We start from the raw sequence: 57,671 nt of genomic DNA, 5'->3' as shown, positions 1-57,671 counted from the left end.
AGTATTGCCGGTATGTACATCTTTCAGCTTCACGGTACAGCCAATATCACCGGCCACCATCTCTTCCACTTTGATGCGGTTAGACCCCGCACAAGCATAAATCTGCGCAATACGTTCCTTGGAGCCACGGTCTGCATTCGTAAAATCATCGCCTTCGTGCACCTTGCCGCTCATTACCTTGAAATATTGGACATCACCGATGTGCGGCTCAACAGCCGTCTTAAAGAAATACAAAGAAGTAGGTCCGTTGGAATCCGGTTTCACCACTTCTCCACGTGTATTGTGCACCGGCGGCATTTCATCCACGAACGGAACCACATTGCCCAGGAATTCCATCAAACGGCGAACGCCCATATCCTTACCTGCGCAGACACAGAATACCGGGAACATTCCACGGGAGGCCAAACCTTTACGGATGCCCTCACGCATTTCGTCTTCCGTCAATGAGTCTTGCTCAAAGAATTTCTCCATCAAGCCTTCGTCATGTTCAGCGGCCGCCTCTACCAATGCCTTGTGCAGTTCGGTCGCTTTTTCCATCTCTTCGGCCGGAATGTCTTCGATGACAGGAGCCCCGCCATCCGGTCCCCATGAGTATTTTTTCATCAGGAGTACATCAATCAACGAATTGAAATTCGGTCCTGTAGCCAACGGATATTGTACCGGCACCACCTTCGGGCCATAGATGGACTGCAACTGCTCCAATACCATATCATAATCGCACTTTTCATTATCGAGCTGGTTCACCAGGAAAATAACCGGTTTCCCCAGTTTCTCCGTATAGCGGAAATGATTTTGCGTACCTACTTCCGGGCCATATTGGCCGTTAAGCAACAGGATGGCAGTATCGGTCACGTTCAGCGCCGTCATCGCAGCTCCAACGAAATCATCGCTACCCGGGCAGTCGATAATATTCAGTTTCTTACCGTTCCATTCCACATGGAAAACGGTGGAAAACACAGAATAGCCATATTCCTGTTCCACCGGGAAGTAATCGCTGACCGTATTCTTGGCAGTAATTCTGCCGCGACGTTTTATAATACCACTCTCAAAGAGCAGCGCTTCCGTGAGAGTGGTTTTACCCGAGCCGTCATTGCCAAGCAGGGCAATGTTCTTAATTTCATTCGTCTGATATACTTTCATGATATATAAGATTTAAAGTGAATAATTCAGCATGCTTCCGTATGCCATAAACTTTAGTGAGGCGCAAATTAGGCATTAATCGAAAGAAAAGCAACATAGAGAGGCATGTTATACAACACACTCCATTCTCCGTCAAAAGAAAAACTTCAGTCGGTTCGCAAGGCTTCCGGTGTATTTTGAACCATAATCTCTCCTTTTTGACATATTTGCCACCCCTCATTCCATCAACTTTCAGCTATCTTTGCCTACGAACATTATTAATTCCTAATACCATTTATTTAATGAAACAAAAAATGATCCGAAGCCTGGCCTTACTTGTCGGCCTGTTCTGCCTGCTTTCCGTAAAAGCTCAAATGGCCAATTCGTCCATCGTTCCGGGGGAAGTATGGAAAGATACCGACGGCAATCCCATCAACGCCCATGGTGGCGGGCTTCTGTACCACGAAGGGACTTATTATTGGTACGGTGAATACAAAAAGGGAAAAACTACCCTGCCCGAATGGGCTACATGGGAATGCTACCGCACCGACGTAACCGGTGTAAGTTGTTACTCTTCGAAAGACCTGCTGAACTGGAAATTCGAAGGTATCGTGCTTCCTGCCGTGAAAGACGACGAAAAACACGACTTGCATCCCAGCAAAGTACTGGAACGCCCCAAAGTGATTTACAACGAAAAAACGAAGCAATTCGTCCTATGGGCGCATGTGGAAAGTGCCGACTACAGCAAGGCATGTGCCGGTGTGGCGGTCAGCGATTCTCTCACCGGGACATTCACCTATGTAGGCAGCTTCCGCCCGAACGGTGCGATGAGCCGAGACCAGACAGTGTTCGTTGACGATAACGGCAAGGCATATCAGTTCTACTCTTCGGAAAACAACGCCACCTTATATATAAGCGAACTGACGGATGACTACTTGAAGCCCACCGGTCGCTATACACGCAACTTCGTGAAGCAGAGCCGTGAAGCACCCGCCGTATTCAAATATAACGGCAAGTACTATATGCTCTCTTCCGGTTGTTCCGGCTGGGATCCCAATGTAGCCGAACTGGCAGTGGCAGACTCCATTATGGGACAATGGAGCACTATCGGTAATCCATGTACCGGTCCTGATGCAGACAAGACTTTCTATGCACAAAGCACTTATGTGCAGCAAGTCTATGGAAAGGGGAATGCCTACATCGCCATGTTCGACCGTTGGAAGAAGAAAGACCTTGAAGACTCGCGCTACGTATGGCTTCCACTCGAATTCGGCAAAGACGGCAAAATCACGATACCTTGGCACGACAGTTGGAACCCGCGCACCCAATGGGAAGGACAAGGCGACTTTTCAGCCGGCAAGGGTACTTTCCTGCTAAACGGCAAACCGTTTGTCGTCAAAGCCGCAGAGCTGCACTATCCACGCATTCCCAAAGCCTATTGGGACCAACGTATCAAGCTATGCAAGGCACTGGGCATGAACACCATCTGCCTTTACGTATTCTGGAACTCTCATGAGCCTCAGCCGGGTGTATTCGACTTCACCGGACAAAATGACCTGGCGGAATTCTGCCGCTTGTGCCGGCAGAACGATATGTATGTCATCCTGCGCCCAGGACCCTATGTCTGCGCCGAATGGGAAATGGGAGGACTGCCCTGGTGGCTGCTCAAGAAGAAGGATATCCGCCTACGCGAATCCGACCCCTACTTTATAGAGCGTGTAGGTATCTTCGAAAAAGCCGTTGCCGAGCAAGTGGCTGACATGACCATACAGAACGGAGGCCCCATCATCATGGTGCAAGTAGAGAACGAATATGGCTCCTATGGGGAAGACAAAGGTTACGTATCGCAAATCCGCGACATCGTACGCGCCAACTACCCCGGCGTAACACTGTTCCAATGTGACTGGGCATCCAACTTCACCAAGAACGGACTCCACGACCTGGTATGGACCATGAATTTCGGTACGGGAGCCAACATCGACCAGCAGTTTGCACCACTGAAAAAGCTTCGTCCGGACAGCCCGCTGATGTGCTCCGAATTCTGGAGCGGATGGTTCGACAAGTGGGGCGCCAACCACGAAACCCGTCCGGCTGCCGACATGATTGCCGGTATTGACGAGATGTTATCCAAAGGCATCTCCTTCAGTCTCTACATGACCCACGGAGGAACCAACTGGGGACACTGGGCAGGAGCCAACTCACCGGGATTCGCCCCTGACGTGACTTCATACGACTACGACGCCCCCATCAGTGAATCGGGACAGACCACTCCCAAATACTGGGAATTGCGGAAAACGTTATCCAAATACATGGATGGTGAGAAGCAGGCTAAAGTTCCCGCTTTAATCAAGCCCATCCGCATTCCGGCTTTCCAATTTACAGAGATGGCTCCTTTGTTCGACAACCTTCCTGCTGCCAAGAAAGACCGCAACATCCGCACCATGGAGGAATATAACCAGGGATTCGGAAGCATTCTCTACCGCACCACGCTGCCCGAGATGAAAACTTCGTCCCTGCTCACCGTGAACGATGCGCACGATTATGCCCAAATTTTCCTGAACGGCAAATACATCGGCAAGCTGGACCGGCGCAACGGCGAAAAGCAACTGGCATTCCCCGCCTGCCCCAAAGGCGCACGTCTCGACATTCTGGTAGAAGCCATGGGACGCATCAACTTCGGACGTGCCATCAAGGACTTCAAAGGTATCACCCGGAGCGTGGAGCTTACTGTAGACATCGACGGGCATCCATTCACCTGCGACCTGAAGGATTGGGAAGTCTATAATCTGGAAGATACATACGATTTTTATAAGAACATGAAGTTCCGCCCCATCGGCTCACTGAAAGACGAGTCGGGACAACGTATTCCGGGTTGCTACCGTGCCACCTTCAAAGTAAACAAGCCTAGCGACACTTTCCTTAACTTCGAGACTTGGGGCAAGGGACTTGTCTATGTCAACGGGCACGCCATGGGACGCATTTGGGAAATCGGCCCGCAACAGACCCTCTACATTCCGGGATGCTGGTTGAAGAAAGGCGAGAATGAAGTGATGGTCTTCGACATCATCGGTCCCAAAGAGGCCAAGTCCGAAGGACTGAGCGAACCGTTGCTGGACCAGCTACTCGTCACCAAGCCGCTGACGCACCGCAATGAGGGTGAAAGTCTCGACTTGTCCGGCGACCATCCCGTCTTCTCCGGCAGCTTCAATCCCGGCAACGGCTGGCAGGAACGCAAATTCAACCAACCCGTCACCGGACGTTATATCTGCCTGGAAGCCTTGAACTCACAAGACGGGAAAGACCTGGCTTGCATTGCCGAAATGTACCTGCTGGATGAGCATGGAGAACGTCTGTCACGTGAACCTTGGATTGTCAATTATGCCGACAGCGAAGACGTATCCCACGCCAACTGTTCCGCCGACAAGCTCTTCGACCTTCAGGAATCAACCTACTGGAGTACGACGAAAGGCACTCCATACCCGCACGCAGTCGTGATTGATTTGGGAAGCACCCGTACACTGACCGGCATACAATATCTTCCCAGAATGGAAAGCGAAGTGCCGGGCGGAATCAAGGATTTCAAGGTCTATGTAAAGACAAAAAACTTCAAATATTAAAAGACAGATGAATTGAAAGCGGCTTTGGCCAACACGCACCGGCAGCTTTCAGGCGCTGATTACACGGAATAAGGCAGGCAAATAAGGCAAGTCTGCCCCGTTCCGCGTAATCAGCATTTTATTTCAAGTCCAGCCAAGCCGTTTTTTCGGACAATCAGCATTCATATTCCGGAATATTTGAAACATTTATTACTTTATTCCTTACCTTTGCAGCCGTGTCCTACGTCCTAACCGTAAACAAGCGAATAATATATGAAAGATAATTTCAACTACCAGTCTGTGCCTTATGGCTTTGCGCATTGCTTTAACAGTCAGTGCGTCCATAGGGAAGAATGCCTGCACCACTTGGCTGCAGAAAATTCCACCTCACAATATCCTACTTTAAGCATCATCAATCCCAACCGTATCCCTGCCGATACCACCGGATGCCCTTATTTCCGGGAAGCCCGGAAGCAGCGGGTCGCATGGGGCATCCGGCACCTGCTGGACAATGTACCCCACAAATACGCAGCCCCAATGAGAAACCTGTTCATCAACCACTTCGGCAAGACAACCTATTATCGTTTTTACCGCCAGGAACAAGGTTTGTTCCCCAAGGCACAAGCGTATATCCGTCAGGTTTTCAAGCAAAATGGAATTGCCGAGGAACCGGAATTCGAGAGGTTCAGCGAAGAATACAGCTACAACAATTGAAAAGGATATCCTCCTCCCGCAAAGTTTATTTTTGAAAAACATCTGTCACGCTATCACGCAAAGGGGGATATACTTCTCACTACAAACCCATTAAAGCGTGACAGATACCCGTGATAGATAAAAATTCCCCTCAACTATCCATCACGCCCTCAAAAGCCATGGCAAAAGCAGTCTCCGGCACTTGCTTCACCCGCCACAGGACAAAGCTATATACTTAGTTTTCAGCATGAAACTTTTAGTTTTAACTGCAAATACCAAAAATTTCAACGTTAAATACCAAAAGTTTCCCTTAGATAAACCAAAAGTATCTATTAGGTAAACCATCTGTTTCAATGAGCAATACCTTCTGTTCCAACAAACAAAACCTTTTGTTCCAATGGCAGGAAATTATCGTTTCCACAAGATTATCCCTGAAAAAGCATCGAAGCAGACCTAAAAAAGCATGGAATCACTTGTAAAAGGGACATAATTGTCGTACCTTAGTACACTGTAAGCAAACCATTTTGCCTGCATGTGACAAAACAAAAATATAAATGAAAATTACCCAACTGAGAGAAAAAGACGGGAACCTGACACTGAGCACGACAGACTTGGACACCTTCCTACAAAAAATAAAGACAGAAACCAAAGCCCTCCCCGTATCCGCCTTCCGGCAGAAACTGCGATACACCCTGCCCGGCAACCGCTGCGATGAAGCAGACCGCCTGCCCAAAGTGATTCCGGCAGCCGAATTCCGCAAGGCGGACGGTGTATGCCAGATGAAAACCTACAACGGCATTGTGGAACTGACCGTAGGCCCGCTTTCCGGCAGGTCCGAAATAGCCCTCGTGAAACGCCTTGCCTGGGAACAGCCGCAAACAAGACTCGTATTCACCGGTTCCAGTGGACGGACTGTAAAAATCTGGACCGCCTTCACCCGCCCGGACAACTCACTGCCGGGCAAACGGGAAGAGGCCGAAGTCTTCCACGCCCATGCCTACCGCCTTGCCGTGAAATGCTACCAGCCCCAACTGCCTTTCGACATCCTGCTGAAAGAGCCCGGACTGGAACAGTACTCCCGCCTCTCTTTCGACCCTGAAGCCATGTACCGCCCGGACTCCATACAGTTCTACCTTGCGCAGCCTGCCTCCATGCCCGGCGAAACCACCTACCGGGAAGCCCTGCAAGACGAAAGGACACCTCTGACGCGTGCCGTGCCGGGATACGAAGCCGAAGAAGCCGTCATCATGCTGTTTGAAGCCGCTCTGCAGAAAACCTTCGCCGAACCGGCCGAAACCGGCAACAGCCGGCACGCCCTGACAGTACGCCTCGCCGAGCACTGCTTCCGTTCGGGCATCCCCGAAGAAGAGACTGTAAAGCGCACCTATTTCCATTATTATCTACGTCAGAAAGAAGCCGTCATCCGGCAGATTGTAAGGAGCGTTTACCAGGAGAGCAAAGGTTTCGACACCCAAAGCAGCCTTAACAAAGAGCAGAAGCTCGCCATACAGACGGATGAGTTCATGAAGCGCCGCTACGACTTCCGCTACAACACCCAGGTGGGCGACGTGGAATACCGTGAACGCCACTCGTTCCGTTTCCGCTTCTCACCCATCGACAAGCGCACGCTAAACAGCATTGCCCTCGACGCACAGAGCGAGGGTATCTCCCTATGGGACAGAGACATCAGCCGGTATATCTACTCCAATCGTATTCCGGTATTCAACCCGCTGGAAGATTATCTGTACGACCTTCCGCACTGGGACGGAAAAGACCGCATCCTGGCACTCGCCCGGACAGTACCCTGCAACAATCCATATTGGGCCGAACTGTTCCACCGCTGGTTTCTCAACATGGTGGCGCATTGGCGCGGCACTACCGACAAGAAATATGCCAACAGCGTCTCTCCCTTGCTGGTAGGCGCACAAGGCACGCGCAAAAGCACCTTTTGCCGAAGCCTCGTCCCGCCCGAACTGCGTGCCTATTACACGGACAGCATCGACTTCTCGCGCAAACGCGACGCCGAACTCTACCTCAATCGCTTTGCGCTCATCAACATCGATGAATTCGACCAGATAAGCAGCACCCAGCAAGGATTTCTGAAGCACATTCTCCAGAAACCGGTGGTCAACGTGCGCAAGCCCTACGCCAATGCCGTGCTCGAAATGCGCCGGTATGCCTCGTTCATCGCCACCAGCAACCAGAAGGACCTGCTGACCGATCCCAGCGGCAGCCGCCGGTTCATCTGCATCGAAGTGACGGAAGCGATAGACACCAACCGCCCGATAGACTACAACCAGCTCTACGCCCAAGCCATGCACGAACTGGACCACGGCGAACGCTATTGGTTCAACCAGTCGGACGAACGGATTATGACGGAAAACAACCACGACTTTGAACAAATACCGCCCGAAGAGCAATTATTCTACCGCTATTTCCGCATTGCCGGAAACGACGAGGAAGGAGAATGGCTGTCGTCCGCCGAAATACTGAACCGCCTGCGCCGGTACAGCGCCATGCCGCTATCTACCAAGAAAGTGAATGTATTCGGAAGGATATTGCAGAAACATGAAGTGCCGTCCCGCAGGACGCGGTTCGGCACGCTGTATCATGTGGTGGAGCACAAGGATGAGCCTTGTTGATTATAAGTGAGTTCATGCGCAATCTTGAAGATTATGCGCATGCCGCTCCAACATGGACAATCTTTTACTCAAAAACACTCTTTTCCACTTCTACTCCATCTTGTAGAAAGATCACTTCATACCCGGACTTCCCATCAAAAGAAGCTGATGCGGGCTTTAACGGCAAATTGACCGTTTCATAGGGCTGCAATGCACCTGCCCTCACTCGTCCCAAGCTGTTTCCGCCGCATCTCACCTCAACTTCAACAGCCTTGGACGCAGACAAGCCTAAATTCTGTACCTCCAGCCGCAACTCTCCTTTTCCTTTGTCGTAAACAGGACGCCGGGCGGAAAGCAAAGCGGGCAGGTAATCCACATAAGGCAGACGCGCATAGCCATAAAGCATGTTTCCGGACTTGTCTTTACCTATCATCTTCGGAGCGAACTCCTCAGCAGTGATTCCGCTTCCCTTACCGGAGAAAACGACAATCAAGTCTTTGCCTGAAGTTCTCGTCTTCAAGGGTTTGCAGCCCCGTCCGAAGTTCACCTCCTTATAAGAGCCAAAACGTAGCGATTGTATATCCACTTCTGCCTGAGGGTCGAATCCCTCTTCCGCAGCAATCTTCACTTCTATGGTACGTGTAGCGGAAGTTATCTCCTTTTCATTCAAGACAGAAAGCAACATGCCTTTATTCAACGGAATACAAATATTCTTGGAACTATGCTTGTCGCCGGGCAAATCCTCCCATTTTATCGTATCTATAACAGCAAAATTCATCTGAACCGCCCGTCCGTGTTCATCTTGGAAAACTTTAGGACGTTCGTACTTGAACCAATGCTCTACCTCACCGCCTTTGTGAAAAGAAATGCCCGGCACATAAGCCTCGCCCGGTTCAATAATCCAATGAACCCCGTCTTTTGAGCGCTGATAGAAAGCTATTCTCCCCAACCAATCGTTCACAATCAAGTGATACTGAAGGTCATCCCGCCATACCACCGGGTCTTCAAACCTACCTTCCACAGGAGGATAGACTCTTTTATCCGTCAACTGACAATAAGTAGAAAGACCATCCTTGCTAATCCATACACCTCCTCCACGGCACACCGCCAAGTAAGACCCATCCTGCCTGCGGGCAAAGGTAAGGTTGGAAAGCCCTTCTATAATCTTGCGGTCACGCGCATCAAAGTCAAACTGTCCGTATGTCCAAACAGAACTGTCTTCTTTATCGGCAATATAGTAGCCGTCTATCACATAAACCACTACACGCCCGTCTTCCAGCCGGAAGGCTTCGGGGTTGTGTCCCTTACCCACCGAATTGCGTATTTTAAAAGGACCGGTAGAATTATCACTCACAGCATGATAAACCGTCGAGTTTGGCCAGAACATGTGTCCTTTAGGAGATTCCTCCGGCCAGCCGCATACGAACAGGTGATATTTCCCATCGGCATCCTGCAAGATATTCCCTCCCCAGAAAGATGTTCCGGGAAGTTCGATACCGTTATCCACATAGCGGTTCAACACACTGTCCGCTCCCCAGATGCCCTGAGCCGAGACACCTTCAGGCATAGGTTGGAAACGATCCATAAAACGCCCGCCATTTATCAGTTGTTTCCACTCGGCAGGACGCTCGCGCTCCGTTATCTGCGCACAAAGCGATACGGACAAAAGGCTTGCCCCAATCAATGTCAATAGTTTCTTCATTCCACTCATTTATTTGAAATTCAATAATTTAAACACATATACAGTGATTTGTCATTTTCTATAACTCAACCAATATCCGGAATACCTTTCCCGGATTTGCCACCCACTCCATCATGGCATCCAACGCCTTTTCAGGCTCTACGATCCTGGTTATCAATTCTTCCGCCGGACAATCTCCGGTTTCCATATAATTGATTACCGCCCGAAAATCTGCCGGCAACGCATTCCGTGAACCGCAGATGTCCACTTCCTTTTGCACGAAGAGTTTTGTCTGAAACGTAACTTCATTCTTAGCATATCCAATGCAGACCACACGTCCCGTAAATCCGACTTCATCCACCGCCATCACATACGTCGCAGGACTGCCTACAGCCTCAATCACCACATCAGCACCCGATCCCCGGGTAAATTCCAACATCTGCTGATGTACGTTTTCCGCCCTGGAGTTTATCACATAAGATGCTCCTATCCTTTGGGCCAGTTCCAACTTCTTGTCGTCAATATCCACGGCAATGACCGTAGAGCCTCTCAAAGCTGCACGCACAATGGCACCTACACCTATCATTCCGCAACCAATCACCATGACATATTCATTATCGGCCACCCGAGCCCTGGAAACGGCATGAAATCCGACACTCATCGGTTCAATCAAAGCACAATAGCGGGGGGATATCGCTCCCGCAGGAATAATTTTCGTCCAAGGCAGCACGGCATATTCACACATCACCCCGTTACGCTGTACCCCCAGCGTCTCATTGTGCTCGCAAGCGTTGACACGCCCGTTGCGGCACGAAGCACACTTTCCGCAATTGGTATAAGGGTTCAACGTTACATTCATTCCCACCTCAAAACCGGCCGGGACATCATTTCCTATTTCCTCAATGACAGCTCCTACCTCGTGTCCGGGTATCACCGGTAGTTTCACCATCGGGTTACGCCCCAGGAATGTATTCAGGTCGGATCCACAGAAACCGACATACTTGATTCTTACCAACACTTCACCGGTACCTACCACCGGCTTATCCAATTCCACAACCCTCATCTCAGAGATTTTCACTATCTGAACAGCTTTCATTCTATATACTACTCATTTATAAAATTATCAATTGTCATTTTATTCACACATATTCTTAATATACGGCAGCACCGGCAGATTGGAAAAGCCATAAAACTTCCGGGCGTTTTCTCCCAGGAAAAGTATCTTCTCATCATCTGTCAACTCCGGAGATTTCATTATAAAATCATACGACATCTTATAAGTAATGACCGTGATGGTGCGCGGATAGTCGGAACCCCACATCAGTTTTTCCATCCCTACCAGCTCCGCCGCTTCACGAATGCTCCGTACCGCCCCTTTGAACGGATAGAAGTCATCGTTGAAAAGCCAAGTGATTCCTCCGGACTCTATCATCACGTTGGGATACCTTGCCAGACGAATCTGTTCCGTCCAATCAGGAAGGGTGACCATTCCGAAATGACCGACCGCTACCTTCAGCCGGGGACATTCTTGAATGACCTCCTCCATTTCGGCTACCTGCAAAACGCCGTCTGCCAAATCTACAGACAGCAACACACCTTTCTCCTCCATATAACGGAACATCCGCATCATTTCATCACAGTTCAACATCACCCTCCCCTCCTTCAGCAACAAACGTTGGGCGGGAATCTTGATGGCTTTGAATCCTCTTGCAACCAGACGTTTCACCTCATCCAAAAATCCCGGTTTGCGGAATTCGCACATTCCGCAGACAAAGAAACGGTCAGGATAGCGGGAAGCAACCTCCGCAAGATAATCATTCTGAAAACCATCAATAAACTCCTGTGTGATGACAGCAGCGGAAACTTGCGCATAATCCATATTGGACAAGAAAATCTCCGCACTGTTCACGCCATCCACCATAAAGGGAGGAAGCATCTGCCGTACTTCACCCATAAACAGCGAACGGCCTTGTTCCAAAGTGCGGACAGGCAAGCCATCCACCATCGTATCTTGCCGCAGCCACAAATGGGCATGCGCATCTATCATTGTATAGTTCATAGTCAACTACTTATCATGAGTTTGCCCAGCTCACACGTTGCTGGTCACCAATAATGTCCTGCACCTCGCGTACCAACTGCCAGTCAATCGGTTCCTCAATGAAAGCAACATTGTTTTTTACATTCCGAGGATTTGCCGTACTGAATAACGTAGTGGCTATATGCGGATTGCTGACGGAGAACTGCATAGCCAGTTTCTCTATCGGATAATTCTTCGCCTTGCAATGTTGCATCGCCTTGCGGCATGCGTCCACCAGCGGAGCCGGAGCAGGATGCCATGCCGGAACACCCCGTTCGGTCAGTAATCCCATAGAAAACGGAGAGGCATTGATAACCCCTATCCCTTTGGACTCAAAATAATCAAGGAAGTCCGTCAGCTTATCGTCGCATAAGCAGTAATGGCAGAAATTCAGCACAGACTCCACCGTGCCCTCCGGTGTATGGTCTATTACCCATTTCAGATTTTCCAGTTGCAGGTCTGTGATTCCGACATGCCCCACCATGCCTTTCTCACGCAGCTCCACCAAGGCAGGCAGGGTTTCATTGGCCACCTGGTTCAAATCGGCAAATTCTATGTCATGCACATTAATCAAATCAATGAAATCAATATGCAGCCTTTCCATACTTTCAAGGACACTTTCTACAGCACGTTTGGCAGAATAGTCCCACGCATTCGCTCCATCCTTTCCGTAGCGTCCCACCTTAGTGGAAAGATAATAGCTGTTACGGGGAATATCCTTCAAAGCCTTTCCCAAAACGGTTTCGGCCTTGTAATGACCATAATAGGGAGAGACATCTATGAAGTTCATCCCCAATTCAATTGCGGTAAACACCGACTCAATGCCTTCCTTTTCCTTAATGTCATGGAAAACCCCTCCCAAAGAAGAAGCCCCGAAACCGAGTGACGACACTTTCATTCCAGTCTTTCCAATTTCATGGTATTGCATACTTTTTAAATTTAAGCAGTTTTTTCTGTAGGTGACAAAAGTAAGACGAAAACAATCTTGCCGGAATACATGATGGTCAAAAAAGGCACGCAATGGTTTACGTAAAAAAAAGAAGCAATAATTCTGTTTTCAAAAGGAAATATAGTTTCTTTGTAAATGAATCATAGAAACACCTTACTGACCATGAAAAGCTCCAAGCCAACCTCATTGAAAGATATTGCCGAAATCTTGGGAGTATCCATACCCACTGTGTCCAGAGCCTTGAAAAACAGTCCAGAAATCAGCCTTGAACTTTGCGCTAAAACCCAAAAGTTAGCAAAAGAAATGAATTACCGTCCCAACCCGTTTGCACTAAGCCTGCGGAAGAACGCACCGCGTACCATCGGTGTGATAGTACCGGACATCGTAACCCATTTCTTCGCCTCCATCTTGAACGGCATAGAAAACACGGCTATAGCAAACGGATATTTCATTATCATCACAACTTCACACGAGTCATATGAATATGAAAAAAGGAACATCCAGAACCTGGTAAACATGCGGGTGGAAGGAATCATCGCCAGCCTGTCCCAGGAAACGACGGACTATTCCCATCTCTCCGCCTTGAAAGACATCAACATGCCACTCCTACTGTTCGACCGTGTCTGCCTCACGGAACAATTTTCTTCAGTAGTGGCAGACGGAGCCTACTCCGCACAGACGGCTACCCAGCATTTGCTGGACAATGGCAGCAGACGGGTGGCGTTCATAGGAGGAGCCAATCATCTGGATATTGTAAAAAAAAGGAAGCATGGTTATCTGGAGGCGTTGCGCAACAACCGCATTCCCATTGAAAAGGAGCTTGTCATATGCAGAAAATTAGATTTTGAAGAAGGGAAAATTGCTACGGAAACCCTGCTGGCCCTTCCCAACCCACCTGATGCCATCCTTGCCATGAACGACACACTGGCTTTTGCGGCCATGGAAGTCATCAAGAGCCACGGGCTGCGCATTCCGGAAGACATAGCCATCATTGGATATACAGACGAACAGCATGCCAACTATGTAGAACCGAAACTGTCTGCCATATCCCATCAAACATACAAAATGGGAGAAAGCGCCTGCCAACTTCTGATAGAACAGATAAAGGGCGAAAAGACAGTCAAGCAAGTGGTTGTACCCACGCACCTGCAGATAAGAGAAAGCAGTATTAAAACAACTTATTCTTCCAAACGGCCTTCTCTTTAAGCATTGCCCAACAACCTTTCGGCAGTCCTTTATAAAGTAAAAGAACAATTCTGCATCTTTGCGTAATGGTTTACGTGAAAAAATAAACCAGCCATACCTATTTTTATGAGAAAAGACTCTTTCTTTGTAGGCAACAATAAAAGATATATCATGATAAATTTTGGAAAAATACTATTACTGTTATGCATTTTCCTTTTGGGGCATGCCGATGTACAGGGGAAAGCAACCGGATGTGCAGGTGGAACCGCCTCCATCACTTATAAACCCAAGTTTTCCACTGCCGGCTTTTTTAAGTTGCCGGATTCCGGACGCGAAGTCTTCTCCATGAATCCTGCTTGGCGTTTTCATAAAGGAAACGCTGCGGAGGCTGAAACAGTGAACTTTGACGACAGCGGCTGGACAGTGGTCTCTTTGCCCAACGGCATTGAATATCTGCCCACTGAAGCCAGTGGCTGTGTTAATTACCAAGGAGAGGTGTGGTATCGCAAACATTTCACTCCGGCTGACACCTTAAGAGGAAAGAAACTTTTTCTGCACTTCGAAGCCATTATGGGGAAAAGCAGGATATTCGTCAACGGTCAATTGATGACCGAACATTTTGGAGGATATCTGCCGGTAGTGGTTGACATGACTGACGCCTTGAAATGGGGAGAGGACAACGTGATTGCCGTATGGGCCGATAACAGCAACGATCCGGCTTATCCTCCGGGAAAGGCACAGGAAGTCCTTGATTTTACTTACTTCGGTGGCATCTATCGTGATTGCTGGCTGATAGCGCACAATCCGGTCTTCATTACCGACCCGAACTTTGAAGATGAAGTGGCCGGTGGAGGATTGTTCGTGGCTTATGACAAAGTCTCGGAAACTTCGGCTGAAGTTTTGCTGAAGGTACATGTACGGAATGACAGTCGTAAGGATTTTACGGGTATGGTGGAATATGAACTGTTGCAGCCGGACGGCAGGCAGGCGGCTTCGATGACGAATAAGATACGGGTGCGTGCGGGTAAGGCCACCGCCTCTCATGATAAAATACTTATAACGGATCCGGCGTTGTGGAGTCCGGAAAATCCTGTCTTGTATCATCTGAACATACGCATCAGTGACCGTAAGGGGAATGTAGTGGATGGTTATTGCCGCCGTATCGGCATTCGCAGTGTGGAATTTAAGGGCAAGGAGGGGTTCTGGCTGAATGGCAAACCTTATGAAGCCCCACTGATCGGTGCCAACCGCCATCAGGATTTCGCGGTGGTAGGCAATGCGGTTCCCAACAGCATCCATTGGCGTGATGCCAAGAAACTGCGTGACACCGGGATGAAAGTGATTCGCAATGCCCATTGCCCGCAAGATCCGGCCTTCATGGACGCATGCGACGAACTTGGCCTGTTTGTCATAGTCAATACTCCGGGGTGGCAGTTCTGGAATGATGCTCCCGAATTCGCACAACGTGTGTATAGCGACATACGCAATCTGGTACGCCGTGACCGCAATCATGCTTGTGTATGGTTGTGGGAGCCTGTGCTCAACGAGACTTGGTATCCGGAGGATTTTGCCAAAAAGGCCGCAGATATTGTAACTCAAGAATATCCTTATCCGTATTGTTACTCCGGTTGCGACCGTGGAGCGCGCGGGCATGAGCATTTTCCGGTATTGTTTACTCACCCGTCCTTCGACGGCAAGGTGTGGCATGTGGAAGACGCAGCCCCCGGCATTGCTTATTTTACCCGCGAGTGGGGTGACAATGTGGACGACTGGGGTTCGCATAACTCCCCGAGCCGGGTAGCGCGTAACTGGGGCGAGCAGCCTATGCTTGTCCAAGCCCGGCATTATGCCAATCCCCGTTATGCCTATACCTCTTATGATGCCCTTTACCGTACTCCTCGCCAGCATGTGGGAGGATGCCTTTGGCATTCGTTCGACCATCAGCGAGGATATCATCCCGATCCGTTTTATGGTGGGCTGATGGATGTGTTCCGCCAACCCAAGTACGCTTACTATATGTTCAAGGCACAACGTTCTCCAAAGAAGCAGAACCGGTTGTTCGAGACAGGGCCGATGGTATATATCGCTCACGAAATGACTCCCTTCTCCGGCAAGGACGTGACCGTTTATTCCAACTGCGAAAAAGTGAGGCTTACTTTTCTGAAGAATGGGAAGTCGTTTACTTATACCCAACCAACGGCAGTTCAAGGCATGCCTTCACCGATTATCACGTTCCATGATATATACGATTTTATGGAAGATAAGGCGTTGGCCCGGAAGCAGAGACAGTCTGAGGTCTTGTTGCGCGCTGAGGGATTGATTGACGGGAAAGTAGTCGCTACACATGAAAGGTTTCCGGCCCGGCGCCCGGAAAAGCTATTACTGTGGGTGGATAACGAGAACGTGGATTTGAAAGCTGACGGCTCTGACTTTGTAACTGTAGTGGCTGCCGTAGCCGACCGGAATGGAACGATTAAACGGCTGAATAATTATTATGTGAAGTTTCACGTAGAAGGCGAGGGACGTATTCTGGGCGACGTAAGTGTACTGGCCAATCCTGCTCCGATAAAGTGGGGAACTGCACCGGTGCTGATACAATCAACATTGAAGCCGGGTAAAATAAAAGTGTCGGCAAGTGTCCTGTTTGCAGGTTCGCAAATGCCGGTCAGTGCCGTGCTGGAACTGGAGAGTGTAGCAGCGGAGCACCCGTCGGTATATTCAGAGAAAGAAGCAGCGCTTATTCCAGCCTCTTTCACCACCGGATTGGGAGAGGGAATCGCCAAATCGGATGCCGAGCTAAAACAAGAACAGTTACAGAAAGAACTGAATGTAAGAAGGCTGAAAGAGGTGGAAAAGCAGCAAGAAGATTTTGGGGAGAAGAAATAGTTTTCTTGCTTAGAATCAAAAAAACAGGGTTTCTACAATCATGAACAAGCGGTTGTGAAAATGATTATTTTCACAACCGCTCTGCATTTTCCGAATAAAAGTTCTGATCTCACTTCGGTTTCCAACTGTTTTTCCACTCTATAACAGGCATTCCCGCTTTATCAAATTCAATAGGCAGCCAGATATAGCGGGAATACATCAAGCTATCCGGTTTCCACACATCCGCCATAAAAATATATTTGTTTTCAGGCAAAGAAAGGACATAAGTACTTTGCCCTCCGAATGTCTTTTCAGCTCCCGGCCCGATAAACGGATGCGGATGTTGTGTCCACGGTCCCCAGATGGAAGAAGCTGAAAACATACGGGCTTCATTAGGAGCCCAACCGGTACAGCCGGATGTTATCATCCAATAGATATTGCCGTGTTTAAAAATGGCCGGCGCTTCATTGTGACCACCCGGAAAGATACGGATATACTTTCCCGTGTAGCCTTGATAATCATCCGTCAGTTCGGCAATCTGCAAGGTAAGATTCTCTTCGGACGAATAGATATGATATGCCTTCCCGTCATCATCCACAAACAAGGTCATATCGCGAGACATTTGTCCGTCCTTCAAATCACGCTGTACAAAAAGCCCTTCCTCGACTGCTTTTCTCCATTCCGGAGTCCACCATTCCTTATATTTATCCCAATCCCACTGCATATTTCTGTCCGGCTGAGACATATTCATCGGAAATATTCCGGGATTAACACGCATGGAGCGGACAAAGCGATAAGGTCCTGCAGGAGTATCGCTCACCGCCATACCGACACGGGCGGCTTCATATCCCCTATCTTTCAGTTCAAGATGAAACCATAAAACAAATTTCCCGGTCTTCTTATTGTATATCACCTTAGGACGTTCCATAATACAGCCTTTCCCTATCTCACTTTCCGCTTCGGGTGATACAGGCAAGGCAACTCCCTCGTGCTTCCAGTTACATAAATCAGTGGATGAATAGCAATTCACCCCTACTTCGGTTATGAATCCTTTAGCCGGACGGTGTTCGCCAAACCAATAATATTTGCCGCCGTAGGCCAATATGCCCCCACCGTGCGCATTGATATACTCACCGTTAACATCTTTCCAATCACTCTGAGCCTTGCCGACCATTGCCAGCAAGACAAACAAACCCAATAAGACTAATACTCTTTCCATGCTGATTCATATTATATAAACAGAGGACAGAACCCTACTTGTCCGTAGAAGATTCCATCCTCTTAAAAAGTCAAAAACCTATTGAAAACCTTTTTTACCTTATCTCTCTGCCGGTTGGTCTGCCGTAACAGGCCAATACGGATTTTGATAGATAACCGACGTTGAAACATCACCCGGCGTAGAGGCGGTGAGTTGCAACTGCTTCACCATAATGGGTTGCAAGTAGTGAGCCATCTTCCAAGTACAACCCTCATAACCCGGCTGAGCAGCATAGCGCTCGAACGGACGGAGGTATTCGCTACGCTCCTTGGAAGACACGTTCGAATTTTCGGAACCATCGCCAATCAAGATTGACTTACCGTTCTCTCCGATGTACCATTCCTCCATCGGCGTATTCCACAAGTGCATACCTTCGATGTGATACGGATTCTCCATCAGTTGGTCCATCGCACGCCAACGACGCAAGTCCATATAGCGGAGACCTTCGGCCATAAATTCGCAACGACGCTCGCGACGAATGTTATAGAGTGTTTTGTCAACAAGCTTGCCGGCAGTATAAGCTCCCCAGTCATTCTCGGCCTCCTTGCTCATATCTGTCAAGGCGATGGTCTTGTTGAAATCTTCGTCCATCCCTGCACGACGACGCAAGGCTTTCCAATAATTCTGCGCGGTAGCGTCCAAGCTTCCGTTCAACAGATAGCTCGCCTCCATATAGTTGAGCAAAGCTTCAGTGGCGCGGAATACCACAGCCGCAGTATAACCACCACCATTGGCGTAATACTTACGATTGAACGAACCACCTTTGCGAACAACATAGCCGGTGACATAACCACGCTCGCTATCACTGTTGGTAATGCCGGGATAAGGCTCTTCCATAAACACTTCCGTACCTTCGTTGTTGTCAACCTCAAACAAGATGTTCTTCTGTCCGGGTTCTTTCAAAAATACACTGAGGCGGGAGTCACGGTTCATACGGACATTGCCTATTTCCTTGTCACCCATATAATAGCCGTCTCCATCGGAATACGTTCCATGTGTATAAACCGGTGTGCCATCCTGCATCAAGAAGTTCTGCACCAATCCGCGAGTCAGACCGATACGATAGTTACCACGGCAGGCAGCCGCATTGATGTTGTATGTTTCAATGCCACGGGCATATTGGCGCCACATCAGTACTTCGGGCACGTTACTCAAATCTTCCTGCGCATACATATCGAGTATGGGGTTGACAGGGTCGGTGGCCGATTGCGGCACAAGACCTGTATTTTGGGTAAGTCGGTTCATATACTTATCACCCACTTCCTTGGCGGCTTCGGTAGCCTTCTTCAAGAAGAATTCTATCTCTTTTTCTATGCTCCCCTCGGGATAAGCATATCCGCTGTGCAAAGCGGCACCGGGCCATCCTTCACCACCGGGCACAAAAGCCGTACCTGCAAAGTTCTTCAACCAAGATGCTTCAAACAGAGCCACACGGCTCTTAATGAGCAGAGCCACATCGCGGTTGATGCGGGTAGTTGCCTTATCCACGTCTTTCATAAACTCAGCAGCTCTTTCCAAATCTTCGATGATGAAGCGTGCCACTTCGTTTCGTGGCTGACGTTTGGAGGCTTCGACCAGTGACGCGGCATTATCAACCAAAGGTTCGGTAATAATAGGAAAATCGCCGAAGAGTTGCAACTTCTTGAAATATTCAAAAGCACGGAGGAAATACATCTCACCAATATAATGTTTCACATCGGGCAATGTACCGCTAATGGTATTCTGCGATCCGTCCATAGCAGTTCCGAACTTGGGCATCACCTGGCTCAAAAAGAAGTTGGTACGATAGATGCGCTCAAACTTCCAGTTGTCTTCCTCCGTATGGGGCACTCTCCATTGGTCGGTGGTAAAACGGTCATGAATGTAGTCATCCGTCTGATTGTCAGTATCGTTATCTTCACCATAGATGCCGTAGTCCCACTGTCCGTAAGAGGGCAGGATGTTGGGATATTCGTCATTCAAGTTGGCTTCCAGTTGAGCAGCCGATGTATAGTAAGTCTCGGGTGAAAGTTTTGACATAGGTTCGCGGTTCAGGAAATCCTCGCACGAGGTGGTTCCCCCAAGCAGTGCCACAGCTAAAGCAACTTGTGCAATATGCTGAATATATTTATGTCTCATAATTATGTCTATTATATTTAAAAGGTTCTATTGTTACAAAATATCATCTCGAATAATCTCCGTTAGAGTGTTACGCTCAAACCTACGGAAATGGTGCGCGACAAAGGGTATACGTTACCGCCACGTCCACCGCTGATAGTCTCGGGGTCGAAAAGCTTAATCAGGCTGGTACCGGTCCAGAGGTTCTCGCCCGATACATACACGCGCAGGTTCTGGAAACCGGTCTTGTTTACGATGCTACGCGGCAATGTGTAGCCCACTTGCAGGTTCTTCAAGCGAATGTACGAAGCATCTTGCAGGTAACGGCTCTGGGTTTCGTGATTCTGTTTGCTGTCAAAACGGGGACGAGGATAGTAAGCATTAATGTTGGCGGGAATCTCGTGACCTTCCAGACCAACAGGCTCTTCACGGAAATAATCCTGATGCTCCTTGAAGCCCATAGACCACCATTCGCTATCGGTAGTACCCCAGAAGATGTCGGAGTTTTGGAAGTAGTCACGCTTCATCACTCCCTGGAAGAGGGCGCGAATATCGAAACCTTTGTAAGCGGCATTCAAGTCGATACCGAACAAGAAACGTGGAGTGTCATTACCTATGACAGTCAGGTCGCCGTGATCATCGAGTGTCTGTGCGCCGCGAGTAATGCCGGGCTTTCCATCCAAGTCGGCATACATAATGTCACCTGCGCCCCATTTTTTAGAACCAATCTGGTCTTGTCCACCTACCTGTGCGATGTGAGCTTTCATCTCTTCCTCAGTTTTAGCAATGCCTACCGTTTGGAGGCCCCAGATTTCGCCAAGTTCGCGTCCGGCAATAAAGTTACCATTACCGATGGCGTTGGTGGGATTACCCGGATAACTTTCTACATACGTGCGGGCATCGGAAAGATTGAACTTGATGCCATAATCCAAGCCAAAGCTCATCTGGTCGCGCCAGCCCAACGTAAGTTCCCATCCCACCGTCTTCAAGTCACAGTTATTGGTTTTTGGAGTAGCGATACCCAATGTGGCCGGAAGTTCTGGTGCCGGACCTACCATATTATCGGTAAAACGGGTATATACATCGAAAGTACCGGTGAGTCGGTTATTGAAAAATCCAAAGTCGAGACCTACATTCCAAGTGCGTACGGTTTCCCAAGATAATGCCGTACTAATCAGCTCGCCCACATAAGCTGTATTGGGGCGTACACCGTTCTGTAGCCATTTGCCACCAGCCATATTCAGTGTCATCAAACGATAAGTGGGATACCAGTCATTGGTGTTCATATTGCCCAACTGGCCATAGCTGGCGCGAAGTTTCAACTGATTGCATACATCCGTGAAATCTTCCCAAAAAGATTCTTGCGCAATGTTCCAGCCCAAAGAGAAAGAGGGAGAAAACTGCCAGCGGTTTCCTTCGCGGAAACGTGAAGAACCGTCGTAACGGAAGTTGGCCTCGGCCATATAACGATCTTGGTAATCGTAGTTCAAACGACCGAAGAAACCGGCTGTAGCCCATTCGTTGCGGTAACCTCCCAATTCATTGGCTTGTTCTTTGCCTTCACCGTTCAAACCGGAGATAAGGTCGAGTTCGGGCAAATCTTCGGATTGCAAGCCATATCCCTTGGCACTGAAGAAACGTTGGCGCATCTCTTCGCTTTGGAAACCGACCATCACCTTGAAGTTGTGGTCATCATTCAGCGTAAGCGAATAATTTGAATAAATGTTCCAGTTGGCATAGTTCTCTTTCTTATAATCCTGATAGAGGCTGCTGGTGCCTTTTGTATCAATGATATTGCCGTTCACATCGTGATTGTAAACCGGAAGAGATGTTTCGCGAGTGTCGCTATTAAGTGTACTATAGTTGAACTCTACGTGAGTTACCCAGTCCTTGACGGGCTCAAATATCAAAGCTGCCTGATGGTACAAACGGTCGCTTTGCCAATTACGGTCGCCTCCCAAGGCCAACTGTCCGGGAATACCGCCACCATTGTTGTCGAAGTAATAGCCGTTTTCATCATATACACTGAGGTTGGGCCACGTTTGGCGGCCTATGGCATTATACAAGCCCCCGTCACCGTTATCGCCTGTGCTGAAAGCCGTCGGGCGAAGCATATCCTGACGAACAAAGCGCATACTGTAATTGAACTTCATCCAATCGGTAAGTTCAGCGTTCACCTTGGCTGTAGCATTGAAACGCTTCATATTGTCAGTACCGTGACGGAGCAAACCACCTTGGTCCAAATAACCCAACGATGCATAGTAACTTATTTTTTCGCTACCGCCGCTGATGCTTACATTATGTTCCTGTGAGAACACATTATCCCGATAAATCTCAGAGAACCAGTCCGTATTGGCACAACTGGTTGTGTACGGGTCGCCTGCGGGCTTACCCCAAACCTTACCATCAGTTACGATACCACCCGTATTTGTCTTACCGGCAGCTTGCCAGTCAATCATCTTTTGCATCACATCCGGTTTAAAAATAGCCTGCCTGTCAGCATTGAGAGCTGCCTCGTTAAAGAAGTTGGCAAACGTATAAGAATCCATCTGTTCGGGCATATTGATAGGACTACCCCAGCGGAAACTGTTGTTGTAGTTTACGGTAGCCTTGCCACTCTTGCCTTTCTTGGTAGTAATCAAAATCACACCGAAAGGCGCACGGCTACCATAGATAGAAGAAGCAGCGGCATCTTTCAATACGGAAACGTTCTCGATGTCCTGCGGATTCACCAAGTCCAAGTCGCCTTCCATACCGTCAATCAAGACAAGCGGACTGCCGCTTGAGCCCTTACCGATGGTACCGTTACCACGGATGTTGATAGAAGCCGACTTATCCAAAGCGCCACTTGAAGAACTGATTTGCAAACCCGGTACCAAACCTTGCAAAGCCTGTGTGGCATTGGTCACCGGACGGGATTCAAGGTCTTTGGCAGTAGCCAAACCTACTGAACCGGTCAGGTTCACCTTTTTCTGTGTGCCGAAACCTACTACCACCACTTCATCCAGCATCTCGGTGTCTTCTTTAAGAGAAACGGTCATCGAAGTTTTCCCGGCAACAGGAATTTCCAGAGTGGTATAACCGATAAAACTGATAACCAAAGTGGCATCCGAAGGAACATTCAGAGAGAAATTACCGTCCATATCGGTAATGGTACCATTGGTGGTCTTGCCTTTTTCTATAATGCTGGCACCAATAACCGGTCCCGTCGCATCGTTGACTACCCCTTTTACGTTGATTGTTGAGCTTTGAGCGTTCATGAACTGAACATTCAGCAGAAGAATCAAACAAACCGCAAAAGTGCAAAACACTTTCGGTCCGAGTTCTTCAAAGAATCTCTGTTTTTTCATTGTACAAACTTTAAGATTAAAAATTGTTATCTGCTGTCATCACATCATGCAGTGAAAGCGATGGCAAATATAAGTACCTAACCCGCCAACAGCACTCCAATAATAACTCCGCTTGGTCGAATTATGGCTCACAGAGCTATTCGAGACATAATTCACCCCCAGAAAACATCAAAATCCCAAAGAACAACCAATGGAAGCAAAAACATCCTCAAGCGACCGTAAATTCTTTTATCCTGCAAAGCGTTCCACATATTCGGTAGGCAACATGCCGAACTCTTTCTTGAAGCAAGAACTGAAATACTTGGGATCATTAAAACCGACAGCGTAAGCCAGATCGGAGATGCGCACAGAACTGCCTTTCTCTTCCATAATGCGACAAGCGGCTTTCAGGCGAATATTGCGGATGAAAGCAGATGTATTAAGTCCGGTAAGCGACTTCAGTTTCTTATATAAAGTAGATTTACTGGTACCCATTTCGTCCACAAACTGGGGTTGGTCGAAGTCACTGTCTTCCAAGTGACGGTTTACGCAATCAATAGCACGTTGCATGAAGTCCTCGTCAAGGCTAGTGTAATTCATATCTTTCACTTCGAACACCAACTGGTGCTTGAAGTCATGCGCTGTACGTTCTTTCGTCTTCAGCAAATTACGGATGCGGGCATGTAACACAGCCAAGTTGAAAGGTTTTCCGATAAAGGCATCGGCTCCCACTTCGTAAGCCTCGGCGCGGTCTTCTTCCTTATTTTTGGCGGTGAGGAGAATAACGGGTATATGGCTGATTTCCAACTTGGTCTTTACATACTTACACAAGTCAATACCATCCATTACAGGCATCATTACATCGGTCACGATCAAGTCTATATCTTCATTATCGACTATCGTAACGGCTTCCTTTCCATTTTCGGCCGTGAATATGTTATAATCACGCTGGAGCAACCGCATCATCAGTTGAAGCAATTCCTCATTGTCTTCGACTACCAAAAGAGTATGCTGCTTGATTTTTTCCGTATGCTGGTTACCGACAGATACCATGATTGGATCGGCATCGTAAGTAATCGTCTTCTGTAACGGCAATACAGTTTCTTCGTCAATTTGCTCTTCGGTAAAGTAGGAACGATCAACAGGCAAGGTAACGACGAACTCCGCACCTTGGTTTACATCGCTATCTACACGGATTTCACCTCCGTGCAGCTCTACCAGGTCTTTAGTCAACGAAAGACCAATACCCGTCCCTATAGTATTGAACTTGCGGTAATCCCCTTCATAGAATCGCTTAAAGAGAGTTTCCTGCTTTTCTTTAGAGATGCCACAACCGTTGTCCTTTACACGCAAGCAAATAAAGTCTTTGTTCTCGGCATAGGAAAGCGTCACTTGTATATAGCCGCCTTCTTTATTGTATTTCGCCGCATTGGACAGGAGATTATACAATATCTTGTCAAGTTTATCCGTATCAAAGTATCCCATAATGGACTCCGGATCACAGAGTACGGAAAAATGAATTTTTCGTTTCTTGATAAGCGGTTGGAAAGATTCAGCTTCATTCTTCACAAAGGTGACTACATCACCAGGCGAGACCCGCAGTCTCAGATTACCAGTCTCCGCCTTTCGAAATTCAAGTATCTGCTGTAACAGGCGAATGAGGCGACGAATATTATTGGTCATTACCGTGTAAAGGTCATCATATCCGGAAACCTGCATTTTCAGCTCGTCCACCGTGGCCGAAATAATAGTAAGCGGCGTCAGCAATTCATGAGTGATATTCGTAAAAAACTGTAACTTGGCATGATTCAATTCTTCGGCTTTCGACTTCTCCATTTCACGCATACGCAAAGTATTGCGCAATATCATACGGTTGCGAACTACACGATAAGTAAGATATAGTAATGCAGCAAACAGCAAAGTATAAACGACATACGCCCACCAAGTAGCCCAAAAAGGAGGCAATACCACTACGGTAAGTTCCCGTATATCACTATTCCAGATGCCATTCTCATTGGTGGCTTTAAGGTGAAACTTGTATGTACCGCTCTCCAAGTTGTTGTAGTAAGCAAAACGGCGTCCGGCATCAGTATATTGCCATTCATCATCAAAGCCCACCAACTGATAAGCATAGCGGTTCAGTTCCGGATTCTTAAAAGACAATGCCGCAAACTCAACACTGAAATTATTGTAGGTGTATGGCAATTGTATTTTTTCGGTAAACGAAGGCATCATAGTGGATATTTTTGCTTTGACCTCGGGTTCAAGCGATGCGAAGGAACGGTTGAATATCTTTATATCAGTAATCAAGGAAGGTACTTGCTCATTGGCAGCAACCAGAGAAGCCGGGAAAAAACTATTGTATCCCTTACTCCCGCCAAAAAAAAGTTCATCGCCACGGCTGCACGAAGAATGAGGCAGGAAGAAATTATCGAGCAAACCGTCCGCTGTAGTATAGACACGCACGGCAGATAAGGACTCATCCGCCGGAACACTCAGCTGTACCAAACCAACGTTCGTTCCCATCCATAATTTTCCTTGTCTGTCTTCTTCTATAGAACTGATCAAGTCACCTGGTATATTATAGGAATGGCTTTTTTCAAGAAAAGCGTCTTTCTTACGATCATAAAGGTATAGTCCATTTCCTTCCGTTCCGGCCCACAACCTGCCAGCCTTATCAACATGCAAGCACAAGACTGAATTTACCGCCAGTTGTTTGTTTCTCTGGCTGTAATTATTGTATTTCAGAGTTTCTGCATGGGTTACATTCCCTCTGACATGTATAATACCACAGTTAGCCGTTGCAACCCATACGCTACCGTCAATATCTTCCACAATATCCCTCACATGATACCACGTGGAAACACCACCATTTTCAAAAGGCATCACCCCGAATTTATAGTAACCTCCATCCTCAAGATTTACTCCTAAGCCACCGCGGCATCCTACCCAACAATTCTTCCGGCTATCTTCATACAATGCCGTCACACAGCGGGAATACAAATAGTGGGTGTTGGCATCAGTAAGCACCTTCACCTTCTCGCCCTTACGGTAAACAAGGATACCACCATCGTAAGTACCGAACCAAAGCTCTCCATTGGCACGCTGAATAACCGTATTGACAGTGGGCACGCTCTCCACTTCCGAAAATTCGGGAATACGGGTATGGAAAACCTGCTCACCGGTTTCAGAATCCTTGCGGACTACGCCATAGCTTCCGGCTCCCAACCAGAGGTGATTTTCCGAATCGGCAAAAACGACACGTACAGCAGTGCTGGGCACATCTTCTTCTACTACATTCAACTGATGGCCGACAAAAGGCGTTTGCTTCGTATCTGCCATCAAAGCACCCCCTCCGATGGATCCCAACCAGATATTATTGAAATTGTCGCGCAGCAACGTGTTTATTTCATCACACGGCAAGTAGTAGGGCGAACGCCTCGACTTATAGTTAATGAATCGTCCGGGTTTGTCGTACTCCATGATGCTCAGCCCCGAACGCGTACCCACCCACAGGGTATGGGTATTCAAGTCTTCCACAATATCATACACGATATTGTCCGAAAGTGTAGTATCATCGCCTGCTTTATGGGTATAGCAAGTATAGGAGACCTGTTCCATATCCTTAGGATGGTTCAGCAGGAACAATCCACAATCCCAACCACCGACCCACATACGTTCGTCGGCATCCTGATAAATAACGTGTGCCGAATTACGTTCGTTTATTAAGGGATAAGCATAGAATTTGTTTTTCTCGGGAGAGTAACGATGAAGCCCGTCAGACCAAGTTCCGATCCATAATTCCCCTTCTGAATCTTCGAATAAAGATTTGATGGGAGCCTGCGCCAGCATACCGCAATCTTGCATATTGTCATATACGATAAAAGAGTCTTGCGACGGTACATACCTGCACAATCCGGAATCAGATCCTACCCATACCGTATTGTCCTTTGTAACGAGCAAACAAGAAACTGTATTGTTAGGAATGGCAGGCGAACTATACTGATACATTTCACCCGTCTTCTTATTGAGTCTGTTCAAGCCCTCTTGAGTACCAATCCATAGGTTGCCCTCGTAATCATCGGCCAGACAATAGATGTTATTGTTCGTAAGCAGCCCCGGGGTATCCAGATTAGACTTATATACGGTAACCCGATAACCATCATACTTGGCAAGCCCATAGCGGGTGGCCAACCAGATGAAACCTTCCTTATCCTGATAAATCTTCTGAACTTCATCAGTGGGAAGACCATTGAGAGTCGTTATTCGCTTGAACTTGAGATGTGAAATGATAGTTGTATTTGCCGCGTTGAGAACCGTAGTAAATAAAAACAATAAGACAAATGAAATACCACATCGGAAACTCGCTCTATTTTTCATGCCATTAGTTACTTGAATATCCGCAAATATAGGGAGTTTCCAACTATATAAAGAGGGATTATGTGTATTTTTAGTCCGCAAATAGTTCAATCAAGCCTATTCCAGCCATTTTAAAATAAGCCTAATATCATATCAACAAACACAGTCCCGGCTGCAACAGCCTTCGCTGTCCTTCTCTTCCATAAATATGAAGAGACGTAAATCAAGCAAATGCTGTCTTTAGACAACTCCGCAAGACTTACGTCCCTCAAACTAAAATAGATCCGGTATTTCCTTCCTCAACTATGAAAGTTTACTTCAGCCCTATCTCATGGCGCACCGGCGAGAGAATGAACGTAAACTCATAATCACCGTAAGGTACCAGATACTCAGGACGAGCTATGCGCCCCCAGCTGTCTTCACAACCCAACCCCATCTGCACCTTGTCGATACAGAGATTGGTCAAGTCGGCTTCATCCACCTCTTGAGAGTGTCCCTGCTGTTTGTTCAAACCTTCGTCCAAAGACTCGATGGTGTAGTGCAAGGCAGAGGCAGAGAAAGGAGCGGACGCCACAATCCGGATGCCATTGCCGGCTCTATCCAGCATCTTCCACCAGCGAACGTCACTTTTTGCACCATTCTCCTGCGGACGGATATAAGGATAGAACTGTTCAGTCACGCTCTGGCGGTAGATACCCAAATCCGTACAATGATTACGGTCGATATAGTTCTCGACCGGACCGCGTCCGTAGTATTCGACAGTTTCGAAACTGCGGGGCATAGGCATCTGCATTCCGAAACGGAACATGTTCGATACTTTGGCGTTCTTATCGGCTGTCAGCTTCTGGGTTACCTTGACGGCACCGGCGTTGTTGATGACATAGGTCAGATTCAACTTGCCGGAAACGCCCGGCATGTCGTAAGCCGCTTCCACGATGACCTGATTGTTCTCCGTACGCTGGTTAAAAGAAGTCAGCTTGATTTCCGGATTCTTCCAGACAATGTATTTGCGTTGCAGGCCTGCACCGAAGTCGTTGTCGGTAGGAGCGCGCCAGAAGTTGGGCTTCAGCGCCTCACCTTCCTTAATCATATCCTGTCCGTTCACTTCATACTTGGTCAGATAACCGTTGTGCTTGTTGATTTCCATACGGAAAACATCACCGGAAACGATGAGATACTTCCAATCGTTGTCCTGCACTTGGGGAGCCGTCACCTCGATATTACTCTGTTCGCAGTTCTTCAGTTCCATGGAAGGAGCCTTGTAAGGATTGAGCGTCAGCTGGTCTTTTGCCACCACATGGCCGGCGGGCAGCAAACCTTCGGGGTTCTTCAACTTGTAGGAAACATTCAGCAGCCATTCGGTGCATTGGCAAGTCTTGCCCAAGTCCAGCTTAATCTTGGCAGTCTGTTGGGGAGCCACGTCCAGATTCTCCATACGGCCGGTACGTATCACTTTACCGCCTTTCAGCACCTCCCACTCCATGTAGTAGGCAGAAAGGTCACGGAAAAAGTTTTCGTTATAAACATTTATCTCTCCCTTTGCCAAATCGGCGGGAGTCGTCCAGATATTCTGATAGAAATAGCCGACCTCATACATGTGAGGATTGGGCACACGGTCCGGACTGATCAGGCCATTATTACAGAAGTTGATGTCACTGGCATCAAAACGGTTGAAGTCACCGCCGTATGCATAAATCATCTTGCCGTTCTTGCCCGTCCATCGCGGAGACTGGTCAACAAAGTCCCAGATGAAACCACCTTGGAACTTAGGGTATTTACGGACCAAATCCCAATATTCCTTAAAACCACCTTCCGAGTTCCCCATGGCATGAGCATACTCACACTGTATCAAGGGCTTTGTCATGGAAGCATCTTCACAATACTCCCTGCAAGCATTGTATCCCCGGTACATCGGGCAATAGATATCGGTTTTCCCCGTCTTGCCGGCCTGTTCATACTGGCAGGCACGGCTCGGATCTTCCGCCTTTACCCAATCGTATGCAGCCTCAAAGTTGGCGCCGTATCCGGCTTCATTGCCCAAAGACCAGAAGATGATGCTGGGGTGATTGAAGCCACGCTGCACATTGCGTTGGTTCCGTTCCAGATGCGCCTTCTTGTAGCCTGGGTTTTTAGCGAGCGTTTTTTCTCCGTACCCCATTCCGTGAGATTCGACATTGGCTTCCGCCACCACATAGATACCGTATTGGTCACAAAGGTCATACCAGAGATTATCATCGGGATAATGGCAGGTACGCACTGCGTTAAGGTTGAACTGTTTCATAATCCGGATATCTTGAATCATGCGTTCACGAGAAATGACATAACCGCCATCCGGATCCATTTCATGACGGTCGGCTCCCTTGAAGAGGACAGGCTGGCCATTGACTAATATCTGAGAATCCTTCAGTTCGATTTTACGGAAACCCACTTTAACGGGAATCACTTCGCCACTTCCCTGAAGAGTGGCACGCAAAGTATAGAGGTAAGGGGTCTCGGCAGTCCATTTATTGGGATTTTCGATATTCATGACCACTGTTCCGGTGCCATGGGCAGTTTCTGCTGCCACCGTTTTGCCTGCCGCATCAAGAAGTTCCAAGCTGACGTTGCCGCCACCCTTGAGGCTGAGCGCTACACGCAATGAACCATTCCGGTAATCGGCATCCAAATCGGGAGTGACGCGGATATCCTCAATACGTTTCTTATTGCGGGCATAGAGGTAGCAATCACGGCCTACGCCGCTGTAACGGAAGAAATCCTGGTCCTCAAGATAAGTCCCGTCACACCAACGGAACACCTGAAAAGCGATCAAGTTCTTCTGGCCGGCTTTCAGATAAGGGGTCAGATTAAATTCCGCCTCCAGCTTACTGTCCTCGCTATACCCCACATAACGACCGTTCACCCACAAATACATATTGGAAGTCACAGAGCCGAAATGAGCGATGATCTCCTTCCCTTTCCAATCAGCGGGAACCACTATCTCACGACGGTACGAACCCACATGGTTGTTTTCAACAGGCACGAAAGGAGGATTATTACGGTACTGGCTACGCCAGGCATAGCCAACATTGACATAAATAGGATCACCGAAACCGTTCAGTTCCCACACGCCGGGAACAGGCATATCGTTCCAACCCTTATCATTGAATCCCGGTTTCCAGAAATCAGTGGGACGCGCATCGGCGTCTTTCACCCAATAGAATTTCCACGTACCGTTCAAAGTCATGAAATTGGTGGATTTTTCTTTGGCCCCACGGCCGGCCGCATCAGCCGACTCGTACGCGAAATAATTAGTGTGCATCGGGGCACGGTTCACGGCATTGACTTCAGAGTCGCGCCATTCGTTGAAAGACTGCGCGTTCGCCATCAAAGCAAACGTAGCGAGCAGCCCTGTAATGAGATGTTTTTTCATGGTAATGAATTTGATATAATATTTGTGTAATGATATAGCAATTCTTATATCTGTCGCCGCAAAGATAAAAATAATAAATTCTGTATAACGTTGAATTATGGTTCGAAAAAGATAAAATACCAACTATTTATAGAAAAAAAACGAAAATAACCGCTTTCTCCCGCCAAAACCTTACTTTTGTACCCAACAAACGTTTCAAGCTATGGCAGGTATCTACATCCATATTCCCTTTTGCAAAACCCGGTGCATCTACTGTGATTTTTACTCCACTACCCGTAGCGAACTGCAACAACGCTACATACATGCATTGTGCCAGGAACTGAAAAACCGGAAAGATTATCTGAAAGACGAGCCTGTGAAAACCATCTATTTCGGTGGCGGTACTCCCTCGCAACTTTCCGGGGAGGACTTTTCTTCCATATTCAGAACCATCGAAGATACCTATGGACTGGAACATGCCGAAGAGATTACGCTTGAAGCCAATCCCGACGACTTGACGGAGGAATATGCCGCCATGCTGCAAGCTCTTCCCTTCAACCGCATCAGCATGGGAATACAGACTTTTGATGATGCCACCCTGAAACTGCTGAACAGGCGCCACAACTCCGCACAAGCCATCACTGCCGTGGAACGGTGCCGGCAGGCAGGCTTCCGGAATATCAGCATCGACTTGATTTACGGCCTGCCGGGCGAGACGGACAAACGATGGGCGCATGACCTCCAACAAGCCGTCAGCCTCAACGTGGAGCATATCTCCGCCTATCACCTGACCTATGAAAAAGGAACCCGTATCTACGAAATGCTGCAAGCGCACCGCATCCGTGAAGTCGATGAAGACAGCAGTGTACGTTTTTTCTCTACATTGACAGATACCCTCGGCAATGCAGGATATGAGCATTATGAGATTTCCAATTTCTGCAAGCCCGGCATGCATTCCCGCCATAACACTTCTTATTGGAAAGGAATTCCTTATTTGGGATGCGGACCTTCCGCGCATTCTTTCAATACGGAGGCAAGAGAGTGGAACCTATCTTCCCTCGACACTTACATAGACTCAATAGAGAAAGGGCACCGTTCTTACGAAACAGAAGTCTTGGATAAAGTGACACGCTACAATGAATGTGTCATGACTTCACTGCGTACAAGCCGGGGAGTATCTTTAGAATATATAGAACAGGCATTCGGAACGGAATTCCGGCAATATTGCCGGAACATGGCTGCCCCGCACTTAAAAAGCGGCAAACTCAATATACATAACGATTATCTCTCCCTTACGCGAGACGGCATCTTTATTTCAGACAACATCCTGAGTGACCTGATGTATGTGGAAGAATAAGTAAATCCCCGACAGCATGACCGAACAAGAAGTCAGACGATATTTGCGCCAAATGAAAGAAGAAGACTCCGAAAGAGCCTTCCATGGTTTCTACAACCTGTGCCATGACCGCCTGTTCCGTATTGCCTACTATTATGTAAAACGCCAGGACTGGGCACAGGAAATAGTCCTCGATGTATTCATGCGCCTTTGGGAACAGCGTATAAAGTTACCCGAAATAAACAACATAGAAGACTATTGCTTTATTCTTACCAAGAATGCTGCTCTCAACTATCTGGAAAAAGAAAACAGACACGCTATCCGGCCTGCCGACCAACTTCCCGAACCTGCCGACCAGGCCAACTCACCGGAAGAGACCCTCATCAGCGAGGAACTCTTCGCGCGTTATGTAAAAGCGCTCGACCGCCTTCCCGAACGTTGCCGTGAAGTTTTCATCCGAATACGCGAAGAGAAACAAAGCTACGCACAAGTAGCAGAAGAATTGGATATAAGCGTGAAAACAGTAGATGCACAACTTCAAAAAGCACTTACCCGGCTGAAGGAAATGCTGCTTCCGGAATAGTCTCCTATAGAATCCTGCAACCCAAACCGGCACATCCTGCATCTTTAACATTTTTTTCGAGAATCCCGATAGGGAGTTTCCCTAAAGCAGCTGTCTTTACCGGTAAAGAACTAAACGAATAAGACTTATGAGAAATTTATGTAAAAAAGGAGCAGGCATCTTGCTTGCCGTGCTTTGTTTAAGCGCATGCAGTGACAGTAAATCCAACTATCCGGGCGAATATGTCGGTTTCGAAAAGATGACGGCCACCTACACATTCAGCAAAACAGCGGAAGACCAGGATATCAGTATCAAAATCATTGCTGCCGAGAAACAGGATAAAGACAGAGAGGTGACTCTTGCGGGCAAATGGAAGCCGGGCGAACAACCCGCATTCAGGTTAATGGACACGAAAGTGATTATTCCCGCAAAAAAGAAATCGGCAACGGCACGCATACGTTTTTTTCCCAGGCAGATGAAACAAAATACAGAAGTCAGGATTATCTGTTCGCCCAAAGACAAAAATGTGAAACAAACCCAACTAACCTTGAAGTTAGTGGTCAAATAGAACTATAATGAGAATAAAGGACGAGGATTTTGACAAAATACTGAATAAGCTGGTCGCTTCCACCCGCTCACCCCGCGGACGTTTTTCGGCCGAGAACAGCTGGAAAATGTTGGAACGACGGCTATTTGTCCGCAGAAACCTACGGACACTCTGGATACGTGTGGCAAGCACTGCCGCCATAGTCTTGCTATGCGTAGCAAGCTGGGCCGCCTATCAGTACATTTACCTTGCGCCCATCCGGCAACAGGAGGCTCCAACGGCTACAAGCACCACCACGCCTTCCACGCAACGACAAGGGCCTCTCGTCTTCAAGCAGCAACCTTTGCAAGAAATAGCCCGTCAACTGTCTGCCACCTTCAACGTACACATCTGCATAGAAGGAGACAGTCTGCAGAATTACCGCATGACGGCCACCTTCCAAGAAGGCGAGAACCTCACAGAAATCCTCGACCTGCTGAAAGAAGCAGGGAACTTTACTTATAACCAAGCAAACGATACTATAACCCTTACCAGCAAGCTTAACTAACCATGGACTATCCGACTATCTGTTCACACCACCACATCAGAACCGTGTTCCTGATGTGCGTGGTTCTCCTGAGCCTCCCGCTAAATGCACAGAATAAAGGAACAAAACTAAACCTTAACATTCGCAACGCCACTCTGGAAAGCTTCGTGAAGCAAATGGAAAATTCCACCGGCTTCTCTTTCATCTATGGAGAAGAGGTCAAATTGACCCGGCGCATCACCTTAGAAGCCAAGCAACAGACTGTCAGCGAAATACTACAGCGTGCTTTCCAAAACGAACCTATCAGGTTCGAAATATCCGGAAAGCATATACTGCTCTACAAGCGACCTATGCCGCAGAAACCTGTTAGCCGTAAATTCACGATCAGCGGATACGTGACAGACGGGACGTCTTCCGAGACGTTGATTGGTGCCAATATCATTGAGAGTCGTCGTTCCACAGGTACTGCCACCAATCCTTTCGGTTTCTACACTCTTACCCTGCCGGAAGGAGAAGTCAATCTGGGCTTCTCCTACCTGGGGTATGAAAAGTTCCACACTCACTTCGAACTCGACAAAGACACCATACTCAACATCCATTTGACTGCCAACAATCAATTGGCAGAAGTCGTAATCTTGTCCGACAAACGGGACGCAGGCATAAAAAGCACAGCTATGGGGACCAATGAAATCCCCATGTCCCAAATACAACATACGCCTACCATACTCGGTGAAGCCGACCTGTTGAAGACCATCCAGCTGATGCCCGGCGTACAGGCCGGCATGGAAGGTTTCTCCGGCATGTATGTACGTGGCGGAAGCTCTGACCAGAATCTGGTGATGCTGGACGGAATCCCCGTTTACAATGCCGACCATTTATTGGGAGTATTCTCCATCTTCACACCCGAAGCCGTGAAAAACGTGACATTGTTCAAAAGCAGCTTTCCCGCCCGCTACGGCGGACGTCTTTCATCCATAGTGGATGTACGTACCAACGACGGGGACATGAAACAATACCACGGTTCGTTCAGCATAGGAGCGCTGACAGACAAAGCGCATATAGAAGGCCCTATCGTAAAAGGGAAGACATCATTCAGTTTCAGTGCACGGGCTATGCCTACTGCATTTTTCAAGAATCTCATTGTGAGCAAAGATGACGTCTCCCCCAACATCCACTATACAGAAAAATACAATTACTACTTCTATGACGTCAATGCCAAGCTGAACCATAAGTTCAATGACCGCAGCCGCCTATTCTTAGGATTCTACCGGGGGAAGGATCATTTCCACTACGACTCCCATGAAGACTACCTCGGCACAGGTTCATCCGGACGCATATCATACTATGACAGCAAAAATCATCTAAACTGGGGAAATACCGTAGCCTATGCACGCTGGAACTACGTTTTCAACAATCGTCTTTTCAGCAACTCAACATTCTCCTACAACAGTTATCGGATGACACTGACAGGTAACATGAATGACGTAAAATACAATAATGACCAAACGCAGAATTACAATCGCTACAGCTCGAATTTCCATTCGGGAATCCGTGACTGGAGCGTGCGGACAGATTTTGACTATACTCCCATACCTGAACACCACATAAAGTTCGGCGGTGAATTTATCCACCATGTATTCAGTCCCGGTGTCTCCACTTCAAAAATGCAGGAAGTGGAAGGCAATGTAGCACTGACCGACACTCTTTACCATACCAGCACCAGCCGTGACATGAACGGACTGGAATTCTCCCTTTACGCCGAAGACAACTTCACTGTCAGCAATAACCTCAGTCTGAATGCCGGACTACGGGTCTCACTGTTTCACACCCAAGAGAAAAGTTATCTGTCGGCACAGCCGCGCCTATCAGCCCGCTATGAATTCGGGGACGGATTCTCGGCCAAGGCCTCCTATACCTGCATGAGCCAATATGTACACTTGTTGTCTTCCACCCCCCTGTCCATGCCTACCGATCTTTGGGTCCCCATTACCCGAAACATCCGCCCCATGTACGCCAACCAATATTCATTGGGAGGATATTACACAGGGTTTCCCGGCTGGGAGATTTCCGTAGAAGGCTATTACAAACAAATGAAACATATCCTGGAATATCAAGACGGAGTATCGTTTTTCGGAACTTCCACCAATTGGGAAGAGAAAGTAGAGACAGGGCAGGGGCGCTCGTTCGGCCTGGAAGTCCTGGTACAGAAAAACCTGGGACGTACCACCGGATGGCTATCCTATACCTTGTCAAAAACAGAACACCGTTTTCCCGACGGCAGCATCAGTCAAGGAAACTGGTTTCCTTATAAATATGACCGCCGCCACAACATCAGCCTCTGCCTGAACCATAAGTTCAGTGAACGTATAGACGCAGGTGTCTCCTGGATATTCAATACCGGCGGCTGTATCACCGTACCCGAACGCGCTACCGTCATCATCCGTCCCGACGGCAGCACGGAGCCCGGAAGTCACATATCGCAACGCAACAATTACCGTTTGCCTGCGAACCACCGCCTGAATGTCGGCATCAACTTTCATAAGAAGACAAAACATGGCATGAGAACCTGGAACATCAGCCTGTACAACGCCTACAACGCCATGAACCCGAATATCGTGTACAGCAAATGGCAGATGGAAAGGAATATGAATGATTATTACGATCATAATTACAACGGAAAACCGGGGGAAGCCCCCACGCCCAAGGAAGAAGGCAAAACCATTATCAAAAAACTGACGATACTGCCTTGCATACCTTCTGTGACCTATACCTACAAATTCTGAACAGCCAAGTATAATTCATTTAAAAAAGTCCGGATATGAAAACTAAAAAAATGAAACGTTCCTCTATTATATGTACTTACATGCTTGCCGCCGTATTCCTGCTCGGTTGCGAGAATGAAATCCCCTACCATCCGGGCAGCCATAAGCCCCTGCTCATCATGAATGCCCTGCTTACTGCCGGAGAAGCGGAAAACTATGTATATCTGCACCTCAGCGAAGGCAACAGTATCAAGCCCGTAAAACAAGCCACGCTCTCGCTCTACGTAAACGGGCAGTTAGCTGAAGAGCCCCAACCGGTTACGCCCTCCAAGAATGCCCCCATGACGTTTTGCCTGCGCACTGTTTTCCGCCCGGGCGACCATATCCGTCTGGAGGCAACAGCCGAAGGCAAAGACTATTGCGTAGAGAGTGAGGTGACCGTCCCGCAACCGGTCAAAAGCATACAAGTAGATACCTGTGTCACAAAAATACTCCAATGGGGCGGCATGAGAGATTACCGCCGGATACTGGTCAGCCTGCACGACCTTCCCGGCGAGAAAAACTACTACCGGCTGGAAGTGCTCAACAACTATCGCATAAAAGCCAGTCATCCAGCCCCTTCACTGAACGAAGACGGAAGCCAAGTTACCGATGAGTCCGGCAATCCCGTTTATCACTACAAGGATACCATCTTCAACTATACCGACCGTGAACTGATAAACCGGGAAGACATCATTTTGACGGATGGGCATATCTCCAATTCCGACCAGGATGAAGACAACGAGATGTTTCCCATCATCAACAACAAATACAACATATTCACCGACAGTCAGTTTGCCAATTCCCATGCAACATTAAAGGTATATACGGCTCTCGGCTTAGACTATCTGAATGGATACCAAAACGTTTACGCCTCCCTGCAGTCTCTAAGCGTACGCGTGCTCAGCCTTAACCGGGACGAGTATCTTTATTTCAAGGGTCTGAACTGCATGGACGACGACTATGACGCCACTCTGATGGAACCAGTCAGTTTACCCACAAACGTCAAGGGCGGACTGGGCTTTGTCGGACTTTGCGCGGGAACCCAAATAACAATGGACTTCCCCAAATAGCATATGTCTTTTTGTAAACAAAAAGACTATTCATCCTATCAAAACAAACAGAATCATCCCTACTTACTATTACATTCGTATTACAAAACAGCTATCAAACAGCCATTTTCACATCCCAAAATTGATATAAGTCAAGAAATGATGGTATAACCCACACTTTCCTTCCTATCCGTTTTTGTGTTATAAAACATATTTCTATATTTGCACAGGTAAAAAGAAAAGCTAAGCGATTAGATCGTTTTCAATAGGTATTAGCTTAGAATAAGATTAGTTTTTAGGAATAACAATTAAAAAAGTAGGTATTATGAAACGTTTAGGATTAACATTAGTAGCAGCAGTCTGCCTGGCTGCTACGACATTTGCAGCAGGAAACCAACCTACGACTGCAAAATGGGAAGGCAATATCAACGTAACCAAGTTGGGTAAATATTTAAAATTAGATGCCGTCCAACATGAAGAAGTCGCAAACATCTGCGAATATTTCGACGAACAGATGTCACGCGCCACTACTTCAAAGAAGAACCAAGAGAAGTTGCTCCGCAACGCAGTTTATGGCAATCTGAAATTGATGAAAAAGACTTTGAGCGAAAAGCAATATGCCGACTACGCCAGAGTATTGAATGCCACGTTGCAGAACAGAGGTATCGAAGTGAAGTAAAATCCACTTCGCATAAATACGGAATACGTATTTGAATCGCGATAAAAAGGGCACTGAACCAGATTCAGCGCCCTTCTTTTATGTTAACACCATTCATACGGTGTTAACCCCTCTAACCAGTTATTGTATTATTTTACTTTCACAAGCAAAAACGATCTTGCAATTCTTTCTTGTACTTCTTTGAGACAAGCAATTCGGTCACCTTGTCAAAAGGAGGATACAATATGCACCTGTTGTCCTTGATGAGCATCAGATAATCAATATTGATGATATAGGATTGATGTATCTGCACAAAACAAGGGGAATACTGGGTAATCTGATCGGCAGTCATCCCGCGTCGCAACACCAGCGGCGGCTGGTTATTAAGAATCACTTCCCATTGCTTGCGGTCGGAACAATACCGGAAAAAACCGATCTCAACAGGGCGCAGGGCACGCATATCGTTGGTCGGAGTGAATACAATAAAAGTCTGCCCCGTATGTAACGGAATCCCTACAGGCACTACCGTTCTCCGCCTCACCTCCACCTGCTTCACGAAACGTACAAGGATATCCTTCAAGTCCTGTTCCTCAAAAGGTTTCAGCAGATAGTCGAACGCAGCCTCACGAATAGCCTGTATCATATACTTGTCATAAGCCGTATAGAAAACCACCCGCATGTTCCATGCTACACAGTCACGCATCTCCTGCAGAAGTTCCATGCCTGTCATATCCGACATCTCTACATCCAGAAACAGCAAATCTGGTTGTATTTTAGCAATCAACTTCTTCCCCTGCTTGCCATTCCGCGCAGTTCCTTCCAAGGAGAAGCGGGCATCCTTCCTCAATTCAAAACTCAAATTTTCAAGAGAGTCTTCATCGTCATCCACTATTACTACCTTGTACTTGTCCATGTTTATCTTTTGTTTTCTTTTGCGAATATAAATATTATCTTGTTTACATACAATACTAATACAAGACATTTATGGACTATATGACCGTAAAGGAGATTATCCTTGCCAAAAACAAGATTAAACAGTCTCTCTTAAATTCTATAATCATATTTATCAGGCAATAGGAAGGTAACTTCACAGCCTGTCTCACCATTGTCCAAGGATATATTATGCACAGAGACATCAATTGATTCCTTGTTTTTCATGTTCAGAATCTGGATAGTCTGCATAATGACTTTCATCCCCGTGCCAGTGCCCCTATTTGAACTATTCGGACGATAACCGCCACCATTGTCCACAATTTTAATGCAAACACCACTTTTCTGGCGCAACTCAAGCACCTCATTTTCTTTCTCCCGTATAAAGACTTTCTGTGCCATCACGGTAGAATCCTGCTGATAACACAAGGCAAGATCCGCCGTACGCATCCTGACACGTTCGTTGCGGATAGAATCATCCATCCGTTCGTTCTCTTTCAAGTAAAAATAGGCTTGCCGGTAGTTTCCCGCTTCTTCATGATACTGCTGAAGATATCTGTTTCTCAGAGGACATCATGCACGTTTTGGATGCCACCGCAAGATAATTATAACGCACCAGACTATCTTTAACGGTCTGCATCTTCTGTAAGGTACGTGCCCTCACCTTCCGGGGTGCGATGTAGATATGCAAACTTAGCATTTTTTAGCGAAATACGGCAATGCAAGTGTCCTAATCTGTTATTTCACCGTTACCATAGTCGCCCCGAACCCATATTCCTGGAACGAAGCATCCTGATGCCTGAAATTGGGGTACTTCCGCTTCAGTTCGTCCAACAAGGCTTTGCGCAACACCCCGTCACCTTTTCCGTGGATAAAGACGATACGCTGTTCACGCTTTCCTTTGTACTGTTCCAGTACTTCACGAAATTTATCCAGCTGATAATTCAGCATCTCACTGCTACTCATCCCCCGGGTATCATCCAAGAGTTCACCGATATGCAGGTCTATTTCAATAATCCCGTTCTTGCCGCCACGCTTGACAATGGTCTGGGGCTTGGAAGAGACATGATCCTCTATTGTCTTCTTCTGTATCAAGGCCTCCTGCAACTCCTCGGCGGAAACATAAACCTGCCTGGCAGGAAGGTCATTCTTGATAATATCATAAACCAACGCCGGAGTTTCAAAGAAATCCGTACTTTGGAAAGTATGCAGTTTATAGAACTTCACCGTATCGATACGGAGTTCCACACTGACAGAAGGTTTCATGACAAAGGAACGGTTGTCCTTGAAAGCTACCAGCTGCACAGCCACCCTTTCACGGTCATTCAGTTCCGACTTTTCGAATTCTTCCAGCAACAGCTTGGTATTCGGTTCGACAACCCCATGCGAACGGACAGTCCAAGCTTTGCCCTCCGCACTGAGGTAAACATAATATAGACAATAATTGCTGTCGTTTACCAGATATGTCTCGAAAGGAGTGGTACTGACCGCCTTTATATCTTCCGGAACAAAGGCCAGAAAAACATTCAGTATGTCCCCGCCTTTCATTTCCGGCTGACGATAAACCGATATCTCCGGTTTCGCCAAGCGCCCGGCCGGCACTTCCTGAATATTTGAAGAAGCATTTGCGGTTTTGGAAGTGACAAAAACAGGACGTGCCGCCTGTTCCTCCTCCTTCTTCTTGGCAGCCGCCTTTGCAGCCGGAGTAGGTACATTATAATCGTCCGTTTCAATGACCACGCACTCACGGACAGGCATAGGGATATCAAAACCGTCGGCATCTTCTACCAATACTATATCTTTTCCACGGAATCCTGTTACCACACCGCCTCCCACCTCACTGAGAAAGCGGACTTTATCTCCTATTTTCACCATTACATTTACGATTTTACGATTTACAATCTACGATTGGAATGACTTAAAAGTTCCAATTGCTCCACAAAGATAATGTAAATCGAGGGCATTACTTTTAAGCCAGGCTGAAAAAGTGATACCGGAATTCATTTTATCCTATTATATCCGTACCTTTGCACACCGTAAAAAAGCAAAGTCATGAAACAAGATCCGAAACATATCCATATCAGCGAATTCAACTATCCGTTGCCGGACAAGCGTATCGCCAAATTTCCACTGCCCCTACGAGACCAATCCAAATTATTAATCTACCGCCACGGTGAAGTCTCAGAAGATGTTTTTACATCATTACCCGGCTATCTCTCGTCAGGCAGTCTGATGATATTCAATAATACCAAGGTGATACAGGCACGCCTGCATTTCCGTAAAGAAACGGGAGCCTTGATTGAGGTGTTTTGCCTTGAGCCGATACAGCCCAATGACTACGTTCTCAATTTTCAACAAACGGAGCATGCTGCCTGGCTGTGCATGATAGGTAATCTGAAGAAATGGAAAGAAGGCGTATTGATACGTGAAATGACTGTAAAAGGCAAACCGCTTACACTGACCGCCGAACGTGGCGAATGCCGCGGCACCAGTCACTGGGTGGATTTCCGCTGGAATAACCCGGAAATAACTTTCGCCGATATTCTCGAAGTATTCGGCGAACTCCCCATCCCTCCCTATCTGAACCGTGAGACGCAGGAGAGCGATAAGGAGACTTACCAGACGGTGTATTCCAAAATCAAAGGATCAGTGGCAGCACCTACCGCCGGACTGCACTTCACTCCCCGCGTATTGGATGCCTTGAAAGAGAAAGGAGTCGATCTGGAAGAACTGACCCTTCATGTGGGGGCCGGTACTTTCAAACCTGTAAAAAGCGAAGAGATAGAAGGGCATGAGATGCACACTGAGTACATCTCCGTAACCCGTAATACCTTAAAGAAGCTGATAGCGCATGAAGGCAAAGCCATCGCAGTAGGCACCACTTCCGTACGCACTTTGGAAAGCCTTTACCACATCGGAGTAACCCTATACAATACCCCCGATGCCACCGAAGAAGAGTTGCACGTCAGACAGTGGCAACCATACGAGATGACCGGTGAAAGCACTGCTATTCCGGCAACAGACGCATTGCAGGCTATTCTTCGCTACCTTGACCGGCACGGAATGGAGACTTTGCACACCAGTACGCAAATCATCATTGCGCCGGGCTATGAGTACCGGATAGTAAAAGCAATGGTGACTAACTTCCACCAGCCACAAAGCACTTTGCTGCTGTTGGTATCGGCATTCGTACACGGTGACTGGAAAAAAATTTATGACTATGCACTCGGACATGATTTCCGTTTTCTGAGTTATGGAGATTCATCATTGCTGATACCATAACAAAGTCATTCCCGTCAATACGGTCAAATAGAAATAGTACCAATTCATTGGTTTATAAAAAAAGATTCTCTATTTTTGTATTTAGGATGTAAATAAGGAGAAAGCAACATGTTACAACTTGAGGAGTGCAAAAACAGCCCTTTGGCACAATATGAAGAAATCGCACAATGAACCACGACAACAATCAAGAGATGTTCCCCCTTGTCGATGAACAAGGCAACATCACAGGCGCCGCCACCCGCGGCGAATGCCATAACGGCAGCAAAATGCTGCATCCGGTAATCCATCTTCATGTATTCAATTCCAAAGGTGAACTGTACTTGCAGAAACGCCCCGAATGGAAAGATATACAGCCCGGAAAGTGGGATACTTCTGTAGGCGGACATGTAGACTTGGGCGAGAGCGTAGAGATGGCACTGAAACGCGAAGTACGCGAAGAGCTCGGAATCACAGATTTCACTCCCGAAACTGTCATGCACTATGTCTTCGAATCCGCCCGCGAACGGGAACTGGTCTTCGTGCACAAAACAGTCTATGACGGTGAAATTCGCCCCAGTGACGAATTGGACGGAGGACGTTTCTGGAGTATTGATGAGATTAAAGAAAATATGGGAAAAGACGTATTTACTCCGAATTTCGAAGAAGAAATAGAAAAAGTGCCTACACTATTAAAATAACAGGGTAAACAAAAAAATGTCCCACTTCTCTTTCGGACAGAAGTGGGACATCATACTATCTGCAGTCTGTTTATTTCGCCAGCTCTTCAATCACTTTCATAATCTGCTGACCGATTTCTTCCGCAGCTTCCGGCGTACCGGCCTCGCTATATACACGGATAATCGGTTCAGTATTGCTCTTGCGCAGATGAACCCATTTATCGGGGAAGTCAATCTTCACACCATCAATGTCATTGATTTCTTCATTCTTGTAGATTTCTTTCACCTTGGCAAGGATAGCATCTACATCAGTATCCGGAGTCAGATCTACACGGTTCTTAGCCATGAAGTATGCAGGATAGGATGCACGCAATTCGCTCACCTTCTTGCCTTCGTGTGCCAGATGGCTCAAGAACAAGGCAATACCAACAAGGGCATCACGTCCGTAATGGCTGGCCGGATAGATAACTCCACCGTTTCCTTCACCACCAATCACAGCACCTACTTCCTTCATCTTCGTAGTCACATTCACTTCGCCTACCGCAGAAGCAGAATATTCCTGACCGTATTTACGCGTTACATCACGCAAAGCACGGGTAGAACTCAAGTTGGAAACCGTATTGCCCGGAGTATGTTTCAGCACGTAGTCGGCAACAGTTACCAATGTATATTCTTCACCATACATCTTGCCGTCTTCACAAATCATGGCCAAGCGGTCCACATCAGGGTCAACTACAAAAGCAACGTCTGCCTTGCCACCCTTCATCAAATTCATGATGTCACCCAGATTCTTTTCCAAAGGTTCGGGGTTGTGCTGGAAATTACCGGTCGGTTCACAGTAGAGCTTTTCCACATGCTGAACACCGAGTTGTTTGAACAGTTCCGGCAGAATGATGCCACCTACCGAGTTCACACAGTCAATGGCTACGCGGAAGTTCGCTTTCTTGATGGCTTCTACATCTACCAACTCAAGCGCCAATACGCTGTCTATATGTTTCTGGTTGTAAGTCAAATCCTTGCGGTAAGAGCCAAGATGGTCAACGTCTGCAAAGTCAAACTCTTCCGCAGCAGCGATGCGGAGCACCTCCTGCCCTTCGGCTGCATTCAGGAATTCACCTTTCTCGTTCAGGAGTTTCAAGGCATTCCACTGCTTGGGGTTATGGGAAGCAGTCAATATGATACCGCCGCTTGCACCTTCCATAGTCACAGCCAGTTCGGTAGTCGGAGTAGAAGCCAAGTCGATGTCAACGACATCCCAGCCCATACCCATCAAGGTACCTACTACTACGTTCTTGACCATTTCGCCGGAGATACGGGCGTCACGTCCTACTACAATCTTGTTACTTTTTACAGTACACGTTTTGCGGATCAGCGTAGCGTATGCGGAAGTGAACTTCACAATATCGAGCGGATTCAGCCCCTCGCCTGCACCTCCACCGATAGTACCGCGGATTCCAGAGATAGATTTGATTAGAGTCATAGGTTAATAATTTAAATATGGTTAGTTTTTTCTATATTTGTATCAATAGATTTGATATTTCTGGATATCATAATAATAAGGATAAACATACTGCATCGCAGTCTGATGTCCCATCTTGGAAGGAACAATCAACCTCACATGCGCCCTGTCACGGACGTATGACAACGGAACCAGCCAACCGGCAGGCACCGCTGAAGAACTATAATAGGCAAGCATATACCCTTGGGTGAAAATTCCGGCGATAGAGGAACTCGTTACCGTGTATTTGAATTCATCCACAACTTCGGCCGCATTCAAATTGGACAGGGTAGTATCCTTGTCAAGGATGCTGTATTCCAGAAAACGCACCAAAATCAAGTCGTTATTCTTCACTGTATCAGCCTTGTTTTCCGAACCTTCATCAACAATCTGCATATATACCCCACTGGCAAGCTGCACATATTCATTCTTAGATACATCGGTTACGGAATCCTGCGCATAGAATTCGGACTGGGAAATAACCTTTATATTGTTTTTCTTAATAAAGTCCTTAATGCCATCTTTTTCTTCTTCGAGCATTTCAGCGTAAGTCTTGGAGTTGTCGCATGCCTGGAAGCCCAAACAAGCGGTCATCAAAGCCAAAAAGAATAAAGTAAGTTTCTTCATTTCTGTTATTTAGTAATTTCGTACAAAAGTACCTTATTTCCTTGAAAGTTGAAAGTCGCAGATAGAAAGTTCGTAACTTTTAACCTTTGCTGCTGAACTTTTTTTATCCTTTGGCATTAAGCAACGGCTTAAATTTTTCCAATGCCTGTTCCAAAACAGCCTTCGCCTCTTCCATCGTCCCGTAGAACTCTCCACCCGAAGCGTTCAGGTGTCCACCGCCATTGAAAAATTCCGATGCCAGCTGATTGCAGGGAAAGGTTCCGACAGAACGTAAAGAAACTTTTATCATAGGTTTCTCTGTATCCTCACGCAGGAAACAAGAAAAAACCACCCCCTTGATGCTCAAGGGAATATTCACAAACCCCTCACTGTCTCCCCGGACATAATCAAACTTACCTTGCTCGTTCTTAGTCAGCGAGATCAAGGCTGCATGATAATCCGGATAGACTTTCATCTGCGACAGGACATACCCCATCAAACGCAAGCGGCTCTCGGAATAGGTATTATAAACCTTACGGTAAATGGCATCTTTGTCAATGCCTTTCGAAAGAAGCTCACTGATGATGAAATAAATTTCACGATTGTTTGAATTATAAGTAAAACCTCCCGTATCGGTCATCATACCCGTATAGATACACTCGGCACCTTCTTTGGAGATATCACTGAAATACCCCATACGGCAGATCAGACGGAACACCAATTCGGAAGTGGAGGATATTTCGGGATGCGAAATGATAATCTTACAAAAATCTTCGGGATGCAGATGGTGGTCTATCAATATCTTTCTTGCCGGAGAGGCGAGTACGGCCTCCCCCACTGCATCGATACGGTGGATGGCATTGAAATCCAAACAGCAGATCACATCTGCTTCTGCAATCAATTGGTCGGCAAACTCCTTGTAATGGTCATACAAAAGTACGTCCTTGCTTCCCGGCATCCATTTCAGAAAATCGGGAAAAGCGTTCGGCACTATTACATTGGCGATCTTATCTTGAGAATTAAAAAAATGCCACAATCCCAAAGAAGAACCGATAGCGTCTCCATCCGGACCGACATGAGATACAATTACTATTTTTTCCGCACGCTCAAACCACTTTGCAAAGTGGTCTATCTTAGATTGCTCTATTACTTTAGTCAGCATATAATTATTTACGATTTATTCCCTACGGCCATGATACATTCCATATCTTTGACACATAGGTACATTGGCGATTTACAATCAGACGATTGAAGCACATGCTCCATACATCTATAACAAATTGAAGGAGCAAAAGTACGAAAACTTTATGAGTTATAACAATATGCAGACCGAACCTTTTTCAGAAAGAGGAAGATAAGTTAGTCCCAAGCCAATACACTCGCCGATGATTTTCTCCTGATAATAGGTAGGCAAGGAGGCATCAAGCACTACAGTCCGGACAGAAAACAGGGAAGAAAGCTCCCTGATTCCATCCTCATATCCTTTGGATATATAAAGATAATCCACAGAAACAGGATGAGCGGCGGTCTTGTTTTTCCAACGGGCATCATGCAAAAGACAGATACGTTTTCCCGCATAACAGAGCATTTGATTCCGGACAGACAATCCACCGGCTGAATAATCACCGGTTACCACTTGCGGTTCCTGTAGTCGCAGACGGTTCCAATAAGGAGCCAAGCTGCGGTTCAAACGGGAAACATCCGGCACGCTGTCCGCACAAGCCAACCAGGACTTGCCACCCTCCGCCATGCAGTGTACCGCCGGACAACCACGTACATTATAAAAGACAATGCTCTTTTGAGGAGTGTTGAGCATCACCGAAACGGAATGATAGGAAACTGCCAGTAACAAGACAAACAAGGAAATACAAACGTTGCGGAACGTACGCCTCGTCATGGCATAAGACATCATACCCAAGAGCAGATAACACAACAAAACCTCCCACACATCCGTCCAAATACCGTCCAATGAAGACAGCGGAAGATGCTCTATCCATTGAAGCCCCTTGTTCTGGATACGCACCAGTTCCTCTGTTATCGGCGAAAAGGCTTGTTGCAACACCGGGAAAGGCGTCAGCGCCAAAAGCAGGACTGCCGAATATAGCACCAGAGACACCATCGGAATAACCCACAGGTTAGTCAACAGGAAATGCGTGGAGAAGCGGGAGAAATAAAATATCACCAAAGGAGCCGTACCCATCTGGGCTGCCACGGAAACCGTAACCAGCCCCCACCCGTAACGCAGCCATCGGTTCTCTACCTTCCGGAACGAATACATACGTGGCTGAAAGACAAGAATGGCCGCCACTGCCGCAAAGGACAACTGAAAACCGACATCAAACAACCATACCGGATTGTAAAGTAACATCAGGAAAGCCGCTGCCGCCATCGTGTTCATCGCCAGCGGCTTCTCCGCTTGCAAAGAGGCAGCGGCCAACAGAGAGAACATGATGACCGACCTCACCACCGAAGAGGACAACCCCGTGAGAAAAGCAAAACCCCACAGAAAAGCAAGAATCAACAACAGCAGGACAGGTTTCAATCTCCGCCACCGCTTCCATAACGGCTTGCATACAAACAGCAGCAACGCATAGATAAACCCGATATGCAAACCGGAAAGTGCCAACACATGACTGGCACCGGCAACCGAATAGGTTTCCACGACATCATCACTCAACTCTTCCTTGTCGCCCACCGTGAGGGCAGAGAGTACCGCCAGCTCATCGCCTTCCAAACCCAAGCCGCGATAAAGGCCAACTACCCTTTCCCTATACCCCAACGCTGCCTGCCGGAAGGTAAGGCAAGTCTCCCTGCCCGTCACCCGCCAATGTCCGGAAGCGACATAACCCATGCCCGCCACTCCTTTATGCTTCAAGTAGCGGACATAATCAAATTCATCCGGATTACCGTTATTGACAGGAGGAGAAAGGCGGGTATGCACCCATACCCTCATGCCTTGTCGCAAACCGGCGGCAATGGAGTCCTTCGGAAAATAAAGAAGAAAAAGTTTCTCGCCGGGACAAGCCACTACCGTATCTTTACGTCCTTCTTTTACCAATACGGCACGGCAAAGGATACTCCGTTTTTTCACCTCCGGCCTTTCACAAATACGAATCTCATAAGTGGAAGCCTCAACAGGAAACACATACTCCACCCGTTCCAGCTGCTTGCCGACCAGAGTATAACCCACCCCGAAAAAGAAGAGACAGACTCCCGCCCCATACAGCCACCGGCAATTGAGGACCTTCATTCCGGCAACCACCAACGGCAGGAAGAACAAAGGAAATGCCCACGACCAGTCACTATGAGGAAACGGAAACGCGTCTCCACATAGAATTCCAACCACCAACGGCACCAAAAGTCGAAGGAACGGATGCCGTTGACAGTATTCTATAATCAACTTGGAATAGCCTAAAGATTTCTCAGAGCACGGATTGCTTCTTCAGGGTCGGGAGCAGAAAAGACTGCGTTTCCGGCTACCAGCGCATCGGCACCGGCCTCTATCAACCGGGCTCCCGTATCAAGGTTCACGCCACCGTCCACTTCAATCAACGCCTGCGAACCGGTCAGCGTTATCAGCTCACGCAATTCACGCACTTTCTCTACCGAATGCTCAATGAACTTCTGACCGCCGAAACCGGGATTCACGCTCATTATCAACACCATATATACATCCCGGATTATATCTTTCAGCATAGCGACAGGTGTGGCCGGATTGATGGTTACTGCCGGTTGCATACCCGCTTCACGAATCTGCTGCACTACTCTGTGCAGATGCGGACAAGCCTCGTAATGCACATTCATGATGTGGGCTCCCAATGCTTTTACCTCCGGAATGAACTTTTCCGGCTGCACAATCATCAAGTGTACATCCAAAGGCTTCTCGGCCAACTTTGCCACATACTTAAGTACCGGAAAACCGAAAGAGATGTTGGGAACAAACACACCGTCCATAATGTCGATGTGTATCCACTGGGCCTCACTCTGGTTAATCATTTCAAGGTCTCTTGCCAGATAACCGAAATCGGCGGAAAGGATGGAAGGAGATATGATTGGCTTCATAATGCTACGTTCTAAATGGTTATGTCTTTATGATGCACAAATGTAGATAAAAGATTTCATTCATCCTAATATTATCAAAGCAATGCAGGAGACATACAGAACAAAGCTACTCCCCTCACCCATCCCTGTAACACCAATGGGCAGGAAGGTTCAGAGAATGAGTGAGGGCAGAATTGCAAAAGGCTATTCTATGTGAGTGGGTATTGAGATGATTATTTCATCTTGAACTCCTCCGTCAACCGGAAGCCGCGCAGCAGTTCATCCGTCTTTAGGCGCTTCTTGCCCGGAAGTTGAAGGGAACGGATAGCGATGAAACCGTCTGTAGCGGCCACGCGGATATAGTTTTTCCCATCGGTCTGCACAGTGCCGGGAGCCAGCTGATGAGCAGCTTCCATCTTTTCCGTCTCGAAGACTTTTACCACGACAGATTCACCATCGGGTTGCACCAACTCCGTCCATGCGGCAGGATAAGGAGAAAGGCCACGCACAAAATCATAAATACGCTTCACCGGTTGGTGCCAATCTATGCGGCAAGTCTCTTTGAAAATCTTCGGTGCCGGACGCAACTCACCTGCCACTGCCATCTTTTCTTGCGGAACGCTTTTCACCGTACCGTCAAGAATGGCATCCACCGTTTCCACGACCAGACGTCCTCCAAGCAGCATCAGTTTGTCATGCACAATACCTACATCATCGGTCTCTGCGATGGGTACAGGCACTTGCTGAATCACTTCACCCGTATCAATCTCGTGTTTCAAGAAGAAAGTCGTGATTCCGGTTTCCGTATCTCCATTGATGACCGCCCAATTGATGGGAGCCGCTCCCCGGTATTGCGGCAACAAAGAGGCATGCAGGTTGAATGTGCCTAAACGGGGCATGTTCCAAACCACCTCGGGCAACATGCGAAAAGCAACCACAATCTGCAAATCGGCTTTCCATGCACGCAATGCCTCCACAAAGTCCGCGTCCTTCAGCTTCTCCGGCTGAAGAAGCGGGAGGTGGTGATCCAGCGCGTACTGCTTCACCGGAGAGAACTGGAGTTTATGTCCCCGTCCGGCAGGCTTGTCGGGCATCGTGATGACGCCCACTACATTGTAACCTCCTTCTACCAGACAACGAAGGGCCTCCACCGCAAAATCGGGAGTACCCATATAAACGATTCGCAAATCTTCTTTTTTCATCATTCCATTTACTATTTACAATGCACAATTTACGAGGCATCTTAGTTTGCCTCAGTCTTCCGAGAAATGTACCAACACTTCACGGTATGAATTGAATATCTTTGATTTAGAGACAAAGCCCAGATACTTTCCTTCCGCATCCACCACCGGCAGATTCCAAGCTCCGGTATCATCGAATGTGCGCATCACCTGCTCCATGCTGTCCGTATCATACAACCGTGCCGGAATGGAAGTCATCAGTTTGCCTACTGTAAACCGATGATACAGCTCTTGACGGAACATGATGTTACGGATGTCGTCCAGCAGGACAACACCTATCAGTACGCCTGTAGCATCCGTAACCGGAAAGACATTACGGTGCGAAGAAGAAATGGCCTTGACAAGTTCCCCCAGATCCATTTCGGGATGAACCGTTACAAAATCCTTTTCCACCACATTCTCCATTTTCATCAACGTCAGCACAGCTTTATCCTTATGATGCGTCAGCAGTTCACCCTTCTTTGCCAGACGCATGGAGTAAATGCTATGAGGCTCGAACATGATGATAGTGAGATAAGAACTGACGGAAACAATCATCAACGGCAAGAAGAGGTCATATCCTCCTGTAAGTTCGGCAATCAGGAACACGCCGGTCAACGGAGCATGCATGACCCCACTCATGACCCCCGCCATGCCCATCAATGCAAAATTCTTCTCGGGCAGGAAAGCGGTCATTTCAAACTCGTTGCTGAAATGCGAGAACACAAAGCCGGCAATACATCCCAAATACAACGAAGGCGCGAAAATACCGCCACATCCTCCGCCACCGTTCGTCGCGCTTGAGGCGAACACCTTCAGGATGATAATCAGCATCAAGTAAACCAACAGCATATTACCGTGCCCATAGAAAAAGGAGTTATTCATGACCGTATCCCATTCTGCATTGCTTACACCGTTCAACAGCAACTCTATCGTATCATAACCTTCACCATAAAGCGGCGGGAACAAGAAAATGAGGACACTCAGCATCACACCGCCCAGCGCCAATTTCTTATAGGGAGTCTTCAGTTTTCCGAAAACACCCTCCACCGAATTCATGGCACGGGTAAAATAAAGCGAAACCAATCCGCAAAAGACGCCCAGCATAATTACATACGGGATGCGTTCCAACTCAAAGGCCTGGTCCAGATGGAATTTGAACAAGGCATCCGTACCCGTCACAATATAAGAAACCGTAGCCGCCGTTACCGCAGAAATCAGAAGGGGAAGCAGGGAAGACATGGTCAAATCTATCATCAATACTTCCAGTGTAAATACAAGTCCGGCAATCGGCGCCTTGAAAATACCGGCAACAGCTCCGGCGGCGCCACATCCCACCAGAAGCATCAAAGTGCGGTGTTCCATTTTGAAGAGACTTCCCAAATTGGAACCAATCGCCGAACCGGTCAATACAATCGGTGCTTCCGCTCCGACTGAACCGCCAAAACCGATGGTGATGGAACTGGCTATGATAGACGACCAGGTGTTGTGCCTTTTGATCCTTCCTTGCCTTCTGGAAATGGCATACAGGATTTTAGTGACTCCATGGCTGATATCATCTTTCACCACATGACGGACAAACAATCCTGACAGCAAAATGCCGACTACCGGATATACCAAATACAGGTAGTTGGCTTCTGTGGAATTGAAATTCTCTGTCAGGAAATTCTGTATCCAATGTATCAGCATCTTCAGTATCAACGCGGCAAATGCCGTAAAGATACCGACCAGGAAACTGAGTATCAGAATAAACCGCTTTTCCTTAATATTCTTTTCGCGCCACAGGATGAAACGCTGCAACCATCCGCCTTTTTCTTCTGCCACCATTTGTTATTCGCGGATTATTTTAATGACTCCGCCCTTCTCCAGTTTAATGATACTGGAGGGTTTGGGGCGTCCCATCTCTTCCCGGCGATATCCTACTATATAGTCAACCGCCGACTTTACTTCCTCACTTATCTCACTGAAATTGCCCGGTGAAGGCTGTCCGCTGATATTGGCGGAAGTAGAGACAATCGCCTTACGGAACTGTTGGCAAAGTCTTTTGGAGAACTCTTCATCGGTCACCCGGATACCTACGCTACCGTCCTCTGCCAATAGATTGGGAGCCAAATTGCGTGCTCCGGAATAAATGATGGTAAGAGGCTTGTCTGTCACATCTATCAAATCCCAGGCAATCTCCGGCACATCCTCCACATAGAAATCCACCTTGGCGGTAGAATCTACCAACACCAGCATCGCCTTACTGTCCGAACGCTGCTTGATTTCATACACACGCCGCACCGCTTCTTCGTTGGTAGCGTCACAACCTATGCCCCATATCGTATCGGTAGGGTACAGAATCACCCCGCCTTCCCTCATTACCTGGCAGGCTTTTTTAATGTCTTCTATCATTTCTTGATGTATAAATACAGTGATTAACACGCAAAATTAGTAATTTCGCACCGATAACAAACAAAGTTTAAGAGAAAACAATGGAAGAAATTCAATTTAACCACACCCTGCCCATACAACTGCGTTTCAATGATGTCGATAAATTCGGCCATGTAAACAACACCGTCTATTTCTCGTTTTATGATCTGGGAAAGACCGAATATTTTGCTTCCGTATGCCCGCACGTTGACTGGGAGAAAGACGGGATTGTCGTTGTCCACATCGAAGCAGACTTCCTTACCCAAATTTACGGTTCAGACCACATTGCCGTACAAACCGCTGTCACAGAGATCGGGACCAAGAGCTTCAAACTGGCACAACGTGTCATCGACACTGAAACACAAGAAGTAAAATGCGTATGTACATCTGTCATGGTTACTTTCGACCTCACCAAGCATGAATCGAAGCCATTGGCCAAAGAATGGATTGAAGCCATCTGCGAATATGAAGGACGGGATTTGAGAAAGAAGAAGGTGCAGTAGGAAGATAATATCACATCAAGATGAAAGAAAAAGGCGATGAAGATTGAAACTCCACCGCCTTTTTTCCAAAATTAGAATATTAATTACGCATCATACATTCATCGCATTAGCTCCTAAAGCCCCAAGTATTGCTGAAGCTACAGCAATCACTACTTTCAAAATCTTATCCCAAATCGTTTTTTTCATAAAAGTTGTTTTTTATCCTAAAGGGTTTTCATTTTCATCACCGTCAGATCCTTCGCCACCGGTATTTCCACCGTTTTCACTTTCATCTGTAACCTTGCCTGTCCACTTCTCAAATTCCACTCCCTGCAACAAGGCACGGGTAGTGCCAATAGCAGCCGGACGCGTATATTCAGGAGTAAACTGACAACGTAATGCAGTCACTTGATTAGGATTTACATCCTTTTCATTTGCCACCCCTTTTCCGCGTGTACGGGCTTTCATGGTAAATGTACCCAACCCGTCCAAACGTACAGTACGACTATTCAACAAATGCTGTCGCATAGTGGTCATCAAGTTACGGATCACATTATGAACATCACCCTGTGTCAATGAAGACTTCTCCGCAATGCTCTCAGCCAACATCTGTAAATCAATAGCTCTTCCTACTTTCTTCAAACTCAAGTGCCACAGCTTGGCACCCTCTTTCTTCGTCGCAATCGACGACTGTCTCGCACAATAAAATAAAGGCATAATCTTTCTCCTTTTTACATTTTTAATCCAACATTCTTTTTTATTCTCATTTCGTTGATCAACGATGCAAAGGTGAGGATATATACGGGCATAAACAAAGAAAACAGCCTCGTGGAAGCTGTTTTCTGAGAGAAGTTCATAATATATTGATATTCAATGATTTTCCATAAAGCAAGTACTTACATTATAATTGTTCCCAACCTTTCTACAAAACCATTTTTGAATGAAGGTACACTAATAATCCAGACGGAACGCAACAGAATATAAAGTATTTTATGCAAATTGGTGCAGCCTAAAATATTTCCTAATAAAATAAACATATATGAGGCTAAGTATTAGAATGATGCCTAATAAATACAAATAGCCATGATTTAAACAGAGTATATATCCTGCTATAATCAAAGCTTGCACTATCATATAAATGGAAGAAACCATTACATGAGGAATTTTCAATTCATTCGCCATGATCTGATATAGATGTTTCCGGTGTGGTAAACCTATATTCTCGTGAAGCATCAAGCGATGAATAATCGTCAGAACACTATCAACACCATAGACAGATAAAAGAACAATCCAGCTGAAATCCCCCGTTTGAATCATCAATTTACCTATCAGGAAAAGAAGAATAAAAGCTATGCTTACCGAACCTACATCTCCGGCAAAACATTTAGCCTTCCTGCGGAAATTGAAGAAGCAGAATACCAGGACGGAACAAAGAACCGTATAGATAAAGTCACCTTCCACAAAAGGAATGATTTCCTTATTTATATAGGCGAGCGCTGCAAGGATAACCAATGAATAACCACCGGTTATACCATTTATCCCATCCATAAAATTATACGCATTGATAATACCGGTACAAACTATTAAAGCAATAATGATCCACCACCAGGATAAAGAAAATAACCCCCACTGATAAAACATGAGTGCCATAGCGGAAAAATGAAAAAGCAATCTCGTCATCTGCTTGGTAGATTTTATATCATCCACGAAACTGATAAACGTTACCAGAGTTAAGGCAAGCATAAACCAAGAATAATCAAAGCCACTTGTCAGAAAATAGGCCAACGCACCGAAATAGAAGATAATTCCCCCGCCACGCAAAGTGACTTTGGAATGAGAGCTGCGCTCATTCGGCTTATCAATGATATTACACCTGTCAGCTATTCTAAAATAAAAAAGTTCTGCTACGAATAACAGAACTAAGACTATCAAATAATACATATAATTCTAATAATCAGAAATATTACCTTATTTCAAAAATGACTTAATCGTCTTCCTTATACCCTCCTCTGCCCGCACAGGCATCTTGTCAATACCCAAAGCCGCCTTTATCTTCGCATTGCTCACCACATAATTCTCCGTCAACTTGCGCAGACGTTCCGTATTCAACGGAAGATGAAGCAATGTCCCTAATCCGGCACATCCCTCCATCATACGCCTGTTCATTTTCCAGATATGCGGCTTGCGTCCCAAGACTTCACACATTAGGGCAATCAGCTCATTCGTTGATAGAGCTTCGTCGTCACCAATATGATAAATACCACTCGCAACATCCTTAGTCAGCAAACCCTCCACAACATAGCAAAGATTTTCTATCGAAGTGAAAGACCTTCTATTCTCAAAATCCCCCAAAGGCCAGGGAATACCTTTCTTCACTACCTTATAAAGTAGATTCAGATTACCTTTGTTACCAGGACCATGAATCATGCAGGGGCGCAAAATGTACACCTGTTTCTTGGAGGCTATCCCATTCTCCTTTTTCAAGAAGGAAGAGTCCCCAGAGGGGGAGGTGATAGGTAAAAGCTTCATAATATATTTCTCTGCCTCTATCTTGCTCTCCCCGTATGGACCAACCGGCGCAGGTATCACATCCTCCGTCAGCATATCCCCCACTACACTGTCAGCAGCAGCCTTCACCGAACTAAAGAAAATAAACTTTTTCGCAGACGATTCCAAAAAGAAATCAAATATCCTCTGGGTCAGTCCTGTATTGATATCAAAATACACTTGAGCAGCAGACTGATTCTTCGTGTCATGTGCTTTGCCAGCCAAATGAATGATAGCATCAAACTTCGGGAGATTCTGCATCGGAAAAGAAGTCGGTTCAATATCCTTCCAAGAGAAAGTCTTTATTACCCCTTCTTTTTCAGGGGCAACAATATCCAGTCCATAAAGGTTATGACATTCCTTTAAGGATACAACAAGATTGGAACCCACAAAACCGTGGATTCCCGTAATAAGTATGTTCATGAAAAAGCTAATCTATAGGATAGAAATTATTCTTTACCAAATCATAAAATGCAGACACCAAGGCATCACGTTCCAAGTTATCCCTATTCAAATAAATCGACACATACAACTGATAGTCATCAGTCACAGCAGCCGCATCATATTTGATTATGTTGCCATCATTATGTTTGAGAAACCATTTAGAAAATAAAAGTCTCCGCTTCTCTTCCTTACCATCCATATTGTCACATACCATTATCATGGCTCGTTTCTTTACGGAAAAGAAAAGTTTTAGAATATGTACAACCGTGCAGGCTATTCCGTTATCTATCGGATGAGGAGTATCTGTTTCCGGTTCAATATTAAAGGTGTAAACATCAGAAAAATTTGGATGATAAACTGAAAAATCAATAAAGTAAGCATGATAAATTATTCCATGTTTAGTTATAAATGAGTAATTCCACTCACCTTCTTCAGTTACCTCATAAAGGGGTTGCGAACTTAATACCACGCTCTTTGGCTATTTTTTTTATATCCCCTCTGCTTTGAATACATTTGCGTATAGCTTTCTTGTCTTCCAATATTTTTTGAAAGACGGATATCTGCTTATGTTCTGCACTCTTATTCATAGAAGGATATATTACTTCACTGCAAAGTTACTGTTATTATTGTAATATTCAAACTTTCAAATCAATATTTTGGTTCACCCATTAGCATGTTTCGATTACAGGGCTGCCATATCATAGCCCTTTTCAATAAGCACTGTTAGCGTCCAATTTTGACGTGTACCCCAAGGAAAGCCGCCACACGGCGGTTTTCCAATAAATAACGTCAAAAAGATACTGACTTTTAATATTTGTTATTGTAAGCACTCACTGTGTGGCTATACTGCCCGT

At 46.9% G+C, this 57,671-nt stretch carries 40 protein-coding genes and 1 pseudogene (1 of these 41 running past the window's edge); 15 read left to right on the top strand and 26 right to left on the bottom strand.

The window, feature by feature from the left end:
* Positions 1–1,140 carry the 5' portion of an elongation factor G gene (locus tag HMPREF9446_RS00985; RefSeq protein ID WP_009123583.1) on the bottom strand. The gene continues 1,017 nt to the left of window position 1, outside the view, so 1,140 of the gene's 2,157 nt are visible here — the first part of the coding sequence; it begins with the start codon at positions 1,138–1,140; its stop codon lies beyond the left edge, outside the window.
* 281 nt (positions 1,141–1,421) lie between these two features.
* Between HMPREF9446_RS00985 and HMPREF9446_RS00980 the strand changes: the two genes are divergently transcribed.
* The 3 genes from HMPREF9446_RS00980 to HMPREF9446_RS00970 all read left to right on the top strand — a co-directional run bounded on the left by HMPREF9446_RS00980 (position 1,422) and on the right by HMPREF9446_RS00970 (position 8,050).
* Complete coding sequence (locus HMPREF9446_RS00980; RefSeq protein WP_009123581.1) at positions 1,422–4,736, top strand: beta-galactosidase; 3,315 nt, start codon at positions 1,422–1,424, stop codon at positions 4,734–4,736.
* Between the two features lie 252 nt (positions 4,737–4,988).
* Entirely contained in the window at positions 4,989–5,429 is a 441-nt protein-coding gene (locus tag HMPREF9446_RS00975) for a DUF6078 family protein (protein ID WP_009123580.1), read from the top strand.
* Positions 5,430–5,962: 533 nt separating this feature from the next.
* Positions 5,963–8,050, top strand: coding sequence for a virulence-associated E family protein (locus tag HMPREF9446_RS00970; protein ID WP_009123579.1), 2,088 nt, complete (start codon positions 5,963–5,965; stop codon positions 8,048–8,050).
* A gap of 64 nt (positions 8,051–8,114) precedes the next feature.
* Here HMPREF9446_RS00970 and HMPREF9446_RS00965 read toward each other — a convergent pair whose 3' ends face one another.
* From HMPREF9446_RS00965 to HMPREF9446_RS00950, 4 genes are read right to left on the bottom strand one after another with little or no spacing between them, the layout of a single operon-like run.
* Positions 8,115–9,731, bottom strand: a complete 1,617-nt coding sequence (locus HMPREF9446_RS00965; RefSeq protein ID WP_087943521.1) for a glycoside hydrolase family protein — start codon at positions 9,729–9,731, stop codon at positions 8,115–8,117.
* A gap of 58 nt (positions 9,732–9,789) precedes the next feature.
* Positions 9,790–10,806 (bottom strand): zinc-binding alcohol dehydrogenase family protein, encoded by a 1,017-nt coding sequence (locus HMPREF9446_RS00960; RefSeq protein ID WP_009123577.1) that lies wholly within the window; start codon positions 10,804–10,806, stop codon positions 9,790–9,792.
* 39 nt (positions 10,807–10,845) lie between these two features.
* Positions 10,846–11,769: an amidohydrolase family protein gene (locus HMPREF9446_RS00955; RefSeq protein WP_009123576.1), complete on the bottom strand. Its 924-nt coding sequence runs from the start codon at positions 11,767–11,769 to the stop codon at positions 10,846–10,848.
* A gap of 13 nt (positions 11,770–11,782) precedes the next feature.
* Positions 11,783–12,715 carry an aldo/keto reductase gene (locus HMPREF9446_RS00950; protein ID WP_009123575.1) on the bottom strand — a complete coding sequence of 311 codons (933 nt, stop codon included), beginning with the start codon at positions 12,713–12,715 and terminating at the stop codon, positions 11,783–11,785.
* 183 nt (positions 12,716–12,898) lie between these two features.
* Between HMPREF9446_RS00950 and HMPREF9446_RS00945 the strand changes: the two genes are divergently transcribed.
* Together HMPREF9446_RS00945 and HMPREF9446_RS00940 are read left to right on the top strand one after the other, a co-directional pair.
* Positions 12,899–13,942 (top strand): LacI family DNA-binding transcriptional regulator, encoded by a 1,044-nt coding sequence (locus tag HMPREF9446_RS00945; RefSeq protein WP_009123574.1) that lies wholly within the window; start codon positions 12,899–12,901, stop codon positions 13,940–13,942.
* A 150-nt stretch (positions 13,943–14,092) separates the two neighbouring features.
* On the top strand, positions 14,093–16,807 hold the full coding sequence (locus tag HMPREF9446_RS00940; RefSeq protein ID WP_087943524.1) for a glycoside hydrolase family 2 TIM barrel-domain containing protein: 2,715 nt from the start codon (positions 14,093–14,095) through the stop codon (positions 16,805–16,807).
* A 109-nt stretch (positions 16,808–16,916) separates the two neighbouring features.
* Here the strand turns inward: HMPREF9446_RS00940 and HMPREF9446_RS00935 are convergent, their stop codons facing one another.
* The 5 genes from HMPREF9446_RS00935 to HMPREF9446_RS00915 form a co-directional block, all read right to left on the bottom strand.
* Positions 16,917–18,005 carry a glycoside hydrolase family 43 protein gene (locus HMPREF9446_RS00935; RefSeq protein WP_009123572.1) on the bottom strand — a complete coding sequence of 363 codons (1,089 nt, stop codon included), beginning with the start codon at positions 18,003–18,005 and terminating at the stop codon, positions 16,917–16,919.
* Between the two features lie 99 nt (positions 18,006–18,104).
* Positions 18,105–20,162: a RagB/SusD family nutrient uptake outer membrane protein gene (locus HMPREF9446_RS00930; RefSeq protein WP_009123571.1), complete on the bottom strand. Its 2,058-nt coding sequence runs from the start codon at positions 20,160–20,162 to the stop codon at positions 18,105–18,107.
* Positions 20,163–20,224: 62 nt separating this feature from the next.
* Positions 20,225–23,491 (bottom strand): SusC/RagA family TonB-linked outer membrane protein, encoded by a 3,267-nt coding sequence (locus tag HMPREF9446_RS00925; RefSeq protein ID WP_009123570.1) that lies wholly within the window; start codon positions 23,489–23,491, stop codon positions 20,225–20,227.
* Positions 23,492–23,719: 228 nt separating this feature from the next.
* Positions 23,720–27,850 carry a hybrid sensor histidine kinase/response regulator transcription factor gene (locus tag HMPREF9446_RS00920; RefSeq protein WP_009123569.1) on the bottom strand — a complete coding sequence of 1,377 codons (4,131 nt, stop codon included), beginning with the start codon at positions 27,848–27,850 and terminating at the stop codon, positions 23,720–23,722.
* Positions 27,851–28,142: 292 nt separating this feature from the next.
* Positions 28,143–31,238 (bottom strand): glycoside hydrolase family 2 TIM barrel-domain containing protein, encoded by a 3,096-nt coding sequence (locus HMPREF9446_RS00915; RefSeq protein WP_039968215.1) that lies wholly within the window; start codon positions 31,236–31,238, stop codon positions 28,143–28,145.
* A gap of 202 nt (positions 31,239–31,440) precedes the next feature.
* Between HMPREF9446_RS00915 and hemW the strand changes: the two genes are divergently transcribed.
* The 7 genes from hemW to HMPREF9446_RS00880 all read left to right on the top strand — a co-directional run bounded on the left by hemW (position 31,441) and on the right by HMPREF9446_RS00880 (position 38,720).
* Positions 31,441–32,574: a radical SAM family heme chaperone HemW gene (gene hemW, locus HMPREF9446_RS00910; RefSeq protein WP_039968198.1), complete on the top strand. Its 1,134-nt coding sequence runs from the start codon at positions 31,441–31,443 to the stop codon at positions 32,572–32,574.
* 16 nt (positions 32,575–32,590) lie between these two features.
* Positions 32,591–33,136 carry an RNA polymerase sigma-70 factor gene (locus HMPREF9446_RS00905; RefSeq protein WP_009123566.1) on the top strand — a complete coding sequence of 182 codons (546 nt, stop codon included), beginning with the start codon at positions 32,591–32,593 and terminating at the stop codon, positions 33,134–33,136.
* 127 nt (positions 33,137–33,263) lie between these two features.
* Entirely contained in the window at positions 33,264–33,683 is a 420-nt protein-coding gene (locus HMPREF9446_RS00900) for a hypothetical protein (RefSeq protein ID WP_009123565.1), read from the top strand.
* A 7-nt stretch (positions 33,684–33,690) separates the two neighbouring features.
* Positions 33,691–34,209 carry a DUF4974 domain-containing protein gene (locus HMPREF9446_RS00895; protein ID WP_009123564.1) on the top strand — a complete coding sequence of 173 codons (519 nt, stop codon included), beginning with the start codon at positions 33,691–33,693 and terminating at the stop codon, positions 34,207–34,209.
* Positions 34,210–34,262: 53 nt separating this feature from the next.
* Complete coding sequence (locus HMPREF9446_RS00890; protein ID WP_009123563.1) at positions 34,263–36,971, top strand: TonB-dependent receptor; 2,709 nt, start codon at positions 34,263–34,265, stop codon at positions 36,969–36,971.
* Positions 36,972–37,006: 35 nt separating this feature from the next.
* Positions 37,007–38,062: a DUF4249 domain-containing protein gene (locus HMPREF9446_RS00885; RefSeq protein WP_009123562.1), complete on the top strand. Its 1,056-nt coding sequence runs from the start codon at positions 37,007–37,009 to the stop codon at positions 38,060–38,062.
* A gap of 304 nt (positions 38,063–38,366) precedes the next feature.
* Positions 38,367–38,720, top strand: coding sequence for a hypothetical protein (locus HMPREF9446_RS00880; RefSeq protein ID WP_009123560.1), 354 nt, complete (start codon positions 38,367–38,369; stop codon positions 38,718–38,720).
* A 139-nt stretch (positions 38,721–38,859) separates the two neighbouring features.
* On the opposite strand, the gene HMPREF9446_RS00875 is transcribed toward HMPREF9446_RS00880, so the two are convergent.
* The 3 genes and pseudogenes from HMPREF9446_RS00875 to HMPREF9446_RS00865 form a co-directional block, all read right to left on the bottom strand.
* A complete protein-coding gene (locus HMPREF9446_RS00875; protein ID WP_039968189.1) occupies positions 38,860–39,612 on the bottom strand; it encodes a LytR/AlgR family response regulator transcription factor in 753 nt (250 codons plus the stop codon).
* A 131-nt stretch (positions 39,613–39,743) separates the two neighbouring features.
* Positions 39,744–40,196: pseudogene (locus tag HMPREF9446_RS00870) on the bottom strand (ATP-binding protein); the annotation flags it as partial.
* 171 nt (positions 40,197–40,367) lie between these two features.
* Positions 40,368–41,501 carry a DUF2027 domain-containing protein gene (locus tag HMPREF9446_RS00865; RefSeq protein ID WP_039968214.1) on the bottom strand — a complete coding sequence of 378 codons (1,134 nt, stop codon included), beginning with the start codon at positions 41,499–41,501 and terminating at the stop codon, positions 40,368–40,370.
* 180 nt (positions 41,502–41,681) lie between these two features.
* On the opposite strand from HMPREF9446_RS00865, the gene HMPREF9446_RS00860 reads away from it, so the two are divergent.
* A complete protein-coding gene (locus HMPREF9446_RS00860) occupies positions 41,682–42,911 on the top strand; it encodes an S-adenosylmethionine:tRNA ribosyltransferase-isomerase (protein WP_009123555.1) in 1,230 nt (409 codons plus the stop codon).
* Positions 42,912–43,078: 167 nt separating this feature from the next.
* Positions 43,079–43,588, top strand: coding sequence for an NUDIX hydrolase (locus tag HMPREF9446_RS00855; RefSeq protein ID WP_009123554.1), 510 nt, complete (start codon positions 43,079–43,081; stop codon positions 43,586–43,588).
* A gap of 70 nt (positions 43,589–43,658) precedes the next feature.
* Here the strand turns inward: HMPREF9446_RS00855 and glmM are convergent, their stop codons facing one another.
* The 8 genes from glmM to HMPREF9446_RS00815 all read right to left on the bottom strand — a co-directional run bounded on the left by glmM (position 43,659) and on the right by HMPREF9446_RS00815 (position 53,326).
* Positions 43,659–45,047, bottom strand: coding sequence for a phosphoglucosamine mutase (gene glmM, locus HMPREF9446_RS00850; protein WP_009123552.1), 1,389 nt, complete (start codon positions 45,045–45,047; stop codon positions 43,659–43,661).
* 42 nt (positions 45,048–45,089) lie between these two features.
* Positions 45,090–45,692 carry a DUF4827 domain-containing protein gene (locus tag HMPREF9446_RS00845; protein WP_009123551.1) on the bottom strand — a complete coding sequence of 201 codons (603 nt, stop codon included), beginning with the start codon at positions 45,690–45,692 and terminating at the stop codon, positions 45,090–45,092.
* A gap of 103 nt (positions 45,693–45,795) precedes the next feature.
* A complete protein-coding gene (locus HMPREF9446_RS00840; RefSeq protein WP_009123550.1) occupies positions 45,796–46,833 on the bottom strand; it encodes a DHH family phosphoesterase in 1,038 nt (345 codons plus the stop codon).
* 150 nt (positions 46,834–46,983) lie between these two features.
* Positions 46,984–49,026, bottom strand: a complete 2,043-nt coding sequence (locus HMPREF9446_RS00835) for a ComEC/Rec2 family competence protein (RefSeq protein ID WP_039968185.1) — start codon at positions 49,024–49,026, stop codon at positions 46,984–46,986.
* 56 nt (positions 49,027–49,082) lie between these two features.
* On the bottom strand, positions 49,083–49,733 hold the full coding sequence (gene rpe / locus HMPREF9446_RS00830; RefSeq protein WP_009123548.1) for a ribulose-phosphate 3-epimerase: 651 nt from the start codon (positions 49,731–49,733) through the stop codon (positions 49,083–49,085).
* A 212-nt stretch (positions 49,734–49,945) separates the two neighbouring features.
* Positions 49,946–50,914, bottom strand: coding sequence for a methionyl-tRNA formyltransferase (gene fmt / locus HMPREF9446_RS00825; protein ID WP_087943523.1), 969 nt, complete (start codon positions 50,912–50,914; stop codon positions 49,946–49,948).
* 51 nt (positions 50,915–50,965) lie between these two features.
* Positions 50,966–52,759 (bottom strand): chloride channel protein, encoded by a 1,794-nt coding sequence (locus HMPREF9446_RS00820; protein ID WP_009123546.1) that lies wholly within the window; start codon positions 52,757–52,759, stop codon positions 50,966–50,968.
* 3 nt (positions 52,760–52,762) lie between these two features.
* Positions 52,763–53,326, bottom strand: a complete 564-nt coding sequence (locus tag HMPREF9446_RS00815) for an L-threonylcarbamoyladenylate synthase (protein ID WP_009123545.1) — start codon at positions 53,324–53,326, stop codon at positions 52,763–52,765.
* An 80-nt stretch (positions 53,327–53,406) separates the two neighbouring features.
* On the opposite strand from HMPREF9446_RS00815, the gene HMPREF9446_RS00810 reads away from it, so the two are divergent.
* Positions 53,407–53,847, top strand: a complete 441-nt coding sequence (locus HMPREF9446_RS00810) for an acyl-CoA thioesterase (RefSeq protein WP_009123544.1) — start codon at positions 53,407–53,409, stop codon at positions 53,845–53,847.
* A 90-nt stretch (positions 53,848–53,937) separates the two neighbouring features.
* Here HMPREF9446_RS00810 and HMPREF9446_RS18575 read toward each other — a convergent pair whose 3' ends face one another.
* The 5 genes from HMPREF9446_RS18575 to HMPREF9446_RS00790 all read right to left on the bottom strand — a co-directional run bounded on the left by HMPREF9446_RS18575 (position 53,938) and on the right by HMPREF9446_RS00790 (position 57,286).
* On the bottom strand, positions 53,938–54,033 hold the full coding sequence (locus HMPREF9446_RS18575; RefSeq protein WP_157243312.1) for a smalltalk protein: 96 nt from the start codon (positions 54,031–54,033) through the stop codon (positions 53,938–53,940).
* A 12-nt stretch (positions 54,034–54,045) separates the two neighbouring features.
* Positions 54,046–54,543, bottom strand: coding sequence for an HU family DNA-binding protein (locus tag HMPREF9446_RS00805; protein ID WP_009123543.1), 498 nt, complete (start codon positions 54,541–54,543; stop codon positions 54,046–54,048).
* Positions 54,544–54,816: 273 nt separating this feature from the next.
* Positions 54,817–55,767, bottom strand: coding sequence for an MraY family glycosyltransferase (locus HMPREF9446_RS00800; protein WP_009123541.1), 951 nt, complete (start codon positions 55,765–55,767; stop codon positions 54,817–54,819).
* A 27-nt stretch (positions 55,768–55,794) separates the two neighbouring features.
* Positions 55,795–56,796 carry an NAD-dependent epimerase/dehydratase family protein gene (locus HMPREF9446_RS00795; RefSeq protein ID WP_009123540.1) on the bottom strand — a complete coding sequence of 334 codons (1,002 nt, stop codon included), beginning with the start codon at positions 56,794–56,796 and terminating at the stop codon, positions 55,795–55,797.
* A gap of 7 nt (positions 56,797–56,803) precedes the next feature.
* Positions 56,804–57,286: a DUF6169 family protein gene (locus HMPREF9446_RS00790; RefSeq protein WP_009123539.1), complete on the bottom strand. Its 483-nt coding sequence runs from the start codon at positions 57,284–57,286 to the stop codon at positions 56,804–56,806.
* Positions 57,287–57,671: the final 385 nt, after the last annotated feature.

Origin of the sequence: Bacteroides fluxus YIT 12057, from assembly GCF_000195635.1 — a bacterium.
In the GTDB taxonomy this organism is placed as follows: domain Bacteria; phylum Bacteroidota; class Bacteroidia; order Bacteroidales; family Bacteroidaceae; genus Bacteroides; species Bacteroides fluxus.
The sequence above is the reverse complement of the archived record's forward strand: the minus strand, read 5'-3'. Positions and strand labels throughout refer to the sequence as shown.

Bases quoted from the DNA above. Each gene is read 5' to 3' on its own strand.
- HMPREF9446_RS00980 (WP_009123581.1), top strand. From the start codon at position 1,422: ATGAAACAAAAAATGATCCGAAGCCTGGCCTTACTTGTCGGCCTGTTC.
- HMPREF9446_RS00975 (WP_009123580.1), top strand. From the start codon at position 4,989: ATGAAAGATAATTTCAACTACCAGTCTGTGCCTTATGGCTTTGCGCAT.
- HMPREF9446_RS00970 (WP_009123579.1), top strand. From the start codon at position 5,963: ATGAAAATTACCCAACTGAGAGAAAAAGACGGGAACCTGACACTGAGC.
- HMPREF9446_RS00965 (WP_087943521.1), bottom strand. From the start codon at position 9,731: ATGAAGAAACTATTGACATTGATTGGGGCAAGCCTTTTGTCCGTATCG.
- HMPREF9446_RS00960 (WP_009123577.1), bottom strand. From the start codon at position 10,806: ATGAAAGCTGTTCAGATAGTGAAAATCTCTGAGATGAGGGTTGTGGAA.
- HMPREF9446_RS00955 (WP_009123576.1), bottom strand. From the start codon at position 11,769: ATGAACTATACAATGATAGATGCGCATGCCCATTTGTGGCTGCGGCAA.
- HMPREF9446_RS00950 (WP_009123575.1), bottom strand. From the start codon at position 12,715: ATGCAATACCATGAAATTGGAAAGACTGGAATGAAAGTGTCGTCACTC.
- HMPREF9446_RS00945 (WP_009123574.1), top strand. From the start codon at position 12,899: ATGAAAAGCTCCAAGCCAACCTCATTGAAAGATATTGCCGAAATCTTG.
- HMPREF9446_RS00940 (WP_087943524.1), top strand. From the start codon at position 14,093: ATGATAAATTTTGGAAAAATACTATTACTGTTATGCATTTTCCTTTTG.
- HMPREF9446_RS00935 (WP_009123572.1), bottom strand. From the start codon at position 18,005: ATGGAAAGAGTATTAGTCTTATTGGGTTTGTTTGTCTTGCTGGCAATG.
- HMPREF9446_RS00930 (WP_009123571.1), bottom strand. From the start codon at position 20,162: ATGAGACATAAATATATTCAGCATATTGCACAAGTTGCTTTAGCTGTG.
- HMPREF9446_RS00925 (WP_009123570.1), bottom strand. From the start codon at position 23,491: ATGAAAAAACAGAGATTCTTTGAAGAACTCGGACCGAAAGTGTTTTGC.
- HMPREF9446_RS00920 (WP_009123569.1), bottom strand. From the start codon at position 27,850: ATGAAAAATAGAGCGAGTTTCCGATGTGGTATTTCATTTGTCTTATTG.
- HMPREF9446_RS00915 (WP_039968215.1), bottom strand. From the start codon at position 31,238: ATGAAAAAACATCTCATTACAGGGCTGCTCGCTACGTTTGCTTTGATG.
- hemW (WP_039968198.1), top strand. From the start codon at position 31,441: ATGGCAGGTATCTACATCCATATTCCCTTTTGCAAAACCCGGTGCATC.
- HMPREF9446_RS00905 (WP_009123566.1), top strand. From the start codon at position 32,591: ATGACCGAACAAGAAGTCAGACGATATTTGCGCCAAATGAAAGAAGAA.
- HMPREF9446_RS00900 (WP_009123565.1), top strand. From the start codon at position 33,264: ATGAGAAATTTATGTAAAAAAGGAGCAGGCATCTTGCTTGCCGTGCTT.
- HMPREF9446_RS00895 (WP_009123564.1), top strand. From the start codon at position 33,691: ATGAGAATAAAGGACGAGGATTTTGACAAAATACTGAATAAGCTGGTC.
- HMPREF9446_RS00890 (WP_009123563.1), top strand. From the start codon at position 34,263: ATGTGCGTGGTTCTCCTGAGCCTCCCGCTAAATGCACAGAATAAAGGA.
- HMPREF9446_RS00885 (WP_009123562.1), top strand. From the start codon at position 37,007: ATGAAAACTAAAAAAATGAAACGTTCCTCTATTATATGTACTTACATG.
- HMPREF9446_RS00880 (WP_009123560.1), top strand. From the start codon at position 38,367: ATGAAACGTTTAGGATTAACATTAGTAGCAGCAGTCTGCCTGGCTGCT.
- HMPREF9446_RS00875 (WP_039968189.1), bottom strand. From the start codon at position 39,612: ATGGACAAGTACAAGGTAGTAATAGTGGATGACGATGAAGACTCTCTT.
- HMPREF9446_RS00860 (WP_009123555.1), top strand. From the start codon at position 41,682: ATGAAACAAGATCCGAAACATATCCATATCAGCGAATTCAACTATCCG.
- HMPREF9446_RS00855 (WP_009123554.1), top strand. From the start codon at position 43,079: ATGAACCACGACAACAATCAAGAGATGTTCCCCCTTGTCGATGAACAA.
- glmM (WP_009123552.1), bottom strand. From the start codon at position 45,047: ATGACTCTAATCAAATCTATCTCTGGAATCCGCGGTACTATCGGTGGA.
- HMPREF9446_RS00845 (WP_009123551.1), bottom strand. From the start codon at position 45,692: ATGAAGAAACTTACTTTATTCTTTTTGGCTTTGATGACCGCTTGTTTG.
- HMPREF9446_RS00840 (WP_009123550.1), bottom strand. From the start codon at position 46,833: ATGCTGACTAAAGTAATAGAGCAATCTAAGATAGACCACTTTGCAAAG.
- rpe (WP_009123548.1), bottom strand. From the start codon at position 49,733: ATGAAGCCAATCATATCTCCTTCCATCCTTTCCGCCGATTTCGGTTAT.
- fmt (WP_087943523.1), bottom strand. From the start codon at position 50,914: ATGAAAAAAGAAGATTTGCGAATCGTTTATATGGGTACTCCCGATTTT.
- HMPREF9446_RS00820 (WP_009123546.1), bottom strand. From the start codon at position 52,759: ATGGTGGCAGAAGAAAAAGGCGGATGGTTGCAGCGTTTCATCCTGTGG.
- HMPREF9446_RS00815 (WP_009123545.1), bottom strand. From the start codon at position 53,326: ATGATAGAAGACATTAAAAAAGCCTGCCAGGTAATGAGGGAAGGCGGG.
- HMPREF9446_RS00810 (WP_009123544.1), top strand. From the start codon at position 53,407: ATGGAAGAAATTCAATTTAACCACACCCTGCCCATACAACTGCGTTTC.
- HMPREF9446_RS18575 (WP_157243312.1), bottom strand. From the start codon at position 54,033: ATGAAAAAAACGATTTGGGATAAGATTTTGAAAGTAGTGATTGCTGTA.
- HMPREF9446_RS00805 (WP_009123543.1), bottom strand. From the start codon at position 54,543: ATGCCTTTATTTTATTGTGCGAGACAGTCGTCGATTGCGACGAAGAAA.
- HMPREF9446_RS00800 (WP_009123541.1), bottom strand. From the start codon at position 55,767: ATGTATTATTTGATAGTCTTAGTTCTGTTATTCGTAGCAGAACTTTTT.
- HMPREF9446_RS00795 (WP_009123540.1), bottom strand. From the start codon at position 56,796: ATGAACATACTTATTACGGGAATCCACGGTTTTGTGGGTTCCAATCTT.